Raw genomic sequence first — 56,802 nt, forward strand, 5'->3', positions numbered from 1 at the left:
GCGCGAGCAGCGCAGCGGCAAGCTGCTAGGCTACATCGACCTGAGCGGCCGTTACGTCATCCCGCCGGAATTCGGCTGGGCCGATGACTTCAGCGAAGGCCGCGCCCTGGTGCGCCGTGAAGGCCTGCTGGAATTCATCGACACGCGCGGCACGACCATGATGCTGTTCGGCCTGATCTGCGGCGAAGTCGTCGTGTTCGACGCGCAGGGTCGCCTGACCTGGCCGCGCGAAAAGCTGACCTGCCCCGACGCCGGCGACCTTGAATACGCGCCCGCCCCTGAATCCGCCCAAGCACAATGACCATGAAATCACGCGCGTTTCACGCCACCCGTCTCGCCTGCGCCCTGGCCGCGCTGGGACTCTCGCTGTCGGCCCACGCCCAATACCGCCAGAACGGCATCCCCTGCGTCGACGGCCCCATGGATCTGACCGCGGTCCAGGACACCCGCCACGGCGACGCCGGTCCCGCCGGCTGCATCGGCCCGCTGTCGGACAATCGCGCCGCCGTGCTGCTGCCGTCCTCGCTGGAAGAGATCGACCGCGTCCCCACCGACGCCTCGCTGCGCCGCCACGCCTGGGGCTTTATCGACGCCAACGGCAAACTGGCGGTCGAGCCGCAGTTCGAGCGGGTCGGCGATTTTCACCACGGCCTGGCCGCGGTGCGCTGGAAGGGCAAGTGGGGGTACATCGACGCCAAGGGCAAGATGGCGGTGCCCCCGCGTTACGACAGCGCCTCCGATTTCGTCGAGGGCGGCCTGGCGGTGGTGACGGTGGATGGCCGGTACCAGTTGATCGACCGCGCCGGCAAGGCGGTGGGCGACGCCATCGATGCCAGCGTCGACAGCGTGCGCCTGGGCGAAGGCAAGCCGGCCCGGCTGTCGATCACGTATCGCGAGGAATTCCGTTCAACCAGCGGCGAGCGCCGCTACGCCAAGCCCGGCGTGCAGGTGATTTCCAGCTATGGCGATGGCCTGTTCATCGGCGTCGACAACCATGGCATGCATGGCCTGCTCGACGGCGACTGGAACTGGCGCGTGGCGCCGCAATACAGCGACATCTCGCGGCTGGACCGCAACGCCCTGGCGCTGGGCATCGGCGAAGAGGAAGTGGTGCTGATCGATCCCGCCGGCAAGGTGATCGGCGAAGGCAAGCGCTACGAGCGCATCAAGCGCGTGGGCAAGGCCTTCTGGAGCGCCCAACTGCCGCGCGGCAAGGGCTACGCCCTGCTGGACGCGGCGGGCCAACCGTTGGGCGCGCTCACGGCCGAGGAAGCGCAGTCTTCGGAGATCTACGACAACACCCTGGTCTATGTATCCGGCGATACGCTCAAGGCCTATGTGGCCGGTCGCGCCGAACCGGTGGCGCTGGGCAGCGGCATGCGCCCCGAGCAGAACGAGGAAGGCTACCTGCTGTTCCGCGACCAGGCGGGCCAGGTGGCCGGGCTGCTGACGCCCAAGGGCGCGTGGCTGCACGGCGACAGCGCGCCGCCGTGGCTGGCCGACGTCGGCCGCATGACGCTGCGGCAGGGCAAGCTGTGGCTGTCCGGCCAGGACGGCCAATTGCTCAACGCGCTGGACGCCGACGGCCGCGCGATCCTTCAGCCCGATGCCCTGGCGGCGGCCCAGGGCGCGCAACTGCGCGACCTGCCGCTGAACGTGCCGGGCGGCCCGCTGGGCCTGCTGGGCCAGGGTTACTGCCACTGCAACGACGGCGGCGCCGGCCTGGTGCTGGCGGACGGCAGCGTCGCCACCCACAAGGACTGGACGGAGGTCGTGCCGCTGGATGAGCCGCGTGACGACTACGCCACCGACGAAGAGGCCGAGGCCGCCCCGCTCGGCGCCGATGACCTGCGCTTTGCCGCGCAGACCGAAGCGGGCGTGCAACTGCTCGATGGCCGCGGCAAGCCGATGGATCTGCCGCCGCAGCAGCACATCGGCGCCTTCCACCAGGGTTACGCGCTGATCTACAACAAGGGCCAGACGCGCCTCATCGACCGCGGCGGCAAGGTCCATGCGCTGCCGGATTACTTCGAGGCGCAGGTGGTGGCGCCCGGACTGGTGCGCTACCTGAAGACCGCGGCAGAGGGCGACCCGTGGGGCCTGTACGATTTCATCGCGGGCAAGGAAGTGTCGCCGCCGGCCTTCCAGTACATCGGCGAATTCCAGCACGGCCAGGCCGCCGCCTCGCTGGGCGCCGGCAAGGCCGGCGTGATCGACCAGCAGGGCAAGTGGGTGGTGCCGCCGCGCTATCACGCCGTCAAGCGCGTCAGCGACAAGCTGTGGCTGGTGCAGCAGCCCGGGCCGCAGGAAAACGAATACCGCCGGCCGACCGCGCTGGTCAACCGCGATGGGCGCGTCCTGACCGCCTTCCAGCCGGCGCTGGAGGTGTCGCGCGAGGCCAATGGCACCTACCTGGCCTACAGCGAAAAACAGCGCTGGCTGGTCTCGCCGGACGCTTCCGGCACGCTCGACCTGGAAGACGCCAGCTATACGCAGATGGGCGACTGGCTGGCGATCCGCCGCGCCGACCGGCACGGCTATGTCGACGGCCAGGGCCGCTGGCAGGTCGCGCCCGGTCCGGTGGCGGGCACGCGCTTCCAGGGCACGCCGGCGCGCGCGCTGGTGAGCGGCGACGACGGCGCGCGGCTGATCGACGAACATGGCAAGACCGTCGTCAACCTGCCGGCCGGCCAATGGTACTGGCCGGCGGGATCGGCCTGGCTGATGCGCCATGGCAGCGACGACAACGGCAAGCCGACCACCACCTACGTCGACGCCACGGGCAAGACCCGCCTGACGCTGGCCGGCGACGGCACCGCGTTCTCGGAAGGCCAGGCCGCGCTGGCGCTGCCCAACGGCGGCATGCGCGCGATCAACGACAAGGGAGCCGCCTCCGGGCCGACCTTCGCCCACCTGGGGCCGCGCCGCAACGGCCTGTCGGTCGCGGCCGTGGGCGAGCGCTACGGCTACGCCGATGGCCAGGGCCGGATGGCGATCGCGCCGGTCTACCTGTGGGCTTCGGACTACGCCGGCCAACGCGCCGTGGTGTCGACGCGCGAACAGTCGCTGATCCTGGACGAGCGCGGCGCGATGGTGGCGCGCGTCACGCTGGAATGCGGCATCCGCACGCTCTATGGCGCCTACAACCAGCGCCTGTGGCCGCTGTCCATGCCGCAGCACTGCCGCCGGTAACGCCGCGCGGGTGGCGCGCGATGACCGCGCCCGCCCGCCTTGGCGCGCGCCGCGCGCGGCCTACTGCGTGTCCAGCGCCAGGTAGCGGCGCGTCTGCACGATCTCTTCGCGTTCCTTGAAGCTGGTCAGGCGGTCGGCCAGCGCGCTGCTGTCGCCTGTCTCGCGGATGGCTGCAAGCGTGGCCTGCATGGCGTGGATGGCGGCGCGCTGCAGGTCCGAGGGAATGATCGCCAGGCGATAGCCCATGGCCGCCAGCTCGGGCAGCGGCACCAGTGGCGTCTTGCCGCCATAGAACATGTTGATGAGCTTCAGGCCGGGCAGCCGGTCCGCGATGGCGCGGATCTGCTCCAGCGTTTCCGGCGCTTCCACGAACACCATGTCGGCGCCCGCCTCAACATAGCGCTCGGCGCGCGCGATGGCGGCGTCGAAGCCTTCCACGGCGATGGCGTCGGTGCGCGCAATCACCAGCGTATCGGCATCGGCCAGCGTCTGGCGCGCGATGTGCACCTTGCGGCACATTTCCGCGGCATCCACCAGGCTCTTGTCATCCAGGTGGCCACAGCGTTTGGGAAACGACTGATCCTCGATATGGAAGGCGGCCACGCCGGCGCGCTCCATGACGCGCACGGTGCGTTCGACGTTGGCCGAGCCGCCGAAGCCGGTGTCGGCATCGGCGACCACCGGCAGGCCGCTGGCATCGACGATCTTCTCCACCCGGTCCATGACCTCGGTGAAGCTCAGCAGGCCGATGTCGGGATAGCCGGCCGCGCGCGCGATCGCGCCGCCGCTGGCATAGACCGCGTTGAAGCCGGCGGCCGCCACCAGGCGGGCCGACAGCCCGTCGTAGGCGCCGGGCGCCACCACGATGTCCTGGGCGAGATGCTGGCGCAGCCGGGCGCCGGGAGTCAGGGTCGTAGCCATGAGGCATTCCTTTGAAAAACGAAACGTCGATGCACGCATCATCGTTCCGCCAAACTAGAATGTCCAATATATGGAAAATTTTTAATCAATACTTTTTGAGTACCTGAATGGAACTGCGCCATCTGCGTTATTTCGTCGTCACGGCCGAGGCCCAGCACTTCACCCGCGCGGCCGAGCAACTCGGCATGGCGCAGCCGCCGCTGTCGCAGCAGATCCGGCAACTGGAAGAGGAAGTCGGCACGCCGCTGTTCGACCGGCGCGGCCGCGGCGTCAGCCTGAACGACGCCGGGCGCGCCTTCCTGGGGTGCGCGCAGGACATCCTGCAACGCGCACAAGACGCGGTGCGGACGGCGCAACGGGCGGCGCGCGGCGAGGTCGGCGAGCTGTCGCTGGGCTTCACCGAATCGGCCTCGTTCCATCCGGTCGTGACCGAACTGATCCGGCTGTACCGCCAGCAATACCCCGATGTGGAAATGACGCTGTCGCAGGACGACAGCGAAACACTGGTGGCGCGCCTGCGCGACGGCCTGATCGACGCGGCTTTCGTGCGGCCGCCATTCGCCATGGACGGCGGCCTGCGCTTCACGCAATTGACGGAAGAGCCCCTGGTGGTGGCGCTGCCGCTGGGCCATGCGCTGGCGCGGCGCAAGCGGCTGGCGCCGGCCGACCTGGCGCGGGAACGCTTCATTCAATATTCGCGCAAGTCCGGCTACGGCCTGAGCGCCGACATCATGGCGGCGTGCCGGCAGCACGGGCTGAATCCACTGCCCGGCCAGCGCGCGCCGCAGCTGTCATCGGCGGTGAACCTGGTGGCGGCGGGCATGGGCGTGGCCATCGTGCCCGCGTCGCTGCGGCACCTGCGCCCGGACGGCGTGGTGTATCGCCCCTTCGCGCTGGACTGGCCGCGCGCGGTGCTGGGGCTAGCGGTGCGCGAGGACGCGCCCGGCGGGCGCGTGGCCAATCTGCTGGCGCTGGCGCAAGGATAGGCGCGCCAATGGCCGGGCCACGGCCGTCGCCTGCGGGAATCGCGCCCGAGTCGTCGGCGGCGGGCGCCCGGCCTCAGTCTTCGTGCGACTCGTGCACCGCGATGGCGCCGCGCTTCCAGTAGCTGGCGGCGCGGATGCGGCTCTTGTCGACGCCATGCTGCGCCACCATGATCTCGCGCACCGCCTTGGCCACGGCCGACTCGGCCGCGATCCAGCTGTAGCCTTCGCCCGGCGGCAGCGCCAGCTCGCGCGCGGCTTCCAGCAACAAGGTGCTGTAGCCGGCCGCGGTGCCGTTGCGATGCAGCCAGCGCACCGAGGCCTGGGCCCGGGTAGCCAGCGCGATCTCGTTGGCGGCGCCCGGCACTTCGATCAGCACCAGCGCCTGCGCCGTGGCGGGCAATTCCTCCAGGCGGCGGGAGATGGCCGGCAACGCGGTTTCGTCGCCGATCAGCACGTGCCAGTCGAAGCCCGTGGGCACCACGAACGAACCGCGCGGGCCGCCGATGCCCAGGCGTTGGCCGACCGCGGCCTGCTCGGCCCAGGTGGAGGCGGGGCCATCGCCATGCAGCACGAAGTCGATGTCCAGTTCCTGCCGCGCCGTGTCGAAACGGCGCGGCGTGTAGTCGCGCGCGGCCGGGCGCGGCGCGCCCTCGGGGAACTTGATGCCATCGGGACCGGCTTCGGGCAACACCAGCGGCTGCGACGGATCGGCGGGAAAAAAGAGCTTTACGTGGTCGTCGAAGGACGCGGACACGAAGTCGCGCAGGTCTTCGCCGCGGAAGGTGACGCGGGCCAGCAGGCCCGCGATGCGTTCGACGCGCGCCACGGTCAGCGTGCGCATCTTGAGCGGATGGCGCACGCGTTCGACGGTCAGGTCGGTCTGGGTCATGGGATCTCCAATGAGGGAAACGGGATCAGGCACAGTCCTTACCCGTGATTTCCTCGGTGGCGCGGCGCAGGATGGCGGCGATGCGGCGCTGCTCGGCCGGCGACGCGTCGGTGCGTTGCAGCAACGCATGGCGGATCGCCTGGCGCGCGTGCACGAATTCGTCGATCCAGCCGGCGGCGTCCTCGTCGTTGCCGGCGGCCGCGCGCGGTTCGCCGCTCCAGGCCTGGCGCATCCAGTCCATCTTGCGGGCAACATGCTTGAGCTTGTTGAACATCACCGACAGCCGCTCGCGGTTGGCGTCCAGGTGCGCGCGGCCGGGGTCTGCCAGGTGGTAGCGCTTCTTGCTGCCTTCCTGCTCGACGGTGGCGTAGCCCAGTTCCTCCAGGTAGGTCAGCGCGGGATAGACCATGCCGGGGCTGGGCGTGTAGAAGCCGTTGGACAGGGCGCCCAGCGCCTTGATGAGTTCGTAGCCGTGGCTGGGGTTCTGCTCCAGCAGACCGAGCAGCATCAGTTGCAGGTCGTCGGCGGTGACCTTGCGGCCGCGCGCGAAGTGGCGGCCGTCGCCGCCGAAGCTGTCGTCGGCATCGCCGCCGCGGCCGCCCCACGGGCCGCCAAACCAGCCGCCGCCCCCGCCGCCGCCGGCGTGGCGTCCGTGACGGCCGCGGCCGCCCTCGCGCCAACCGCCGGACGCGAAGTCCGCGCCGTGGCCACGCGGGCCCCGATGACCGTCGACGGCCTGGTGGTCGTGAAGGCCTTGATGGCCGTGATAGTCGCCACGTGAGTGATGATCGTGGCGGTCGTGATGATGGCCGTGGCGATCATGATGATCGTGGCGGTCCGGGTGCTCGTGGAATGCGTGTTGGCCACGATGCCCGGGGTGGCCATGGCGGCCCGGGTAGGCATCGCGCGATTCGTGGCGGGCGCCACGGGCAAAGGCGGTCAGGAAATGGAAGTGGCGCATGAATGGCCTCGCTGGGTATCTGACGTACTACTTAAGATATATCTTAAGATATAGATCGTACGATACACAGACCCGATTGCGGCCGTCAAGCGCCTTTTTCCTCCGCCTTTTTCCTCCGCCTTTTTCCTCCGCCTTTTTCCTCCGCCTTTTTCCTCCGCCTTTTTCCTCCGCTTTTTTTGCCCCGCTTTTTTTGCCCCGCCTAGCCGCGCCCCTTGTCCAGCACCCCGGCGGCAATGCCGCCCACAATGAACGCCATCCCCAGCGACAGCGGCAGGGTCAACGGCTCATGCAGCATTGCCGCCGAGCACAGCAGGCCCACCACGGGCACGCCCAGCAGGCCGATCGCGGTGACGCCCGCGGGCAGGGACCGGTTCACGTTCACCGCCGCCCAATAGGCCACGGCGATGCCAAACACCCCGCCGTAGCCCAACAGCCAGGCCAGGTCCGCATGCCACACCACCCGCGGCGCGCCTTCCGCCGCCCAGGCCACCGCGGCCAGCACGCCGGAGGCCAGCAGCGCCTGCCAGAACGCCAACTCGAACGGCGGCGTGACCCAGCGGTGGGCGCGCACGTAGACGATATTGGCGGCCCAGCACAGCGCCGCGAGCAGCACCAGGCCGTTGCCGAACACCGCCTCGCGATTGCCCCAGTCGAACGCCAACGGATTGAAGATGACGGCCAGGCCCAACAGGCCCAGCGCCAGCCCCAGTTGCCGGCCGCGTCCGATCGGCTCGCCCAGGAACAAGCGGGCGGCGGGAATGACCCACAGCGGCGTGGTGTAGGCCAGCACCACCGAGCGGCCGGCCGGCACGTATTGCAGCCCGAGGCTGACGAGCGCGGCGAACGCGCCCATGTGCAGCAGGCCCACGCTCAGGATCACCGGAATGTCGGCCCTGACCGGCCACGCCACGCGCCGCAGCGCCACGCCCAGCACCAGCAACGCGGCGGCGCCGACGACGCTGCGCGCGGCCACCGCCCAGATCGGGGTCATGTATTGCAGCAGCAGCTTGCTGACGATCCAGGTGAAGCCCCAGGCCAGCACCACCACGATGAGCAGCGACAAGGCCTGGCGGCGAGGCAGGATTTCAGTGGACATGGCGTGGGCGGAAGTAGCGGATCGCCCCGACTATAGAATCGCGTCGCGCCCCCGCCGTAGAACCACGCGGCGCCTAATCTCTGGAGCCACGCACGGCCGTGCGCGGCTTGCGCGCCAGCCAGCGCGAGAAGGCCATGGCCTGCGGCTCGTCGGGCGCGGGGGCGTACACCACCAGGCGCAGGTGGCGGCTTTCATCGACCGACAGGGTGGCGTGCTCGAACGCCACCTCGCCCAGCGTCGGCAGGCGCAGGCTGCGCACCCCCATGCAGGCGCCGTGCACGTCGTGCTCGCGCCACCAGGCCTTGAACTCGGGCGCGACGCGCTCCAGTTCGTCGACCAGTTCGGTGATGTCCGGCGCGCCCGAGGCCGAGGCAAAATCGCGCCGGAAGGTGGACAGCATGGCCGGCGCCTGCGCCGGCCAATCGACGAACAGCTCGCGCATGGCCGGGTCCACGAACAGCATCCACAGCAGGTTGCGCCGCCCCGTTGGCTGCGCGCCGAAACCGAACACGCGTTCGGCGGCGGCGTTCCACACCACCACGTCCCAGCGCAGGTTGAGGATGTAGGCGGGACGCGCGGGCAGGTCGTCCATCAGGCGCCGCACCTGCGGCGGCACGGTGCACCAGGTGCGCCCCGGCTCGGCCGGCGGACGCTGGTGCGCCAGCAGGTACAGGTGGCGCCGTTCCGCCGCGTCCAGCCGCAACACGCGCGCCAGGTTTTCCAGGAAGGTGGCCGACACGCTGATGTTGCGGCCCTGCTCGAACCAGGTGTACCAGGCCAGGCCGACGCCGGCCAGCGCCGCCACTTCCTCGCGCCGCAGGCCAGGGGTGCGCCGGCGGCCGCCGGCGGGCAGGCCCAGCGCGGCCGGACTCAGGCGCTCGCGGCGCAGCCGCAGGAATTCGGCGAGGTCGGCGCGGGTACGGTCCAGCCGCTGCGCGCCCGTGTCGAGCGCGCCGGTGCGCGGCGCCGGCGCGGCGTCATGCGAAGGGGAACGGGGCATAGGCTATTGCCTTCAGTAATAGCATAAACAGCTAAATTGTATAAGTCTGGAACAGCTCACAGAATAGCGCCGATCCCCACTCCCGCGGCCTAGTCCATGCCCTGCGCCACCCTGCCCTCGCCCTGCCCCGACACCTCCGCCCACCCCGCCACGCCGGGCCCGCTCGGCCTGGCCGTGCTGCTGTCCGGCGGCTTCATCACGATCTTCGACCTGTTCGTGGTCAACGTCGCCATCCCCAGCATGCAGCACACGCTGTCGGCCAGCTTCGCACAGATCAATTTCATCATCGTCGCCTACGAGCTGGCCTATGGCGTGCTGCTGATCGCCGGCAGCCGGCTCGGCGACCGCCATGGCCGCCGGCGCCTGTTCATGCTGGGCATGGCCGGCTTCGCGCTGGCCTCGGCGCTGTGCGGGCTGGCGCCCGATGCCAACACGCTGATCGGCGCGCGCGTGCTGCAGGGCGTGGCGGCGGCCATGCTGTTCCCGCAGGTCTACGCGCTGATCCGCGTCAGCTACGACGGCCACGCGCGGCGGCGCGCCTTCGGCCTGCTCGGCATGACGCTGGGGCTGGCGGCCATCGCCGGCCAGGTGCTGGGCGGCTGGATCGTGCATGCCGACCTGTTCGGCCTGGCGTGGCGCACGATTTTCCTGGTGAACGTGCCGCTTGGCGTGCTGGCCTGGCGGCTGGCGCGCCACATCCCCGAATCGCGCGACGCCGCCGGCGCGCCGATGGACTGGGGCGGCTCGGCGCTGGTCGGCGCGGGACTGGGCCTGTTGCTGCTGGCGCTGGTCGAAGGCCCGGCGCGCCATTGGCCCGCGTGGACGCTGGCCTGCGGCGCGGCGGCGGTCGCGTTGCTGGCGCTGTTCGTGTGGACGCAGCGCCGCGCCGGCGCAGCCGGGCGCGTGCCGCTGGTCGATATGGCGCTGCTGGCGCAACCGCGATTCGCGGCAGGCTGCCTGCTGGTGACGCTGGTGTTCTCCACCGCCAGCGCGATGTTCCTGTGCTACGCCCTGCTGTTGCAGACCGGACTGGGCGTGGACGCGCTGACGGCGGGCGCGGTGTTCGCGCCCGCGAGCGTCGGCTTCGTGGCGGGCTCGATGGCCGCGCCGCGACTCGTGGCGCGCTTCGGCACGCGCGCCATCATGGTGGCCGCGATGCTGTACGGCGGCGCCACGGCCGCGTTGATGTGGCAGGTGGACGCGGCCGGCGCCATGCTCGCGCCCTGGTCGCTGATGCCGGCGCTGATCTGGCTGGGCGCCGCGCAGGGCGCGGTCAATACACCGCTGGTCAACCTCGCGCTGGGGTTGGTGCAGGACCATCACGCGGGCATGGCCGCCGGCGTGGTCTCGACGCTGCAACAGGTCGGCGCGGCGCTGGGCGTGTCCGCCGCCGGCATGCTGTTCAGCGGCGCGCTGGACGCGCACGCCGACGCGGCGCTCGGCGATCGCTATGCACGCGCGTTCGCCAGCGCCATGCAGTTCAACGTGGCGGCGATCGCCGCGTCGGTATTGCTGCTGTGGTGGCTGGGTCGGCGGCGCTGACCTAGCCCGCCGACAATTCGCGCGCGCGTTGCTCGGCCTTGAGCGCCGCCTCGGTAATGGCGGGCGCCACGCCCGCCTCGCGCAGATGCGCCAGCGCAGCGTAGGTGGTGCCGCCCTTGGAGGTCACGCGTTCCTGCAGTTCGACCAGGGGCGCTTCGTCGCGCGCGGCCAGCTCGGCCGCGCCGCGAAACGCCGCCACCGACAGGCGGCGCGCATCGACCGCGCCAAAGCCCAGCGCCAGCGCCGCCTTTTCCAGCGCCGCCATGAAATGGAACACATAGCCCGGACCGCTGCCGGTCACGGCGGTGACCGCGTCGATCAGGGTTTCGCGATCGACCCAGATGCGCTCGCCCACGGCGGCGAACAACGCGTCCACCTGCTCGCGCTGCGCCGCGCCGCAAGCCTGGCTGGCGTACAGGCCCGTCATGCCCAGCCCGACCTTGGCCGGCGTGTTGGGCATGGCGCGCACGATACGGGCATGGCCGTCCAACCATTGCGACAACGCCGTGAGATTGACCCCCGCCGCGATGCTGACCACCGTCGTCTGCGCGCGTAGATGCGCCTGGACTTGCCCGCACGCCTCGCGCAACACCTGCGGCTTGGTCGCCAGCACGCACAGCGCCGCGTCGGCGATCTCGGCGCCAACGCTCTCGCGGCACGTCACGCCGCGCGCGAGCAGGCCGGCGCGGGTGGGCTCGAAGGGTTCGATCACCAGGAAATCCGCCAGCTGGCGGCCCTGCCCGAGCAATCCCTCGATGATGGCGCTGGCCATGTTGCCGCCGCCGATGAAGACGATTTTTTCTTGCATGATCCTGATTCCTTTCCTCAATCGAAAATTGGCCGGCGCCTGCGCACCGCCGTGGCATCCAGCGCGCCAATGCGAGTGCGCCCGAGCAGCCGCAATGTGTTTTCCAGCTCGGCGCGCAGGATTGCCAGCACCTCGCCCGCGCCGCCCGGCCCCCGACCCGCCAGTCCATACAGCGGCGCGCGGCCCAGCAGCACCGCGCGCGCGCCCAGCGCCGCCGCCTTGGCGATATCGCTGCCGCGCCGCACCCCGCCATCCACCAGCACGTCGAGCGACTGCCCCAGTTCGGCCGCGACCTCCGGCAGGACTTCGAGCGGGCAGGGAGCGCACTCCAGCTGCCTGCCGCCGTGGTTGGACAGCACGATGCCGTCCACGCCGCGCGCCTTGGCCCGGCGCGCATCGGCCAGCGTCTGGATGCCCTTGATGACGATGCGGCCGCGCCACCGGCGGCGCAGCCAGTCGATGTCGTCCCAGGTCAAGGCCAGGTCCATCTGGCGGCTCAGGGCGGACGCCTGTTCCGTGATGTTCTCCCGCGCGTTGGAACTGACGGCCAGGTTCTTCAGTTGCGGCCCGCCGCCGCGCAGCATGCGCCAGCACCAGCCCGGATGCGCCGCCAGGTCCAGCAGCAAGCGGCCGGAAGGACGCAGCGGCAGTTGGAAGCCGTTGCGCTTGTCATGGTCGCGATTGCCATGCACCGGCACGTCGACCGTCAGGAACAGCGCCGTGTAGCCGCTGCTCCAGGCCCGGTCCATCAGGTGTTCGGCGATGCGGCGGTCGCGCTGCACGTACAACTGCAACCACAGCTCGCCCGCGCCCGCCGCGCGCACTTCCTCCAGCAGCGAGGTCGATGCGGTGGACAGCACGAACGGCAGCCCCGCTCGATGCGCGGCGCGCGCCAGGTGCACGTCCGCGTCGGGCCAGAACAGCCCGTTCAGGCCCGTCGGCCCGACGATCGCGGGCATGGCCGCGGCCGCGCCCAGGACGGTGGTTTGCAGCTGGCAGTCGGTGACGTCCGCCAGCACCTCGGGCACGAATTCCAGCGCGCCGAAGGCGGCCACGTTGCGCCGCAACGAGGCGCCGTCCTCGGCGCCCCCGTCCAGATAATCGAAGGCCAGCCGAGGCAGTCGCTTGCGCGCCTGCGCCCGGTAATCCATCACGCTGGGCAGCATCTCTCTTCCTTGTTGGCGGGAATCCGATTAAATTACATATCGAACGTATCGATTGTATTTCGATTGTTTTTTTAGACGATTGCCAGGATGTTCCGCCCTAGGACATACCCTCAATTCAATCGTTATACGATTACTTAAATCGAAAAGCGATTTAAGTAATCGTATGCTGTGTCTCAACGTGATCGGCTTTTCTACCCCCGATCTCCATGGGACGACAGACATGACCACAGGCACCTCCCTGCTCGATGCGCTCATCCAGGCCTTGGGCGACAGCGCGATCCTGCGCACCGACACCGACATGGCCGGCTACACCGAAGACTGGCGCGGCCGCTACAAGGGCGCGGCGCTCTGCGTGGCCCTGCCGAATTCCACGCAGCAGGTCGCCGACATCGTGCGCCTGTGCAACGCCCACGCCACCCCCGTGCTGCCGCAAGGCGGCAACACCAGCCTGTGCGGCGGCGCGGTGCCGGACGAAGCGGGCCCGCCCCCCGTCATCGTCAATCTCTCCCGTCTGCGCCAGATCCGCCGCGTGGACCCGGCCAACAACTCGATGGAAGTCGAAGCCGGCTGCGTGCTGGCCGCCGTGCAGCAGGCCGCCGCGGAACAAGGCCGCCTGTATCCCATCAGCCTGGGCGCGGAAGGTTCATGCCAGATCGGCGGCACCATCGCCACCAACGCCGGCGGCACCGGCGTGCTGCGCTACGGCAATACGCGCGACAACATCCTGGGCCTGGAGGTCGTGCTGCCCGACGGCTCCATCTGGAACGGCCTGACCGCCCTGCGCAAGAACAATACGGGTTTCGACTTGAAGCACCTGTTCATCGGCGCCGAAGGCACCCTGGGCATCGTGACCGCGGCCGTGCTGAAGCTGCACCCGCTGCCCACCCGCCACGCCATCGCCTGGCTGGCGCCCACCGATCCCCAGGCCGCGCTCGATATCCTGGGCCTGTTCCAACAGCAGTGCGGCTCGCGCCTGTCCGCCTTCGAGATGATCGACAGCAACCAGCTGGACATCGTCATGACGCACGTGCCCGGGCGCAAGAATCCGCTCAGCGGCGCGCATCCGTGGCATGTGCTGGTGGAGCTGTCGGACACCGGCGGCGGGACGGAACTGCAGGACGTGCTGCAGCAGATCCTGGAGCAGGCGTCCGAACAGGGCCTGCTGCACGATGCCGTGGTGGCCAGCAACGACAGCCAGCGCGCCGCGCTCTGGGAAGTCCGCCACAGCGTCTCGGAAGGCAACAAGAAAGCGGGCGTGGGCCTGACCACCGACAGCGCGGTGCCCGTCTCGAGCGTGCCGCGGTTCATCGCCGCCGCCACCGACGCCGTGCGCCGCCTGGTGCCCGACCTGCCCATCCTGATCGTCGCCCACCTGGGCGACGGCAACGTCCACTTCATTCCGTTTTTCACGTTCGACGCCTGGAACGCGCTGCCCCAGCGCGACGCCATGGCGGCCGCCATCCGCCGCGCCGTCAACGACGTGGCCGATGCGCTGGGCGGCACCTTCAGCGCCGAGCATGGCGTGGGCCGCACGTCGCTGGCCGAAATGGCGCACTACAAGTCCCCGGTCGAACTGGCCATGATGCGCACGCTGAAAGCCAGCTTCGACCCCGCCGCCCTCTTCAATCCCGGTCGCTTGCTGCCCTGAAGCCGCCCTTCCCGTCCGCCGTCCCGCTGGAGCCCTTCCATGAAATCCCCCTCCTACAACGCCTCGCGCCGCCGCGCGCTCAAGACCGCCGCCGCCGGCGTCGCCACCCTGGCCATGCCCATGATCTGGACGCCGTCGCGCGCGGCCTCCAAGCGCATCGTCGTGCGCGATGACGGCGGCATCTACAGCAAGGCCTATGGCGCGGTGTTCTACAAGCCGTTCACGGACGCCACCGGCATCCAGGTGGTGGGCGTGCAGGCCAACGCCGAGCCCACCGCGCAGATCCGCAGCATGGTGGACACCGGCAACTACACCTGGGACATGGCCAAGATCAGCCAGCCCGCCATCCTGATGCTCACCGAAGGCGGCAAGGTCTATCTGGAAAAACATGGCCTGGAATCGGACCCGGTCGTGGCCACCATCCCCAAGCAATACATGTCGCCCTATGGCGTGGGCAACAACGTCTACACCACGGTGCTGGCCTATCGCACCGACGCCTTCAAGGGCCGCCGCGCCCCGGCGTCGTGGGCGGACTTCTGGGACGTCAAGAACATCCCCGGCCGGCGCGGCCTGCGCAAGCATCCGTTCGACACCATCGAGGAAGCGCTGATGGCCGACGGCGTGCCGACCGACAAGGTCTACCCCTGCGACATCGACCGCGCGCTGGCCAGCCTGGACAAGATCAAGCCGTCGGTCGATGTGTGGTGGAACACCGGCGCGCAGGTCGAGCAGATGCTGGGCTCCGGCGAAGTCGACATGATCGCCACCTGGGTTTCCCGCGCGCAATCGGCCATCGCCAACGGCGCGCCCGTGCAGATCGTGTGGGACCAGAACATCTGGGGTTGCGACAACTGGTCGATCCTGAAAGGCACGCCCAACGCCGACGCCTGCCGCGAATTCATCAAGTTCGCCTCGGACCCCAAGCGCCAGGCCGCGCTGGTCGAGTTCTTCGCCGCCGGCGTGACCCAACCCGCCGCGTTCGATCACATCAAACCCGACGTGGCGCGCAATTGCCCGACCCACCCCGACAACATCAAGACCGGCCTGCACATCAACGCCGCCTACTGGCTGGACAAGCAGCGCGACGTGCTCGAGCGCTTCAACGGTTGGGTCTTGAAGTAACACCTTGCATACGCCGAACACCATGTCTTCTTCCAATCTGCAGATCTCGGGCCTGGGCAAGCGCTACGGCGATTTCGTCGCCCTGGCGCCCACGCACCTGGATGTCGCCCGCGGCGAATTCCTGACCCTGCTGGGCCCGTCCGGGTCCGGCAAGACCACGCTGCTGAGCCTGATCGCGGGCCTGGCCAGGCCCGACGAAGGCCGCGTGCTGATCGACGGCAACGACGTCACCCACGGCGCGCCGTACGAGCGGGACATCGGCATGGTGTTCCAGAACTATGCGCTGTTCCCGCACATGACCATCCTGGAGAACATCGCCTTTCCGCTGAAGATGCGCAAGGTGCCGGCGGCCGAGGCGAAGCGGCGCGCGCAGGAAGCGCTGGACATGGTGCGGCTGCCGCAGGTCGGCGCGCGCCTGCCGCGCGAACTGTCGGGCGGCCAGCAGCAGCGCATCGCGCTGGCGCGCTGCATGGTCTACCGCCCCGCGATCATCCTGATGGACGAACCGCTGGGCGCGCTGGACAAGAAGCTGCGCGACCAGATGCAACTGGAGATCAAGCGCATCCACCGCGAACTGGGCACCACCATCGTCTACGTGACGCATGACCAGGAAGAGGCCATGACCATGTCCGATCGCATCTGCCTGATGAATGGCGGCGCGATCGAGCAACTGGGCACGCCAGCCGACCTGTACTTCCGTCCACGCACCCTGTTCGTGGCGGACTTCCTGGGCGAATCCAACCTGCTGCGGGGCGAGGTCACGGCCATCGACGGCCCCACCTTGACGGTCAGGTTGACGCAGCAGGGCGTCACCGGGCAGGCCCTGTCCAACGGCGCCGCGATCAAGGTCGGCCAGAAGGTCACGCTGATGGTGCGGCCGCAGAACCTGCAGGCCGGCCCCGCCCGGGAGCACGGCCAGGCCCTGACCGGCAGGCTGCTCGACGTGATGGTGACCGGCAGCCTGACCAAGCTCTATCTCGATTCGGGCGCGCCCGACAGCGCCCCGCTCGTGGTCGCCTACCCCACGCGCCGCCAGGCCGAGCAGTACGCCATCGGCCAGCCGCTGTCGGTGACCTGGCTGGCCGCCGACGCGGTCGCCATCGCGGAGTGACCGCATGAGCCCCCTCGCCCCTCCCCGCAAGCGCATGAGCCAGGGCCGCCGCCATTTCCTCATGGCCGCGCCGCTGGCGATCCTGTTGCTGGTGCTGCTGATCTATCCGGTCGGCCAGTTGCTGCTGCTGAGCTTCTACGGCGACCAGGGCTTCTCGCTGGCGCAATACCACCGGCTGTTCGAGTCGTCGGTGTATGTCAACGTGCTGCTCATCACGCTGAAGATATCGCTTTGGACGACCTTCTTTGCCGTGGTGGCCGGCTACCCGGTCGCCTACCTGATCTCCAGCCTGTCGGCCCGGCGCAAGACGTCGCTGCTGTTCTGGGTGTTGCTGTCGTTCTGGACCAGCTTCCTGGTGCGCACCTTCGCGTGGGTCGTGCTGCTGGGCCGCAACGGCGTGGTCAACCAGATGCTGCAGGCGCTGGGCATCCTGGATGCGCCGGCCAACCTGCTCTACAACTTCGGCAGCGTGCTGGTCGGCATGGTGCATGCGCTGATGCCGCTGGCGGTGCTGACGATGCTGTCGGTCATGGAGAACATCGACCGCAACCTGCCGCGCGCCGCGTCCACCCTGGGCGCGCGCCCCGGCACCGCGTTCTGGAAGATCTACTTCCCGCTGTCCATGCCCGGCGTGGCCGCCGCGGCCATCATGGTGTTCGTCACCGCCATCGGCTTTTTCATCACCCCGGCGCTGCTGGGCGGCCGCAAGGAGACGATGATCACCCAGATCATCATCGACCAGGTGCAGCAGACCATGAACTGGGAATTCGCCGGCGCGGTGTCGGTGCTGCTGCTGGTGGTGGTGCTGGCCGTGTTCGCGCTGTACGACCGGATACTCGGCCTGTCGACCATGACCGGCGCCGGCGCCTCGCGCCCCCGCGCCTCGGCCAAGCCCGGCCTGGCGCGCCGCGCGGGCGAGGTCCTGCTGGACCTGCTGGCCGCGCTGTCCGACCGCCTGTTCTCGCTGCTGCCCACGCGCCTGCGCCGTTCGGTGTCAGGCACCGGCCAATCGCGCACCCTGTGGTGGATCGTGCTGGCGGTGCTGGCCTTCCTGTCCGCGCCCGCCTTCCTGATGATCCCGCTGTCGTTCGATTCCGGTTCCGGCCTGACCTGGCCGCCCAAGGGCTTTTCGCTGCAATGGTACGAGCAGATGTTCACGTCGCCGGTGTGGATGCAGGCCATCACGCGCTCGCTGGTCGTGGGCGTGGGCACCGGCCTGCTGGCCATGCTGATCGGCACGCCGGCCGCCTTCCTGCTGGTGCGCGCCGACATGCGCGGCAAATCCGCCATGCTGGCCTTCGTGCTGTCGCCCATCGTGGTGCCGCGCATGATCATCGCGGTGGGCATGTTCTATTTCTTCGCCCGCGTCGGCCTGGTCGGTTCGACCGTTGGCCTGATCCTGGCGCACACGGTGGTGGCGGTGCCGTACGTGGTGATCACCATGATGGCGGTGCTGCGCAACTACGACACGCGCCTGGACCTGGCGGCGCAGAGCCTGGGCGCGGGCCCCTGGGCGACCTTGCGCTTCGTGACCTTCCCGATCCTCGGCGCGGGGCTGATGTCATCGTTCCTGTTCGCTTTCGCGACTTCGTTCGACGAGCTGACGATCGCGCTGTTCGCCTCGGGCGGCCTGAACGCCACCCTGCCCAAGCAGTTCTGGGATGAGGTGACGCTGCAGATCTCCCCGGTGATCGCCGCCGTGTCCACCTGCCTGTTTATCTTCATCGCCGCGCTGATCTGGCTCGCCGACCGGCTGCGCCGCCGCAGCCTGGCGGGCTGAGACGCGGCGCCGTTTCCCTTCCATCAGGATTTTTCCATGTTGAATGCAAGCCACCTGCGCGGCGTGTTTCCCGCGATTCCCACCCCGGTCAACGCCGACGACACCATCAACGCCCCGGCGGCCCAGGCGCTGATCGCCTACCTGCTCAAGCAGGGCATCGACGGCATCGTGCCGCTGGGCGGCACGGGTGAATACGGTGCTTTGGCGCGGGCCGAACGCATCCGCATGTGCCAGTTGACGGTGAATGCCGTGGCCAAGCGCGTGCCGGTGATCCCCGGCGTGCTGGACCCGGGCTTTCACGACGCCCTGCAGGCCGGCCGCGAATTCGCCGACGCGGGCGCCGACGCGCTGATGGTGCTGACGCCCTACTACACGACCCCCACCCAGGCCGGCATCCGCGACTATTTCCTGCGCTACGCCGACGCATCGCCGCTGCCGGTGATGATCTACGAGATCCCGTATCGCACGCGCATCGCGATCGCGCCGGAAGTGCTGCACGAACTGTCGCGCCACCCGAACATCATCGGCATGAAGGCCTGCAACACGGACATGTACCACTTCCTGCGCACGGTGGCCGGCGTGGACGAATCGTTCGCCGTGTTCAGCGGCGAGGACACGCTGCTGCCGGTTCACCTGGCCGCCGGCGCCCAAGGCGGCATCGTGGTGACGGCGAGCCTGCTGCCCAAGGCCTGGCGCAAGGTCTATGACCTGGCCGCCGCGGGCCGCACGCGAGACGCCATGCTGCTGCACCGCCGCCTGATCCCGCTGATGAACCTGGCGTTCGCCGAGACCAATCCCGGACCGATGAAGTCCGTGATGGACCTGATCGGCGTCGATGCGCCGGAAGTCCTGGATCCCCTGGTGCAGCCCGGGGCCGACCTGCAGGCGTCCTTGCGGGCGGTGGTCAAGCCGTTGCTGGCGGAGTTCGAAGGCGTTTGAGACAGGCGCTTCGGGAAGGACTGGGCGCGATCGATCGATGGCGCCCGGCCCTTACCTCGAATACGCCGAGAACTTGGACTTGGAGATGGACGTGGCCGCCACCTGCACGTGCTGCGCCAACTCCGCCTCGACCCTGGCAACGGTCCATCGCGTCGTCGGCACGGAGATGTTGATCGCCGCCACCGCCAATCCGCGATGATCGATCACCGGCGCCGCCACCGAAATATCTCCCAGCACCGTTTCGTTCACGATGATCGCGTAGCCCTTCTCGGCCACGCGCTGCGCGCGCTCGAGCAGCTTGTCGGGATTGACTTCCGTGTAGGGCGTGATCGGCTCCAGGCGGGTCCGCGCCAGGATTTCGCGGCGCTGCTCATCCGACAGGCGTGACAGGATCGCCGTGCCCGACGCGGTGAAAAAGGCCGGCAGGCGGCTGCCCACGGCGATGTCCACGTTGACCAGGTGATGGCCGGGAAAGCGGGCCACGAACACGATCTCGTGCCCGTCCAGTTCTTGCAGGTTGGTGGTTTCGCCCAGGGTGCGGCTGATGTCCAGCAGATAGGGCGACGCCTTGTCGATCAACTCATTGGCGCGCACGTAGTTGTACGAGAACTGCAGCACCTTCGGCGTCAGTCCGTAATTGCGCGTGTCCGGAATGCGGCGCAGATAGCCCAGCATTTCCAGCGTGTAGACCAGGCGTTGCGTCGCGCTGCGGTCCAGGCCCGACGCGCGCGCGATGTCGGCCAGCGTCATGTGGCGCTTGGGGCCGTCGAAAGCATGCAACACCTGGAAGGCTTTTTCGGTCGAGCCTACAAACAGCGAAGACCGGGTCTCGGTCGCCGCCTGCGTCTTGTCCGTATCGTCGGGCTTGCTTTTGGGCACGGGAAACAGCCTATTGAGGAAGGAACGTGCGCGCAGGTTGGAAGGCGCGGTTGCCAGCTTGCCGGCGGCAATCACGCGTATCGCACACCATTTAATTGTAATTCAATTATTAATAGCAAATTCCAATTATCAAATGCGGCAGGCGCCCGTTGGATATCCGCTCGCGTGGCAACCCTGCGGCCCCCGTCCGTCGACAGCGCCGCCAGCCCGCGGCGCCTCCCCCGATCCAAGCGCCGGCAGGCCCGCCGTCAATCCGCCGCGGCCAACGGCACGCCCGGCTGGCTGGCCGATCGCGTGCCTGGCAACGGATGGCAAGACTGGGGATGATACGTGTGCACCAGCGACAGCTTGACGCGATCGCTGCGGTTGCCCTGCGCCGCATGCAACGTGCGGCAATGGAAGAACACCAGGTCGCCAGCGCGCAGCTCGGGGCAGACGGCGCGCGCGATCCACTCGGCGTTTTCGGGCGCGTCGTCGCGGAAGAATTTCTGTTCGTCGAACTGCGCGGGCAGGAACGCGGCCGCGTGCGACCCGGGGATGAACGACAGGCCGCCGTTGTCCCAGGTTTCGTCGCCCAGCGCCAGCCAACAGGACACCAGATCGGTGTCGGAGAACGACCAGTAGCGGATGTCCTGGTGCCAGCCGGTCAGGCTGCCATAGGCCGGATGCTTGGTCATCACGCAGTTGTGGTGCACGGTGGACAGCACCGGCGTCTCGCCGAAATAACGGGCCAGCGATTGCCCGATGCGCGCATGGGTGGCCCATTGCGCGAACAACGGATCGCGCCCGTAGGCGCTGAGCAGGCGCCGCACGGTCAGGCCGCCTTCGGCGTTGCGCGACTCGGGCGCGCCGGGATAGCGCAGGTCCGCCTCGTACTCGATGGGCGCGATGTGCTCGCGCAAATGCCGCTCGGCCAGCGCGCGCAGCGCCGCCACCTCGGCCGGGTCGGCGAACTGGCGCGCGACCACGAAACCCTGCTCGCGCAGGACCGCTAACTCATCTTCTTGCAACGACGCGGACATGATGAACCTGCCAACCCCTCTGACCCCGCGGCGTAAGCTGCAAAGCGTCTGCGCACAGGGCAGGCGCGTGCCGGACGAGGCGCCGGCGAGCGCGGGGAGAGCTAGATTACACCCAAATGCGCGGGCGGCCGGTTGTTCTCAGCCGCCCGGACGCCAGGCGCCAGGCCGCGCGGCGGCGCTAGCCCCCGGCCGGCGTGTTGTCGGTTGACGCGCTGGCCCGGAGCCGGGCGGTATCGCGTTCGACTTCCTCGTGGTGCACCCATTCGCGCCACACGGCCACCAGCAGCGCCATCAGCACCGGGCCCACGAACAGCCCGACGATGCCCATGGTCTTGACGCCGCCCACCAGGCCGAAGAAGGTCGGCAGGAATGGCAGCTTGACCGGGCCGCCCACCAGGCGCGGCCGCAGCGTCTTGTCGACGATGAACAGTTCGACGCTGCCCCACACCATCAGCGCGATGCCCGCCACCATGTGGCCGGAACCGACCAGATACAGCGACACCAGCGTGAACGACAGCGGCGCGCCGCCGGGGATCAGGGCCATGAAGCCGGTGACCACGCCCAGCAGCACCGGCGACGGCACGCCCGCGACCCAGTAGGCGATGCCCAGCACCACGCCCTCTCCCAATGCGATCAGGCCCATGCCGGTGACGGTGGAGTTGATGGTGGCCGGCACCACGCGCGAGAAACGCTGCCAGCGCGCCGGCAGGATGCGTTCGCCCAGCACGTCCAGTTGCGCCACCATGCGCACGCCGTCCTTGTAGACGAAGAACAGCGTGATCAGCATGAACAGCACGGTCAGCAGCAGCTGGAACACGTTGCCGGTGGCGGCCAGCACCATGCGGTAGATGTTGCCCAGGTGTTCGCCGCTGACGGCCTCGACCAGCGCGCCCAGCGCATGCGGCTGGCCGATGTAGGCCTGCCAGTATTCGGAAAGCCGGTCACCGACCACCGGCATCGAGGTGATCCAGTTGGGAACGTCGACCCCATGCCGGTTGGCGGCGATGGCCCAGGCGAAGAAGGTGCTGGCTTCCTTGATGGCATACGACAGCGCCAGCGACATCGGCACGATCAGCACCACGACCACCACCAGCAGCGCCAGCGACGCGGCCAGCGCGGTGCGGCCGCCGCAGCGTTCGACCAGCCGCTGGTACAGCGGCCAGCTGGCCAGGCCGATGATCAGCGCGGCCAGCGCGGGCACCAGGAAGCCGCTGAGGAAATACACCCCCGCCAACAGGACGAGCAGTAAAAGCCAACGGGCGATCAGGTAAGCGGGGAGGACGGGCTGCATGGAGCGGATCGACAGTGAATGCGTTGAGGCTTTGACTGTCGGACTATACAGACGTTTCGCAAAATACGAGGGACGCAAGGCCTGTATTTACTACGGGGTTTCCCCTGGTTTTCCGGGATTTTGCCGGCGAATTACCGGCGAATTGCCCGCGTGGCGGACCCACGGGGCCCGCCACCTTGGCCACGGCGATTCGCCTAGAGGGCGTACTCGGCGGCCTCTTCGCGCGCGGTGCGGCGACGCGGCAGCGGATCGTTGGCGGCGGCCACGCCCGCCACGGCCATCTGCTTGGCCTGGCTGATCTGGCGCTGCTGGAACACGCCGCAGCTGGCGGCGGCCGGATCGGTCTCGTCGCGGCCGCTGAGCAGCGGGCAGCTGGCGAACAGTTCGGCCGCCCAGTCGGCGAACGCGCGCACTTTGGGCGACAGCTGGCGGCTTTGCGGATACAGCACCGAGATCGCGGTGGCGCTGGGCTTCCATTGCGGCAGCACCTCGATCAGCTCGCCCGATTGCAGGTACGGCAGCGCCATGTAGCGCGGCGTCTGGATCAGGCCGAAGCCCTTCAGGCCGCAGTCCAGGTAGGCGCCGGCTTCGTTCACCGCCACGGTGCCGCGCATGTCCACTTCCTGGTGCTTGCCGTCGATCTTGAAGTCCCAGGCGCAGTTGCGGCCGGTGCGGCTGGAGAAATAATGCACCGCGTGGTGATTGCGCAGTTCCTCGATGGTCTGCGGCATGCCGTGGCGCGCGACGTAGGTCGGCGAGGCGCAGGTCACGGTCTGCAGGGTGCCGATGCGGCGCGCCACCAGGCTGGAATCTTCCAGGTCGCCGGCGCGGATGACGCAGTCGACGGCCTCCTGCACCATGTCCACCGGCCGGTCGCCCAGGCCGAGCACCAGCTCGACGTCGGGGTACTTGTCGTGGAAATCACACAATGAGGGGATCAGGATCAGCCGGCCGATACAGGTCGGCACGTCGATGCGCAGCCGGCCCTTCAGGCGCAGCGCCGCTTCCTGGAAGCAGGCCTCGGTTTCCTCGACATCGGCCAGGATGCGCACGCAGTGCTGGTAGTAGCCCGCGCCGTCGGGCGTCAGGCCGATGCGGCGGGTGGTGCGGTTGAGCAAGCGCACGCCCAGCAGGCGTTCGAGATTCTGGATGATGGTGGTGACGGTGGTGCGCGGAAGCGAGAGGCTGTCGGCCGCCCGGGTGAAGCTATTGGCGTCCACGACGCGCACAAACACCTGCATAGCCTGAAAACGGTCCATGGCGACGGTGTCCTATAAGGGCAATTTGGTCGGGGTGTACGGAGCATAACCCGAATTCGGCCAGGATTAGACAAATCCACCGAACAGTGTTGCCGAGATAGCAGTGTTTATCCGCGCCGGCAAAACACTCAGAATGCAAACCATCTTGAAGTGCCCTTGCCGCCCGGCGCCATCCCCAGGGCCTGTCAATCCTCAGATTCCGATCCCGGTAGAACCCGTCCCCGAATAGACGGATTTCACCAGGGAAACGTAACCGCGTTGCATGTTGCACCGCAATATGACATCGGTGTTTCAGGACTGACAGACCCGCCGCGATGCCCGCCCCCGCCGCCCCCCGCCCCCTCGCGGTTCCGGCAAGCGCGCTTCACCCCGACATCACCCACAAGGAACATCATGGTTTCGCGTAATCGTATTGCTATGCTCGTCGTTTTCGCGGCCGTCATCGCGGCCGGCGGTGGCTACGCCCTGTTTCGCGCCCCCGCCGGCGCCAATGCGGCCCAGGCCCAGGGCGCGCCCGCCGCGCCCCCTGTCGAAGTGGCGGAAGTGGTCAACAAGACCATCGTCGACTGGCAGCGCTATTCCGGCCGCCTGGAAGCCATCGACCGCGTGGACATCCGCCCGCTGGTCTCCGGCACCCTGACCGCCGTGCACTTCCAGGACGGCAGCATCGTCAAGAAGGGCGACGTGCTGTTCACCATCGACCCGCGTCCCTATGCGGCCGAAGTGGACCGTGCCGCCGCCGCCCTGACCGCCGCCAAGGCCCGCGCCTCGTACACGGCCACCGAACTGGCGCGCGGCCAGCGCCTCTTGGCCGACAACGCCATCGCCCGCCGCGACTTCGAGGAAAAGCAGAACGCGGCGCGTGAAGCCGCGGCCAACCTGCAGGGCGCGCAGGCCGCGCTGGACTACGCCAAGCTCAACCTGGGCTACACCCGCATCGAGGCGCCGGTCGCCGGCCGCGTATCGCGCGCGGAAGTCACGGTCGGCAACGTGGTCGCCGCCGGCGCCACCTCGGTGCCGCTGACCACGCTGGTGTCGGTCTCGAAGATGTACGCCTCGTTCGACGTCGACGAGCAGACCTTCCTGAAGTACGTGAACCCGGCCCGCAACGGCAAGGCCGGCTCGGTGCCGGTCGAGCTGGGCCTGGCCAACGAGGATGGCTATTCGCGCACCGGCTTCGTGCAATCGGTGGACAACCGCCTGGACGCCACGTCCGGCACCATCCGCGTGCGCGCCGAGTTCGACAACGCCGACGGCACCCTGCTGCCCGGGCTGTACGCCCGCATCCGCCTGGGCGGCAGCGAGCCGCGCAGCGCCGTGCTGATCGACGAGAGGGCCATCGGCACCGACCAGGACAAGCGCTACGTGCTGGTGCTGGACGACAAGAATCACGCCAACTACCGCCAGGTCAAGCTGGGCGCCCACCAGGAAGGCCTGCGGGTCGTGGACTCCGGCCTGGCCCCTGGCGAACGCATCGTGGTCAATGGCTTGCAGCGCGTGCGCCCCGGCGACGCCGTGAGCCCGACCGTGGTGCCGATGGTCGCGGCGCAACGCAACCCGGTCAAGACCGCGGCCGCCAACTAAGCCGCCGGTGAACCGCAAAGCAGAACGAGAACGTTCATGAATATCTCGAAATTCTTCATCGACCGGCCGATCTTCGCCGGGGTGTTGTCCGTGCTGGTGCTGCTGGGCGGCCTGCTGGCCATGTTCCAGCTGCCGATCTCGGAATACCCGGAAGTGGTGCCGCCCTCGGTGGTGGTGCGCGCGCAGTACCCGGGCGCCAACCCCAAGGTCATCGCCGAAACCGTCGCCTCGCCGCTGGAGGAATCCATCAACGGCGTGGAAAACATGCTGTACATGCAGTCGCAGGCCAACAGCGACGGCAACCTGACGCTGACGGTCAACTTCAAGCTGGGCGTGGACCCGGACAAGGCGCAGCAGCTGGTGCAGAACCGCGTGTCGCAGGCGCTGCCGCGCCTGCCGCCGGACGTGCAGCGGCTGGGCGTCACGACCACCAAGAGCTCGCCCACCCTGACGCTGGTGGTGCACCTGATCTCGCCCAACGACCGCTACGACATCACCTACCTGCGCAACTACGCGATCCTGAACATCAAGGACCGCCTGGCGCGCATTACCGGCGTGGGTGAAGTGACGGTGTGGGGCGCGGGCAACTACTCGATGCGCGTGTGGCTCGACCCGCAGAAGGTCGCGCAGCGCGGCATGACCGCCGCCGAAGTGGTCGCGGCCATCCGCGAGCAGAACGTGCAGGTCGCCGCGGGCGTGATCGGCGCGTCCCCGACCCTGGGCGACGTGCCGCTGCAGCTGAACGTGAATGCGCGCGGCCGCCTGCAGACCGAAGAGGAATTCCGCGACATCATCCTCAAGACCTCGCCCGACGGCGCCGTGACGCACCTGTCGGACGTGGCCCGCGTGGAACTGGATGCCCAGGAATACGGCTTGCGTTCGCTGCTGGACAACAAGCAGGCGGTGGGCATGGGCATCATGCAATCGCCGGGCGCCAACGCGCTGGACGTGTCGTCGCAGGTGCGCGCCGCCATGGCCGAGCTGGCCCAGGACTTCCCCCCGGGCGTGGAATACCGCATCGAATACGACCCGACCCAGTTCGTGCGCTCCAGTATCGAGGCCGTGGTGCACACGCTGCTGGAAGCCATCGCGCTGGTGGTGCTGGTGGTGATCCTGTTCCTGCAGACCTGGCGCGCGTCCATCATCCCGCTGCTGGCGGTGCCGGTGTCCATCGTGGGTACGTTCGGCCTGCTGCTGATGTTCGGCTATTCCATCAACGCCCTGTCGTTGTTCGGGATGGTGCTGGCCATCGGGATCGTGGTCGACGACGCGATCGTGGTGGTGGAAAACGTCGAGCGCAACATCGCCGCGGGCCTGAGTCCGCGCGACGCGACCTATCGCGCCATGCGCGAGGTGAGCGGCCCCATCATCGCCATCGCGCTGACGCTGTGCGCGGTGTTCGTGCCGCTGGCGTTCATGACGGGCCTGACCGGCCAGTTCTACAAGCAGTTCGCCATGACCATCGCCATCTCGACGGTGATCTCGGCCTTCAACTCGCTGACGCTGTCGCCGGCCCTGTCGGCCCTGCTGCTCAAGAGCCACCACGACAAGCCGGACTGGCTGACGCGGGGCATGAACCGCGTGTTCGGCCGCTTCTTCAACTGGTTCAACAACATGTTCGGCCGCGCTTCGGAAAGCTACGGCGTGGGCGTGTCCGGCGTGATCCGCCGCAAGGCCGGCGCCATGGGCGTCTATGCGGTGCTGGTGGCCGCCACCATCGGCGTGTCGTACCTGGTGCCGGGCGGCTTCGTGCCGGCGCAGGACAAGCAGTACCTGATCGGCTTCACCCAGCTGCCCAACGGCGCCTCGCTGGACCGCACGGACGCCGTGATCCGCCGCATGAGCGACATCGCCCTGAAGGAACCCGGCGTGCAGAGCGCCATCGCCTTCCCGGGCCTGTCCATCAACGGCTTCACCAACAGTTCCAGCGCCGGCATCGTGTTCGTGATGCTCAAACCCTTCGACGAGCGCAAGGGCGCCGCGCTGTCGGGCAATGCCATCGCGGCTTCGCTCAACCAGAAGTTCGCGGCCATCCAGGACTCGTTCATCGCCGTGTTCCCGCCCCCGCCCGTGATGGGCCTGGGCACACTGGGCGGCTTCAAGTTCCAGATCGAGGACCGCGGCGCCGCCGGCTACGCCGAACTGGACAAGGCCAAGTCCGCGTTCCTGGCCAAGGCGCGCCAGGCGCCCGAGCTCGGCCCCGCGTTCTCCAGCTACGAGATCAACGTGCCGCAGCTGGACGTGGACCTGGACCGTGTCAAGGCAAAGCAGCTGGGCGTGCCGGTGACGGAAGTCTTCGACACCATGCAGATCTACCTGGGTTCGATGTACGTCAACGACTTCAACCGGTTCGGCCGCGTGTTCCAGGTGCGGGCGCAGGCGGACGCGCAATACCGCGCGCATGCCGATGACATCCTGCAGCTCAAGACCCGCAATGCCGCCGGCGACATGGTGCCGTTGTCGTCGCTGGTGACCGTCAAGCAGACCTTCGGCCCCGAAATGGTGGTGCGCTACAACGGCTACACCGCCGCCGACATCAACGGCGGACCGGCGCCGGGCTATTCGTCCAACCAGGCGCAGGCCGCGGCCGAGCGCGTGGCCGCCGAAACCCTGCCGCGCGGCATGAAGCTGGAATGGACCGACCTGACCTACCAGCAGATCCTGGCAGGCAACGCCGGCCTGTGGGTGTTCCCGATCAGCGTGCTGCTGGTGTTCCTGGTGCTGGCCGCGCTGTACGAGAGCCTGACCCTGCCGCTGGCCGTGATCCTGATCGTGCCGATGAGCATCCTGGCGGCGCTGACCGGCGTCTACCTGACCGGCAACGACAACAACATCTTCACCCAGATCGGCTTGATGGTGCTGGTGGGGCTGTCGGCAAAGAACGCGATCCTGATCGTGGAATTCGCCCGCGAACTGGAGATGAACGGCCGCTCGCCGCTGGAAGCCGCGATCGAGGCCAGCCGCCTGCGCCTGCGTCCGATCCTGATGACGTCGATCGCCTTCATCATGGGTGTGGTGCCGCTGGTGCTGTCGTCCGGCGCCGGTTCGGAAATGCGCCACGCCATGGGGGTCGCGGTGTTCTTCGGCATGCTCGGCGTGACGCTGTTCGGCCTGTTCCTGACGCCGGTGTTCTACGTGCTGCTGCGTTCGATGGGCGGCAAGAAATTGCACTCGGCCGCGCCGCACGAAGCGCCTGTGTGCGTGCCGCACATCGACCCGCACGCGCCGCCCGCGCCGCAGCACAACGCCTGATCCGGCCCGCAAAAATAGCCAGCGCGTCCCGTCCCGAACGGCGGGGCGCGCGCCCAAGAGAATCGTCATGAAGACCAAAAGACTGATCCGCGGTTCCGCCCTGCTTGCCGTCCTGCTCGTGCTGGCCGGCTGCGCGGTGGGTCCGACCTACGAACGGCCGACGGCCGCCACGCCGGCGGCCTACAAGGAAGCCGCCCTGCCTGCCTCGGAAGCGGGCACCTGGAAGACCGCCCAGCCCTCGGAAGAGCAGTTGCGCGGCGAATGGTGGAAGGTGTTCGGCGACGAAGGCCTGAACCAGTTGCAGGAAGAGGCCCTGAAGGCCAACCAGAACCTGCAGGCCGCCGCCGCCCGCCTGACGCAGGCCCGCGCGCTGCAACGCGAGGCCCGCGCCGGCTTCTTCCCCAGCCTGGACGCGGGCTTCGGCCCGAACCGCCAGCGCCCCTCGGCGGTGTCGCAAGGCCTGCCTGACGGCACGCCGACGCGGCCGGTGACCACCTGGCGCGCGCAAGGCACGGTGTCGTACGAGGCCGACCTGTTTGGCCGCGTCGCCTCCACCGCCGACGCCGCCACCGCCGATGCGCAGCAGAGCGAGGCGCTGTACCGCTCGGTGCTGCTGGCGCTGCAGGCCGATGTCGCCACCACCTATTTCCTGGTGCGCGAGCAGGATGCCGAAGCCGCGCTGTACCGCCAGACGGTGCAACTGCGCACCGAGACGCTGCAACTGATCCAGCGCCGCTATGACGCGGGCGACATCAGCGAGCTGGACCTGGCGCGCGCCAAGGCCGAGCTGGCCTCGGCGCAATCGGAAGCGCTGGGCATCGACCGCCGCCGCGCCGCCGGTGAACACGCGCTGGCCGTGCTGCTGGGCCGCGCGCCGTCGGAATTCGCGATGCCGCCCAAGCCGATCGAGAAGGTGGCGCTGTCGATCCCGGCCGGCCTGCCGTCGACACTGCTGGAACGCCGCCCCGACATCGCCGCGGCCGAGCGCGCCATGGCTGCCGCCAACGCCCGCGTGGGCGCGGCCAAGTCGGCGTTCTTCCCGCGCCTGGACATCACGGGCGCGTTTGGCTACGAGTCGTCGGAACTGGGCAACCTGTTCCAATGGTCGAGCCGCACGTTCCTGCTGGGCCCGCTGGTCGGCGCCGCGCTGTCGATGCCGATCTTCGACGGCGGCCGCCGCCAGGCCGGCCTGGACCGCGCCCGCGCGGTCTATGAGGAAGACGTGGCGGTGTATCGCCAGACAGTCCTGAACGCCTTCCGCGAAGTCGAGGACAACCTGTCCAACCTACGCATCCTGGCCGACCAGACCCGCGCGCAGGACGCGGCGGTGGAAGCCTCGGCCCGCGCCGCCAAGCTCTCGCACACGCAATACCGCGAAGGCTCGATCAGCTATCTCGACGTGATCGAAGCGGATCGCAGTGTGCTGCTGCAGCAGCGGGTGGCGGTGCAGTTGAGCGGCGAGCAGGCGCGGTCGGCGGTGGATCTGATCCGGGCGATCGGGGGCGGGTGGGGCAATCCGGTGCCTGGCGCCGAGAACGTCGCGGCGAATCCTTAACGCCCGGACGGCAAGGAAAAGGGGTGGTCATCCACCCCTTTTCGTCCCTTCCGACCGCTATCCTATGACCTGGTTCTTTGCGCCAGCGAGGCTCGCGGTGAACAGGCTCAATACTCGATCACCACGATTGGACGATCAATGTAGTCTCCCACCGGCACATCGGCCTGCCCCGGGTTGACCCGACCTTCGATCGTGACCTCTTGCGTCACCCCCAGGCCCGTGCCGCCAAGCGGCGTGTTTGCCGGGATCGCGGTGTTTGTCCCCGGCAGGTAGAGCTGGTACGCGATGTAGTTGTTACCAGCGCCTTTCATCCTGCGCATGCCGCCCGCCGCGTTTTCGCCCTCGCCGAAGTACATTTTGAACGGCACCAGCAGGGTGCAATAGAGATTCAGCCTGGCGGTGGCCGGCTTGAACAGGGACACCAGCGGCTGCGAGCCGAAGTCCAGCACAGCGGCTGAACCGTTGAACAGGCAGGATTTGCGCACATCCACCGTGACGTTGACGGTCGTGACAGCCGTGCCGCTATGCCAAGACCAGGGGGCACAAAGGCCCAGCGCGCCCAGGGAACAGTAGCCCCATTCCCAAGTTAGGGTAATGGTATCGCTGTAGTAGGTCGCCGTTGGAACGGATCCCGCCTGTGTCTCCAGGAACAACTGCACGCTGCCACCCACCGAGCCGCCGGCTCCCAGGAAACTCAGGCCACCCTGCGGCAGATCGACCTGTTGGCCGAAAGGCAGATTAATGGTTCCCTTGGCATCGCTGTACAGCTTGTAGGGAAGTCGGGCAATGCCGAACAGTGCGGTCATTGCTCCGTTGTTGGCGCTTCGCGCGGTCACCTTCAACTGGGAATTGGTGCCCAGATTGATGAGCGAGAAAAAGTTGCAGGTGAACTTGGAATCGAACTGCCGCGAATTCTGGCTGTTGTAGAGCTGCCAGGAATAGAACGAACCAAAGTTGATGGGCGGCGCGGTGCCTCCCTGGCAGTTGTTGTCGGCGGCAAGGGCCGTCGCGGGCAGCCCGGCAAACAAGGCCAGCAGGAGGGTTAGCGACCGAAGCGTATTGAGCATGAGAAGGCCGTTCATAGGCAGGTAAGCGGACCGAGCCGGAAGATGCCGGCCTGTGCCGGCACCGGTCCAAGCGTGATGCGGCAGGCCGGCTCGCCATTGGCGGGAATGACACTAATCAGGCTGTTGGCGGGCAAGGTTTCCAGATAGACCTCGCCCTCCCGGCCGACCCAGGCGACGTCCCTGCCATCCGCCTGCACCTGGCTGCCAGGGACGATCGGCCGGCCACTGGCGTCCAGGGCCGAAAAGACCGCGGAGCGCTGCTTTTCCACCGGGAATCGCAATAACAGCCCGCTGCGATCACGGATGGCCGCCTCGGTCTTGGCAACGGGAACCTTGACGTCGGCGGGCAGATTCACCGGGTCGATCTCGAAGTGGGCCGGATACCAGGACGAGACGGAAGGAATCAGCAAGTGCCCGCTGCTGTCGGTGTCGCCGACATACTGGTTCTCGAAGCTCACCGGGACGCCGGCATAACCGTCCGTCGAAATCAGTGCGAAGGCGTCCGTCACTGGCCGTGAAAAATATACGGCGCCGTCCATGGCGATGACAGAACCGCCAAGCTGCGCCCATTGCGACAGATCGCCGCTTGCGCCATACACCCCGCTGCGCAGGTCGAAACGCTGGGTACGCCAATTGATCTCGGCCTGCCGGTACACGCTGGCGCCCGGGTTGTGGCTGGCGCCCAGGCTCCAGCCCACGCCGCCGGCCAGGGGGGCGGCCCGCATGTAGCTGGCCTGCTCAGAACGCCGTCCGTCACGGTCGCGGCTCACGCTCGCGCTGGCGGAAGATCCATCCCCCAGCGAGATCGACAGCGACAACTGGGCGTTGTAGCCACCCGTGCCGATCTCGCGGTTGGCGCTGGTGTAGAGGCTGACGCCCTGTCCCAACGCGATCCCATAGGAAAGGTTGAGCAGGCGCGTGCGTTGGCCCGGCCCGTAGTCCACGTCGAACCATCCCATCCCCAGCGACCCATAGCGCCCCATCGACAGGCTGGCGGTGGCCTGGTCTTCCTGCCGCGCCAGGCGGCCGGCGCTGCGGTAACGGCCCAGATTGGCGAAACCGTCGTCACGATGCGTGCGACGCACGCCGACACTGAAGCGCTGGTTGGCATAGGAGTAGCCTAGCGACCACTGCCCGCCATTGACGGCCTGGGCGTTGTAGCCGGACGGATTGGCGGCGGCATGGGCGGGCTGCCCAATCAACGCGGTATACGGCGAGCGCACACGCCAGGCGTAGGCATCCGACTGCCCCACCTTACCGGCCGCGGCGTGACTGGCGGCAACGGTCGCGCTGAACACGCCGTACACCCCCAGCTGGACATTCGAGCCAACCCCGGCGGCGGCGAATCCGGCGGCGCCCTGCGCCCATCCCGTCGCGGTCCAATCGGACGTCACGCCGTGACGAAAAACGCCGCTGGCCGCGAGATCGCCGTAGTCGAAAGATGACAGACCATACCGCCTGCGCAACAGGCCGGCCGAGAGACTGTAGTCGGACAGGCCGGGCTGCAGCAGATCATTGGACACATAGAACGACACCTCCTGGCTCACCTCGCGGCCCAGGGCATCGCGCGTCACCACGGTTGCCGTGCCGGCGCCGTTGATATACGGCATGCTTTGCAGGGTGAAGGGGCCGGGGCCGACCTCACGTGATCCCATCCGGTAGTTGTTGATGAACAGGTCCACCGCCGTCGGCACCGCCGCCTGTCCGGCGAACTGCGGGATTGGAAAGGTCACCAGGTCGGGGCGCGTGGCAAAATTTCTTCCGACCTGGAACCCCGCCATGCGCACCGCACTGGAATCGGCCAGTGTATCGGTGATGAGGTCACCCGCGACATACTTGCGCATGGTGGCGGCGTCGTTATAGCGCCATTGGGTGTCGTAGCGCATGAAGCCGGGACCGCCGCCAAAGTCCTGCCCGCGCAGCGTCCGGCGCCAGGCGCCGGTCGAGGACAGCGTGCCGTAGGCGCTGAAAAGACGCGGTTCGTTCCATACCGATAGCGAGGAACCGCGCGGCCCATTATTCAGGTAGGCGTCGTAATTCATCAGCAAGCCTGTCGAGCTGGCGGCCTGCGTGCTGGAAGGCTCCCGCTGTGCCATGTCCACGACCTGGCGGGGCAGCCACTCCGGTGGCACGCTGATCATCAGCCGCTGCGTGGCATTGTCCAACGCCACCCGCACCCCGGGTATCAGGTCGACGGCAACCAGTTCGTGGGCCGGCGCTTCGACCTTCACGCCCGCCTCCTTCAGAATGGCCGCGGGCAGGTAGTAATGCCCCAGCCGATAGTCCACTTTACGCGCCTGGCCAGCGGACTTGCCGTTGACCACGATATCGAGATACAGGATGCCGTCCGGCATGGAGAACGACGCTTCGGCCGCCTGGGCGTGGACTTTGCCGGCGCATGCGACCAACACCAGGGCAATGACGTTCGGACACAGCCGGGCGGCGCCGCACCGCGCCAGGGAATGAAGGAAGCCAGACACGTCAGCATCACCGGATCGAGATTGCCCGCGGTTCCCTATCGGCATTGACAATGGCCTTCAATGTGCCGCCCGCCTGGACCGAAGCGGGCACCTCGAAGCGCATTTCAGCGCCAGGCAGTACGTAGCCGAGCAGGCCCGGCACGCTCCACACCTCTCGCCCACCAACGACAAAGCTGACATGCGACAGGCGCGCATGCACCGGACCGCTGTTGCGCAGGATCAGCCAGCGTTGGCCCTGCCCGGCCTGCACGGCGTAAGTGAGCACCGGCTGGGCGGCGGCCTTGGCGTCCGGATGCTTGCGCACATCCTCGCGCGTCCAGGCGCCCTTGCCGCTGACGAAGAGTGGGACGGAATAGCGCATCTGGAATGCCAGCCCCGCCACCTGCCCGGCAGGCGCGGCGGCCGGCTCCGGACCGCTCTGGCCGGGAATCTCGTCGATCAGGATGCGGTATGCCTCCTGCTTGCCCGCCTGGACTGGCACGGTGCGTATCAGGCGCAGCAACTGGCGCTGCCCGGGTTGGATCTCGGCCGCGGGCGGACTGACCACGATGTTCTCCTGCGGCGCCAACTCGTCCGCCCCATTGGCCTGGGTCCAGCGTAGCGCGCGGATCTGGATGCGGGAGGCGGACTTGCCGTTGTTCTCCAGCCAGATCGCCGTCCCCGCATCGTCGTGCTCGATCACGGGGTCGATGGGCCAGACAAGGATGGAGGCGGCCGCGAAGGCCGTGCACGATAGGCACAGAGCGGCTAGCGCGCCGGCAAGGCGAACAGGGAGTTTCATGGAAATGGCCATCAGTAGTAGACAGTGACGATCAAGTCGTCGGTGTAGACGCCGGGTTCGGGTGCCGTCTGGGTGCTCAGCAGCTTGGCGTAGATGGGCAGCACGACCGGCCCGCCGGTCGCAGTGAATTGCGCACCCTCGCTGCTTTGGCCCCAACGCTGGCTGTAGGCGCTGTCGCGATACAGCTCGTACCTCAGGACCTTGCCGCTGGCGGCGTGCTTGACCTGCCGACCGGCATACCACCAAAGCGCGCCGGCATTGCCGCCATCGTTGATGTCGACGCGGAACGTCGTGCCCGGCGTGCACGTCATGACGACGCTTCCGGCGCCAACGCTGGAGCGGGTCTTCACCTCCTTGTCCAGCCGATACACGACACCGAAATCGATCGTGCCGAGCGACAGCAGTGGCGCCTGGGGAGTGCCGAACCAACAACCCGGTGTGATCGCCGCCCGCACCGTCATCACCTGAGAAACGGTCTCGGCCCGCGCGCTCCCCAGCAATAGGATTCCGGCCAGGAGCGTCGCGCGCGCGCGCGGCCCATGCAATCGCGCGGTCACCATTGAATGGTTACCTTGACGGTATCGCGATACAGCCCACCAGCCGGCGTCGCCTGCGGATTGATCGCCGCGTAGACGGGAATCGTTTCTTCCGCACCCGTGCCCAGGCGCGTCACCGGAGCACTCGCGGTCAAGGGCTGGCTCAGGGAAGCATCGCCAAAGAGCGCGTATGGCACGAAGGCTCCCCCCGGCCCCTTCAACCGACGTTGTGTACCCGTATCGTTTTCGCCCGCGCCCAATACGACACGATAGGGCACGCCAGTAGCGCATTGCACGCGGATATCCGCGCCCCGCTGCCCGGTCAACCTGTTGGCCAGGCTGGGATGGCTGCCGAAATCCAGTTTGCCGAACGACGCCGTGGCGGTGCCTGTCGACGTGGCGCCCACCGAGCACAAGGTGGCAATGACCACGCGCACGCCGAGGGTGGCACTGCCAGACTGCGAAAATGTCTGGGCATGCGCGCCATCGGCCAGGGCAAGGCAGCAGAGCGAGAAAAGAATACGGCGAAGCATGGCGATCACAGGAACCCGCACCCGGTGCCGGTCCTGTCCTAATAAGGCGTTACCAACTGACGGTCAGCATGACGATGTCCGTGTACTTTCCGGAGGCGGGGGTCTTCGCCATGGTCGGAATGCGGCCGTACACCACCATGTCTTCCGCCGTGCCGCTGCCAGTGCCGGTATAGGGATTCTTGCTGTCCCACAACGACTGGCGCGCGGCGTCCTTGTACAGGTTGTACGGTACGAAGTCGTCCTTGCCGCCCCCCACGAGCGCCAGGCGCCGCGCGCCCTGGCCAGAGGAGTTGCGGCCGTCATCCAGCGAGACGCGGTAGGACACGTCCTTGGTGCAGTTCAACTGGATAATGGCGCCCGCCGTGCCCTTGGCCTGCGCATCGATCGAGTTGTTCGTCAGCGACGACACCTCGCCAAAGCTCAGCGTGCCGAAGGCATTGGCTCCGTTTACCGAACCATTTACCACTTCGCAGCCCTTGCCGATGGTCAGCTCGACGGCCAACTGGCCGCGCACCTCGCCCGCGGAATAGGTAGGAGCAGCAGCGGGTGGGTCGGCCGCGAACGACGCCGCGGAGAAGGTGCAACCACACAGCATGGCGGCGTTCAGGAGGGTGTTCTTCATAAAAATGCTCTGATCGGAAGAAAGGCGAGGAGGAACTCGCGGCAACATCGCCGCATTACGGTGGGTATTACAGCAATTCGTAAGGTCTATCGAAATCAGACGATTCCGAATAACCTCCCCGCACCCGATCACCTGTCAAAGCAACAAGCCCACGGTTCAGTAGTGTCTTACCCGGCCGCGCAGGATCGGGCACAATTCCGCCATGTCGACCCTCCGTCTCTTCTATGCCCTCTGGCCCGAGCCTGACCTGGCTGACACGCTATCCACCTGGGCCGCCCAGGCCCAGCCGCACAGCCTTGGCCGCGCCATGCGCACGGAAACCCTGCACATGACGCTGGCCTTCCTGGGTTCCGTGGAAAAGGAGATCGCCGACGAACTCATCGACGCCACCCCCTACCATCGCCTGCAGCCCGGCACCGTCACCCTGGACCGTTACGGCGTATTCGCCCGCCCCCGCATTCTCTGGGCCGGCCCCGAGCAGACTCCGGATTCGCTGCAGGCCAGCCACGACGGCCTGTGGCTCTGGCTGTCGGCGTTCGGCTTCGCCCCGCCGACGCAGCCGTTCCGCCCCCACGTCACGCTGCTGCGCAACATCGAGCGCAACGACCCGCCGGCCGACGCCCCGCCGCCCGTGACCTGGCGCTATGACCGCATGGTGCTGGTGGCGTCCGAGTCCACCGAGGGGGGCAGCCGCTACCGCGTCGTCGCCCGGTCGAAACCGCAGCCGGACTGAGGCCGCGGCCCGGCGCTCTGGCACAATCGAGCGCGTCGCAACGACTTAGGATCTCCATGATCATCCTGCTCGACCAAGACGGCGTGCTGGCCGACTTCGAACATGCCTTCATCGACGCCTGGCGCGCGCGCCACCCCGGCATCGCGCCGGTGGCGTTCGAGGACCGCAAGTCCTTCTACATCCGCGAGGACTATGCGCCCGAACTGCGCGGCATGGCCGAGGCCATCTACACCGCGCCCGGCTTCATCCGCAACCTGCCCCCGGTGCCGGGGGCGCTGGAAGCCGTGCAGGAGCTGCTGGCGCTGGGCATGGACGTGCGCATCTGCACCTCGCCGCTGTCGCAGTTCGAGAACTGCGTCGCCGAGAAATACCTGTGGGTCGAGAAACACCTGGGACGGGAGGCCACCAGCCGACTGATCCTGACCAAGGACAAGACCCTGGTGCACGGCAATCTGCTGATCGACGACAAGCCGTTGATCCAGGGCGCCGTCAAGCCGCGCTGGAAGCACATCCTGTTCGACGCGCCCTACAACCGCCAGGTCACCGACCGTCCGCGCATCACCTGGAGCAACTGGCGCAACGTGCTGGCGGGCGAGCTGTATACGGCCGACGAATGACGGCCGGATGACATCCTGACGGCGGGGTGGCCGGCCCTGTTCAGCGGCCGGGGTTGGGACTATCCTGTGGTGCTGTATCCCCACCTCTGGAGGAGCCTGCACCATGAATCTGCACCGACTGCTCAAGCAGCGAGAAGCCGACCACAAGCCCTTGCGCGTAGCGCTGCTGGGCGCCGGAAAGTTCGGCGCGATGTTCATGAGCCAGGCCCCCCGCACGCCCGGCATGCGGCTGGTGGCGGTGGCCGACCTGACGCCCGACCGCGCCCGGGCCGCGCTTACCCGGGTCGGCTGGCCCGCCGCCGCGCTCAACGCCTCCAGCATCGGCGACGCGCTCAAGCATGGCAAGGTCTATTTCACCGATGATCCCCACGCGGTCATCGCCAGTCCGGACGTCGACATCGTCATCGACGCCACCGGCCAGGCGGCCGCCGGCATCGGCCACGTGCTGGCCTGCTGCGAGCACGGCAAGCACATCATCATGGTCAACGTCGAGGCCGACGCGCTGGCGGGCCCCTTGCTGGCGCGACGCGCGCGCGAAGCCGGCATCGTCTATTCGCTGGCCTACGGCGACCAGCCGGCGCTGATCTGCGAGATGGTGGACTGGGCGCGCGCGGCGGGCTTCGAGGTGATGGCGGCCGGCAAGGGCACCAAGTACCTGCCCGAGTTCCACACTTCCACGCCCGACACCGTCTGGCCGTACTACGGCTTCACCGCCGAGATGGTGGCGGCCGGCGACTTCAACGCGCAGATGTTCAACAGCTTCCTGGACGGCACCAAGAGCGCCATCGAGATGGCCGCGGTGTCCAACGCCACCGGCCTGCTGCCCTCGCCGTCCGGCCTGCATTTCCCGCCCTGCGGCGTGGACGACCTGGCCCGCGTGCTGCGGCCGCGCGAGGACGGCGGCATCCTGCACCACCGCGGCCAGGTGGAAGTGATTTCCTCGCTCGAACGCGACGGCCGGCCCGTGTTCCGCGACCTGCGCTGGGGCGTGTACGTGACGCTGGCGGCCGACAGCGACTACGTGCGGCGCTGCTTCAAGGAATATGGCCTGGTCACCGATCCCAGCGGCAATTACACCGCCATGTACAAACCGTATCACCTGATCGGCCTGGAACTGGGCATCAGCGTGGCCAGCGTCGGCCTGCGGCGCGAGCCCACGGGGGCGCCGGCCGGCTGGCATGGCGACGTGGTGGCCACGGCCAAGCGCGACCTGCAGGCAGGACAACTGCTGGACGGCGAAGGCGGCTACACCGTGTATGGCCGGTTGATGCCGGCGCGCGACTCGGTCGACGAAGGCTACCTGCCGTTGGGCCTGTCGCACCAGGTCAAGCTCAAGCACGCGGTGCGGCAGTCGCAGGCGATCCGCTGGAGCGACGTGGAATACGACGATCGTTCGGCCGCGGTGCAGTTCCGTCGCGAGATGGAACAGACCTTCGCCTGAACGCGGCGGACGCCAGCGGCGTGGCCGGGGCGCCGAGGCGCCCGATGGCCGCGTCAGACCGGCGGCGAACGTTCCGCCTGGAACAACCGCAGGCGGTCGGCGGCGTTGCGCAGGTGCTGCTCGGCGGCCTTGCCGGCGGCATCGGGATCCCCGCCCTCGATGGCGGCGAAGATCGCCTGGTGCTCGCTCTGCACGGCCGCCATGCGCTCGGCATACATGCGCGCCGTGTTGTTGCGCGCGCTGCGGATGACGCGCCGCACATTCGCTTCCAGGTAGTCGTTCAGGGCCACCAGGTGCGGGTTGTGCGTGGCCTGCACGATGGCCTGGTGGAACTGGTAGTCCTCTTCGTCGCCCAGCTTGTCGTTGATGAGCGCGTACTCCATGCCCACCAGCGCCTGGCGCATCTTCTTCAGGTCGGGTTCGGTGCGGCGCTGCGCCGCGTAGCGCGCGGCGGTGACTTCGATCGACAGCATCAGCTCCAGGATGTGTTCCAGGTCCTGGTTGTCGCCCGGCGTGGGCGCGGCGATGCGGAAGGCGTTGCGCTGGAAGTTCGGATCGACGAACACGCCGCTGCCTTGCTGCGAGGTGATCAGGCCCTCGGATTTCAGGCGCGCCAGCGCCTCGCGCACCACGGCGCGGCTGACCGAGTAGATCTCGGTCAATTGCTTTTCGGTGGGCAGGCGGTCGCCGGGCGCCAGGGTGCCCTGGCGGATCTGCTCGGCCAGCGCGTCGGCCACGCCCGCCGAAAGCGAATGCCTGGGCGCGGCGCGCTGCGGGTCGGAGTCCTGTGCTTGAGTGGGCTGCATGGGGAATCGTTAAAACGTGAAGGCGGCTCGCGGCGGGGATGCCCCTGGGACGCGCCGGCCCGTGGTTATAGGAATTCTCGACGTTTCACTGCGGCGGCGCCCTTGAAAATTATAGGATTTTGCCGGAATCAAGGGCGCGGCCGTTTCAGACTTTACGCGATATAGATGCCGCCGTTCACCTGCATCACCTCGCCCGTCACGAAACCGGCCAGCGGCGAGCACAGGAAGGCGATCGCGCCGGCGATTTCCTCGGCCGTGCCGAAGCGCCGCAACGGCGTGCTCTCCAGCAGCTGCGCGCCCTTCTGGCCGATCAGGTCGTGCGTCATGGAGGTGGCGATGATGCCAGGCGCCACCGCGTTCACCCGGATCTGCGGCGCCAGCTCCAGCGCCAGGCTGCGGGTGAAGCTCTGCACCGCGCCCTTGGAGGCCGAATAGGCCGCGTGCGCGTAGCTGCCGCGCTGCGCCGCCAGCGAAGTCAGCAGCACGATCGAGCCGTTCTGGCGCAGGTGGCGTTGTGCGGCGCGGCACACATAGAAGGTGCCGTCCAGGTTGACGCCCATGAGCTTCTTCCAGGCCTCGTCGCTGGTGTCCTTGACCAGTTGCTCGGGGTAGATGCCGGCGCAATGCACCAGGTGATCGATGCCGCCGAAATGCTGCGCGGCGCGTTCCAGCACCCGGTCGCAATCGTGCGAGGCGGCCACGTCCAGCGCATGCACGAACACCCGCTGGCCGCTGGCGTCCAGCTCGGCGGCCACCTCGTCCAGGCGCGCCTTGTCGATGTCGGTGAGCACCAGCCGGGCGCCATGGGCGGCCATCAGCCGCGCGGTCGCCAGACCGATGCCATTGCCCGCGCCGGTGATGGCCACTACCTGTCCTTCGAACGAAATCATGCTGTCTCCAAAGCGCTTTTTCGGGGGCACGCGCCCGCTCCCGGGGCGCCGCCAACGGTTCGATTGAACCGCCAAATGCATCGCTTGACACGGGAAAAACGCTTGCCCTATGATTTATCGGACAACTTAATAAAGTTGCCTGACAACTTGTGTTGAAAGCGTAAAGCAACTGGCGATTTCAAGCAAGGGCGTCAAGAAAACACGGCCAACGGCCGCATGACAGGCAGGGGACAACCAGGTGGAAATCACCGGCAGCACAACCGTATTCGCGATCGCGGCCGACCCGATCGCGCACGTCAAGACGCCCCAGCGGCTCAACGCCCTGCTGCGCGAGCGCGGCATCGACGCCGTCATGGTGCCGTTCCACGTGGCCACCGCCGGCCTGCCCGGCCTGTTCGCGGGCCTGCGCGGCCTGGCCAACCTGGGCGGACTGGTGGTCACCGTGCCTCATAAGGAAAGCGCCGCCGCGCTGTGCGACGCCCTCACGCCTGCCGCCGAACTGATCGGCGCCGTCAACGCCGTGCGGCTGCGCGACGGCTGCCTGACCGGCGGCAACTTCGACGGCCTGGGCTTCGTCGCCGGCCTGCGCGGCCAGGGCCATGAACCCGCCGGCCGCCATGTCTACCTGGCGGGCCTGGGCGGCGCCGGCAAAGCCATCGCCTGCGCCATCGCCGAGGCCGGCCCGGCCAGCCTGCGCCTGTACAACCGTTCGCCCGGCAAGGCCGAGGCGTTTGCCGAGCGCCTGGCGCGCCACTATCCCGGCCTGGCCATCAGTGTGGCCGGCCCGCGTCCCGAGCCCTGTGACATCGCCATCAACGCGACCACCCTGGGCCTGGACGACAACGATCCCCTGCCCTTCCCGCTGGATGCCCTGACGCCCGGCGCCGTGGTGGCCGACGCCGTGATGAGCCGCGTCGACACGCCGCTGCTGCGCGCCGCGGCCGCGCGCGGCTGCCGCACCCATCCCGGCCTCTACATGCTGGAAGGACAACTCACCGAAATTGCCCGCTTCCTGGGCATAGAAGAGCCGCATTCCTGAGCGCGCTTGCTTGATTCACGGACCTACCACTCCCGTTCCACGGAGGAGACACGCATGAAATTGGCTTTCACCACCGGCCTGTTGTGCCTGGCCGGCATTGCCGCATCGGCCCAGGCCGCGCCCGTCAAGATCGGCCTGATCGAGACGCTGTCCGGCCCACAGGCCTCGACCGGCCTGATGTTCCGCGCCGCGGTCAAGTACCAGTTGGACCGCATCAACGCCGCCGGCGGCTGGAACGGCCAGCCGCTCGAACTGGTCGAGTTCGACAACCAGGGCGGCCCGGTGGGCGCCTCCGACCGTTTCCGCGCCGCGGCCGCCGAAGGCGTGCAGATCCTGGTGCAGGGCTCGTCCTCGGCCATCTCCGGCCAGCTGACCGAGGACGTGCGCAAGCACAACCTGCGCAATCCCGGCAAGGAAGTGGTGTTCCTGAACGTGGGCGGCGAGGCCCTGGAACTGACCGGCCAGAAGTGCCACTTCTACCACTTCCGCTTCACCACCAACGCCGACCTGCGCGTCAAGGCGCTGGCGTCGGTCATGTCGGCCGACGGCACGCTGGGCAAGCGCGTCTACGCCATCAACCAGAACTACTCCTGGGGCCAGGACATGGAAGGCGCCACCGAGCGCTTCGCCAAGCAGTACGGCTATGAAGTGGTCGGCAAGACGCTGCACGAAGTCAACAAGATCCAGGACTTCGCGCCCTACGTGGCCCGCATCCGCTCGGCCAATCCCGACACCGTCATCACCGGCAACTGGTCCAACGACCTGCTGTTGCTGATGAAGGCCACGCAATCGGCCGGCCTGAAGGTGCGTTTCGCCACCGTGTTCCTGGACCAGGTCGGCAACCTCGCCAACGCCGGCGAGGTCGCGCTGGGCCACTACATCGCCCACCCCTACAACATCGAGGCCGCGGGCGAGGAAGGCGCCAAGTTCGCCGAGGACTACAAGGCCAAGACCGGCCACTACCCCAGCTACACCGAGCCGCAGACCGTGATCGGCATCACCTTCCTGGGCGAAGCGCTCAAGCAGGTCAAGCCCAAGGACGGCAAGCTGTCGGTGCCGGACCTGGCGCGCGCGCTGGAGAAGGTCACCTACACCTCGCCGCTGGGCACCTACACCATGCGCGCCGAAGACCACCAGGTGCAACTGCCGATGGTGGTGTCCAAGGTCGGCAAGAACGCCAAGTACAAGGCCGACGGCACCGACATGGGCTTCGAGCCGGTCAAGGTGCTGTCCGCCGCGGACGTGTCCGCGCCGGTGCAGGCCACCTGCAAGATGGTTCGCCCGGACTGATGATGACGCGACGGCCGCGGACGGCATGCCGTCCGCGGCCACTCGCCAATAAAACGCTCACCGGCGCGGGGCCGGAAAAAACAGGGCGTGATCGATCGCCAGGCGCCCGGCGCCTGCGCGCAAGGATTTTGGAGCGGACATGGAATACTTTACCGTCTCGCTGTTGAACGGCGTGATTTACGGCCTGCTGCTATTCATGGTGTCGGCGGGCCTGACACTGATCTTCGGAATGATGGGCGTGCTCAACTTCGCGCACGCCTCGTTCTACATGATAGGCGCGTACGCCGCCTATACCCTGACGCCCGTCACCGGGTTCTGGACCGCGCTGGTGCTGGCCACCGTCATCGCCGGCGTGCTCGGCATGGGCGTGGAGCGCTTCTTCCTGCGCCGCGTGCACAAGTTCGGCCACGCGCAGGAACTGCTGGTGACCTTCGGCCTGGCGTTCATCGTCGCCGAGCTCATCAAGCTGTTCTACGGGGATTTCCCGGTCGACTACCGCGTGCCGCAGTTCCTGAACTTCGCGGCCTTCCGCGTGTTCGACGCCGACTACCCGTTCTACCGCCTGCTGATGGGCGGCGTGTCGCTGGCGATGTTCGCGGTGATCTACCTGCTGCTGTCGCGCACCCGCGTCGGCATCGTGGTGCGCTCGGCCATCTACCGGCCGCGCATGGCCGAGGCGCTGGGCCACAACGTGCCGCTGGTGTTCATGAGCGTGTTCGGCGTGGGCGCGGCGATGGCCGGCCTGGCGGGCGCGGTCGCGGGCGCGTTCTACACCACCAATCCGAACATGGCGCTGGAACTGGGCGTGCTGGTGTTCGTGGTGGTGGTCGTGGGCGGCCTGGGCTCGCTTGAAGGCGCCATGATCGCCTCGCTGCTGATCGGCCTGATCAGCTCGTTCTCGGTCGGCATCGACGCCAGCCTGGCGACCCTGTTCGGCCTGTTCGGCGCCGGCGAGTGGGCCGAGAGCGTGGGCGGCCTGATGACGGTGAAGATCTCCAGCCTGGCGGCGACGCTGCCGTTCCTGCTGATGCTGGTGGTGCTGCTGGTCAAGCCCTCGGGCCTGAAGGGAGAACAGGCATGAGCCAGACTTCCTCGCGCCGCGCCACCGCCGGCCTGCTGTTGCTCGCCTGCGTGGCCGCGTTGTGCGCGCTGCCGTGGCTGCTGCCCGCCGGCCAACTGGTCGCGGCGGTGCAGATGCTGATCGCGGCGCTGTTCGCCTGCGCCTTCAACCTGCTGGCCGGCCAGGGCGGCATGCTGTCCTTCGGCCACGCGGCCTACTTCGGCGTCGGCACCTTCGCCACCATCCACGCCATGAATGCGCTGGGCGGCGCGGGCCTGTTGCCGACACCGCTGATGCCGCTGGCCGGCGGCGTGGCCGGCCTGCTGTTCGGCCTGGTCGCGGGCTGGTTCGCCACCATGCGCGCCGGCGTGTACTTCTCGATGATCACGCTGGCGCTGGCCGAGCTGCTGCACGCGCTGGCGCCGCACCTGAAAGGCGTGTTCGGCGGCGAGGCCGGCCTGTCGGCCATGCGCATGCCGGCCTGGGGCTTCACCTTCGGCTCGGACGTCGAGGTGTACTTCCTGGTGCTGGTCTGGGTGCTGGTGTCGCTGGCCGCGCTGTATGGCCTGACCCGCACGCCGCTGGGCCGGCTGACGCTGGGCCTGCGCGAAAACGCCAACCGCCTGCGCTACCTGGGCTACCGGCCGCACACGCTCAAGACCATGGTGTTCGCGCTGTCGGCCATGTTCGCCGGCATCGCAGGCGGCCTGCAGGCATTGAACATCGAGGCCGGCAACTACGTGCTGTTCGAGGTCAAGCTGTCGACCGACGCGGTGCTGTTCGCCTACATCGGCGGCGTCAACGCCTTCCTGGGACCGGTGCTGGGCGCCTCGATCCTGACCTTCCTGTCGCAGACGCTGGCCGACATCACCCGTTCCTGGCTGCTGTACCAGGGCATCCTGTTCGTGCTGGTGATGCTGTTCGTGCCGGACGGCCTGGTCGGGCTGGTGCAGCGCGCCGCCAAGTCGCTGCGCCAGCGCGGGCTGGCCGACTGGCTGCCGCGCGCCGCGGTGTCCGTCGCCGGCGGCCTGCTGCTGACCGGCGCCACGGTGTTCTCGGTGGAACTGCTGCAACGCATGTTCGCGCGCGACTACCGCTCGCTGCTGGCGATGAACCCCGATGCCGGCTGGCCCGCCATTTCCCTGTTCGGCCACGACTGGGCGCCGCTGGCGCTGTCGACCTGGCTGCTGCCGCTGGCGCTGTTCGCAGGCGGCCTGCTGGCCTGCCGCTGGGCGCTGGCCCTGTGGCGCGGCGAGGCCGAGGCCGCGCCCGTGCTGGAGACCGCAAAATGAGCCACGAGATCCTGACCCTGACCGACGTGCGCAAGTCCTTCGGCGACGCGCGGATCATCCGCGGCGTCAACCTGAAGGTCGAGGCCGGCGAACGCCACGCCGTCATCGGCCCCAACGGCGCCGGCAAGTCCACGCTGTTCCACCTGATGTCGGGCTCGTTCGCGCCGACCTCGGGCGACATCAGCCTGCGCGCGCGCCCGATCGGCGGCCTGCCGCCCGAACGCATCAACCGTCTCGGCCTGGCGCGTTCGTTCCAGATCACCAACGTGTTCCCGCGCCTGTCGGTGCGCGAGAACCTGCGGCTGGCGGTGCTGCGCATGCACGGCCTGGTCTACAACTTCTGGCGCCCCATCGCGCGCCACCGCGCCGTCAACGAGAACGTCGACCAGCTGTTGGAAAAAGTGCGTCTGGCGCCCAAGCAGCACACCGCCGCGGGCGACCTGAACTACTCCGAGCAGCGCTCGCTGGAAATCGGCATGACGCTGGCCTCGCGGCCCAAGGTGATCCTGCTGGACGAGCCGATGGCCGGCATGTCGCAGCACGAGGTCGACTACACCGTCGAACTCATCAAGGACGTGACGCGCGACTGCACCCTGCTGATCGTCGAACACGACATGCAGGTGGTGTTCTCGCTGGCCGACCGCATCAGCGTGCTGGTGTACGGCGAGATCCTGGCCACCGGCACGCCCGCCGAGATCCGCGGCGACGCCCGCGTGCGCGAAGCCTACCTGGGAGAGGAAACGGTATGAGCATGCAATCCCCCCTGCTGGCCCTGCAAGGCGTGCACGCGCACTACGGCAAGAGCCACATCCTGCACGGCATCGACCTGACGGTGGGCCGCGGCGAAGTGGTCAGCCTGCTGGGCCGCAACGGCGCCGGCCGCTCCACCACCATGAAAAGCATCATGGGGCTGGTGGACGTGACGGGCGGCCGCATCGCCATCGAAGGCCGCGACATCACCAACAAGCGGCCTTTCGAGATCGCCCGCGCCGGACTGGGTTTCGTGCCGGAGGAGCGCGAGGTGTTCGCCAACCTGACGGTGGACGAGAACCTGCGCATGGGCGAACAGCCCGTCCGGCCCGACGCGCCGGCCTGGACCATCGAGCAGATGTTCGGCTATTTCCCGCGCCTGAAGGAACGCCGCAATACCCGCGCCGGCAACCTGTCCGGCGGCGAACAGCAGATGCTGACCATGTGCCGCTCGCTCCTGGGCAACCCCAAGGTCATGCTGATCGACGAACCCACCGAGGGCCTGGCGCCCAAGATCGTGGAAGTGATCGCCGACGTGATCCGCGACATCCACCAGCGCGGCGTGTCGGTGGTGCTGGTCGAGCAGAAGCTGACCATCGCGCTGAAGGTCTCCACGCGGGTGAGCGTGATGGGCCATGGCCGCATCGTTTTCGAAGGACCGCCCGCGCAGCTGCATGAGCGCCAGGACGTGGTCCAGGAATGGCTGGCGGTCTGACCGCCTAACGCATCTGTAGAGGCAAGCACTTGGACAATACCCCTGAAGTACGCCACGCCGATCTGCGCGGCAAGAACGTGGTGATCACCGGCGGCGCCAAAGGCATCGGCTACGCCACGGCCGAGGCGTTCGTGCGCCAGGGCGCGCGGGTGGCGCTGCTGGACATGGACCCGGTAGCGCTGGACGCGGCCGTGGCCGGGCTGCGCGCGGCCGGCGGCGAAGCGCTGGCCGCGCAGGCCTCGGTCACCGATGCCGACGCCGTGGAACGCGCCTTCACCCAGGTCGAGCAGGCCTGGGGCGGCATCGACGTGCTGGTCAACAACGCCGGCATCTCGGCCAACAAGCCGTCGCTGGAAGTCACCCCCGAGGAATGGCGCCGCGCCGTCGACATCAACCTGACCGGCGTGTTCCTGTGCGCCCAGGCCGCCGGCCGCCGCATGGTGCCCAAGGGCGAGGGCTGCATCATCAACCTGGCCTCGATGTACGGCGTGGTGGCCGCGCCCGACCGCGCCGCCTATTGCGCAACCAAGGGCGCGGTGGTGCTGCTGACCGAGACCCTGGCGGTGGAATGGGGTCCGGCGGGCGTGCGCGTGAACGCGCTGGCGCCCGGCTACGTCGAGACCGACCTGGTGCGCGACCTGGCCGCGCGCGGCCGCCTCGACCCCGAACGCCTCAAGCAGCGCACGCCGCTGCGGCGCCTGGCGCAGCCGGCCGAAATGGCCGACCTGGCGGTGTTCCTGGCGTCCAGCCAGGCCGCCTACATCACCGGACACACCCTGGTGGCCGATGGCGGCTGGAGCCGCTACAGCTACCTCTGACCGCTTACCTACATTCTGGAGATTCACTCATGGCCACCTACCAACCGCTTGGTTCCCAGGCGCCCTGGCGGCAACTGACGGTCGAGGCCTCGGACTGGCAACAGGCCGACCCGGCGCTGCTGGCCACCATGCTGACGCAGCTGCACTGGATCCGCGCCTTCGAGGAAGCGGTGCTGGACCTGGCCGCCGAAGGTCTGGTGCACGGCCCCGCCCACTCGTCGGTGGGCCAGGAAGGCGGCGCCGTCGGCTCGGTGCTGGCGCTGGGCGCCGGCGACCAGATCAACGGCTCGCACCGCGGCCACCACCAGTTCCTGGCCAAGGCCCTGCAACACGTCGCGCCGCTGGGCCTGGATCCGCGCAACCCGCTCACGCCCGCCATCGACGAAGTGCTGCACAAGACGCTGGCCGAGATCATGGGCCTGGCGCAGGGCTACTGCCGCGGTCGCGGCGGCAGCATGCACCTGCGCTGGCTGGAAGCCGGCGCGCTCGGCACCAACGCCATCGTCGGCGGCGGCGTGCCGCTGGCGGCCGGCGCGGCCTGGGCCCACCGGCACGCCGGCACTGACCGCGTGGCCGTGACGTACTTCGGCGACGGCGCCGTCAACATCGGCTCGGTGCTCGAGACGATGAACCTGACCGCCGCGTGGAAGACGCCGCTGTGCTTCTTCATCGAGAACAACCGCTACGCCGTGTCCACCACGGTCGAGGAATCGACCGCCGAGCCGCGCCTGTCGGCCCGTGGCCAGGCCTTCAACATCCCGGCCTGGCAGGTCGATGGCATGGACCCGCTGGCCGTGCACCTGGCCATGTCGGAAGCCGTGGCGCACATGCGCGCCGGCAACGGCCCCACCATCATCGAGGTGGACGTCTACCGCTTCTTCCACCAGAACGGCCCCTTCCCCGGCAGCGCCTTCGGCTACCGCAGCAAGGAAGAAGAGGCGCAATGGCGCCGCCGCGATCCGCTCGACAAGATCGCCGCCGAGATGATCGGCCGCCAGCTGATCACCCAGGCCGAGGTCGACGCCCTGCGCCAGCGCTGCAAGGACGTGATGAAGGACGTGTCGGGCCGGCTGACCGAGGCCGCCGACGGCGGCAAGCGCCGCGTGCGCGCCGATCTGTGGCCGCGCCCCGACTTCCGCGACGTGGGCCTGCGCAGCGACGGCTCGGAACTGGCCGGCCTGCGCTACCAGGACGCCGCCGACTACGCCGGCGCCCGCGCCGAGCGCAAGTTCGTGGACGCGGTGGCCGACGTGCTCGACCGCCGCATGGAAACCGACCCCGGCGTGGTGGTGCTGGGCGAGGACGTGCACCGCCTGAAGGGCGGCACCAACGGCGCCACGCGCGGCCTGAAGGACAAGTACCCCGATCGCGTGCTGGGCACGCCGATCTCCGAGAACGCCTTTGCCGGCCTGGGCGGCGGCCTGGCCATGGACGGCCGCTACAAGCCGGTGGTGGAATTCATGTATCCCGACTTCATGTGGGTCGCGGCCGACCAGATCTTCAACCAGATCGGCAAGGCCCGCCACATGTTCGGCGGCGACATCGACGTGCCGTTCGTGCTGCGCACCAAGGTCGCGATGGGCACGGGCTACGGCTCGCAGCACTCGATGGACCCGGCCGGCGTCTTCGCCACGGCCCCGGGCTGGCGCATCGTCGCGCCGTCCACGGCGTATGAGTACATCGGCCTGATGAACACCGCGCTGGCCTCCAAGGACCCGGTGCTGGTGATCGAGCACGTCGACCTGTATGCCTCGTCGGGCGAGGTTCCCGACGGCGACCTGGACTACGCCATTCCATTCGGCAAGGCGCGCGTGCGCCGCGCAGGTTCCAAGGTCACGGTGCTGACCTACCTGTCGATGGTCAGCCGCGCGCTCAAGGCCGCCGAAGAGACCGGCGTCGACGCGGAAGTCATCGACCTGCGCACGCTGGACCGCGCCAACCTCGACTGGGACACCATCGGCGCCAGCATCCAGAAGACCAACAACGTGCTGATCGTCGAACAGGGCGCGCGCGGCACCTCGTACGGCGCCATGCTGGCCGACGAGATCCAGCGCCGCTACTTCGACTGGCTCGACCAGCCGGTCAAGCGCGTCACCGGCGGCGAGGCCTCGCCCAGCATCTCCAAGGTGCTGGAACGCGCGGCCTTCGCCGACACCGAGGAAGTCATCGCCGGCCTGAACGACGTGCTGGCCGACCTGGGAGAACGCGCATGAGCGCCGCCCTGCGCATGAGCGTGCCGATGGAAGTCGGCATCTGCTGCGCCGACCTGGACGCGCTGCTGGCGTTCTACACCGAGGTGGTCGGCCTGACGCTGGTGAACCGCGTCAGCGTGCCGGCCGACAAGGCCCGCGCCACCGGCCTGACACCGCATGGCTACGACGTGGCGCGCCTGCAGACCTCGTATGGCGAGCGCATCAAGCTGCTGCAGCCGACCAGGGCGCCGGAGCCGGCGGTGCGCGGCGCCGCCATCCTGGACCGCCAGGGCAGCGCCTACCTCACCTTCATCGTGCATGACCTGGCCGGCACCGTCGAGCGCCTGCGGACGCGCGGCGTGGTCTTCGACAGCGAACCGGCGCCAATGGAAGTACGGCCCGGCACCTGGCTGGCCTTCTTCCGCGACCCCGAAGGCAATGTGCTGGAACTGGTCGAATACGACGACCCGGCGGCCTACCGGCCCGACCTGGCCGTGCGCGCAGAATAGGACGAACTACACGTGGCACACCTTATCAAGCTCCCCTCCGTCGCGGCCGATGCCGACGCCGGCACGCTGCACCAATGGCTCAAGCAGGAAGGCGACACGGTCGCCGTGGGCGAGGCGCTGGCGGAAATCGAAACCGAGAAAGCGATCGTCGAGATCAACGCCGAACAGGCGGGCGTCTTGGGCCGCATCGTGGTGCAGGCCGGCCCGGCGTCGGTGCCGATCAACACCGTGATCGGCGTGCTGCTGGCGCCGGGCGAGGACGCCAGCGCGATCGACAAGGCGCTGGCGGAACACGGCGCGCAAGCAGCGGCCCAGCCGGCCGTGGCACAGCCTGCCGCAGCGCCGGCCGCGGCGACATATGCCGCGGCTACGCCGACGACCGCGACTTCGACGGCCGCGACGTCCGCCGCCGCGCCCGCCGCGCGCGACGCCACTGCCGACGCCCCCGCGCCCGGCACGCGCCGCTTCGCCAGCCCGCTGGCGCGCCGCCTGGCCGCGCAATGGCACGTCAACCTGCTCGACGTGCAAGGCACCGGCCCGCGCGGCCGCATCGTGCGCCGCGACGTCGAGGCCGCGCGCGACCGCGCCCCCGTTGCCGCCGCGCCCCAGTCCAGCCGCGCCGCCGGCCGCCGCGTGCCGCATTCCGGCATGCGCCGCGCCATCGCCCGCCGCCTGACCGAAAGCAAGCAGCAGGTGCCGCACTTCTACCTGACGGTGGACTGCCGCATGGATGCGCTGCTGGCCCTGCGCGCCCAGGCCAACCAGGGCGGCGCGGTCAAGCTGTCGGTCAATGACTTCATCGTGCGCGCCGCCGCACTGGCGCTGCGCGAGGTGCCCGAGGTCAACGCCAGCTGGCACGAGGACGCCATCGAATTCCACGCCGGCGCCGACATCAGCGTGGCCGTGGCCACCGACGGCGGCCTGGTCACGCCCATCGTGCGCGACGCCGACGTCAAGCCGCTATCCGCCATCGCTGCCGAGATCGTCGAGCTGGCCGGCCGCGCCAAGGTCAATCGCCTGAAGCCCGAGGAATTCACCGGCGGCTCGCTGACGGTCAGCAACCTCGGCATGTACGGCATCAAGCAGTTCGCCGCCATCATCAACCCGCCGCAGGCCGCGATCCTGGCGGTGGGTGCGGCCGAGCGCCGCCCGGTGGTGGACGACAACGGCGACCTGAAGGCCGCCACCGTCATGACCGTGACGCTGTCGGCCGACCACCGCGTGGTGGACGGCGCCGTCGGCGCGCGCTGGCTGGCCGCCTTCCGCGCGCTGATCGAAGCCCCCGTGCGCATCCTGCTGTGAGCCCCGCCATGACCAAGACTTCGTTTGACCTGGTGGTGGTGGGCGGCGGCCCCGGCGGCTACGTGGCCGCCATCCGCGCGGCGCAACTGGGCCTGTCGACCGCGCTGGTGGAACGCGCCGAACTCGGCGGCATCTGCCTGAACTGGGGCTGCATCCCGACCAAGGCGCTGCTGCACAGCGCCACCGTGCTGCGCGCCTGCCGCGAGGCCGAGCAGTACGGCGTGACCGGCGCCGGCGCGGCCCAACCCGACCTGGCCGCGATGGTGGCGCGCTCGCGCAAGGTCGCCGGCCGTCTGGGCCAGGGCGTCACGCACCTGATGAAGAAAAACGGCGTGACGGTGTTCGCCGCCAGCGCCCGGCTGGCCGGCGGCGGCCGCGTCGCGCTCGACAACGGCGCCACGCTGTCGGCGCGCCACATCATCCTGGCCACCGGCGCGCGGGCGCGCGAGCTGCCGGCGCTGCCGGTTGGCGAACGCGTCTGGACCTATCGCCAGGCGCTGACGCCGCCGGCGCTGCCCAAGTCGCTGCTGGTGGTGGGCGCGGGCGCGATCGGCGCCGAGTTCGCCAGCTTCTACCGCGCGGTCGGCGCGGAAGTGACGCTGATCGACATGACCGCCGAGATCCTGCCGCAGGAAGACGCCGAGATCTCCGCGCTGGCGCGCAAGGCGTTCGAAAAGCAAGGCATCCGCGTGCTGACGCAGTGCGCGGTCAAGTCGTCCAGCCTGACGGCCACCGGCGTCAAGGCCGTCCTGGAACAACAGGGCAAGCAGATCGAGCTGGAGGTCGAGCGTGTCATCGTCGCGGCCGGCATCGTCGGCAACGTCGAGAACCTGGGCCTGGAGCAGACCCGCGTGAAGGTGGAGAAGACCCACATCGTCACGGATGGCCTGGGCCGCACGGCGGAACCGGGCGTCTACGCCATCGGCGACGTGGCCGGCGCGCCGTGGCTGGCGCACAAGGCCAGCCACGAGGCGGTGCTGTGCGTGGAAGCCATCGCCGGCCTGCCGGCGCACGCGCTCGACCCGCTGCGCATTCCGGCGTGCACCTATTCGCATCCGCAGGTCGCCAGCATCGGCATGACCGAGGCCCGCGCCCGCGAGCACGCCAAGGCCACGGGCGGCGAGATCCGCGTCGGCAGGTTCACCTTCGTCGGCAACGGCAAGGCCATCGCCATGGGCGAGGACCAGGGGCTGGTGAAGACCGTGTTCGACGCCAAGACCGGCGAGCTGCTGGGCGCGCACATCATCCACCCGGAGGCGTCCGAGCTGATCGCCGGCTACGGCGTGGCGGCGGCGCTGGAAGCCACCGAGGAAGACCTGATGCACAGCGTGTTCGCGCATCCGACGCTGTCGGAGACGCTGCACGAATCGGTGCTGGCGGCCTTCGGCCGGGCGCTGCACGGTTAAGGCCCTGGCAACGCGCCAGGCGTCTCGCGTGGACCGTCCTCGGCCGCGCGGGGCGCCCCGCTTCACAAGCGGCTGGCGAAGAAATCCAGGAAGCAGGCGATGCGCCGCGACAGCTGCGTGTTGCGGTAGTACACCGCATGCATCGGCTGCAGGTAGTCGGTGTGCAGGTCTTCCATGATGCGCACCAGCCGCCCTTCGATCAGATCGTCGCGCGACACGAAGTCCGACAGGCAGGCGATGCCCACGCCGCGCAGCGCCAGGTGGCGCTGGGTTTCGCCGCTGGACGTGGCCAGCGTGGGCGTGGCCAGATAGGTCGAGCCGCCCGCGTGGCGCAGCGGCCAGACGTTCAGGCTTTCCGGCTGGGTGAAGCCCAGCAGTTCGTGCCCGGCAAGATCCTCGACGGTGCGCGGCACGCCGCGCCGCGCCAGGTACTCGGGGCTGGCCATCAGCCAGCGCGGACGCGGCCGCATCGGCCGCGCATGCAGCGTGGAATCGTTCAACGGCCCCATGCGCAGGGCCACGTCGGTGCGGTGCTCGATCAGGTCGACGATGCGGTCGTTGCTGGTCAGCTCCAGCGAGATGGCCGGATACTCCCGGCGGAAGTCGGCCACGTGCGGCACCACGCAATGCAGCATCACCGGCACCGAGGCGTCGACGCGCAGGCGACCGGCCGGCTGCTGGTTGACGATGCGCATGCATTCCTCGGCCTCTTCCAGCGACTGTACGATCTGGCGCGCCTTCGGCAGGAAATGCGCGCCCTCGGCGGTCAGTTCCATGCGCCGCGTGGTGCGGTTCAGCAGCGTCACGCCCAGGTCTTCCTCCAGGCGCGACAGGCCTCGACTGACGCCGGAGGCGGTCTGGCCCAGCATCTCGGCGGCGGCGCTCATCGAACCGGCGTCGACCACGCCCAGGAACAACCGCAGGGCTTCGGAATTGAGCGCCATTTTTGACTCCGGATCACAAGTAGCGGAATTTTATAGCGCGCTGCTGACGCAATGTCGCGGCGGCCCGGCCGATGACAGGGTTATCCGCCAAACGCGCGGGCAGCAATTCCGAGCCGGCATGAGGTGGCAAAAAGGACAGCGGCGAGGGTTGCTGCGCGCTGCCGCCGGCGCAGCGCACGCCAAAAAAAGCGGCGCACGCGGCGCCGCTTTTTCACTGCATCGACCGCCGGCCGATCAACGCTTCTGCTTGAGCTGCGACAGATCGCGCACCGCGCCGCGGTCGGCCGAGGTGGCCAGCGCCGCGTAGGCCTGCAGGGCCTGCGACACCACGCGCTCGCGGCCCACCGGCAGCCAGCCGCCATCGGCGCGCGCGTTCATCGCGGCGCGGCGGCGGGCCAGCTCCTCGTCGGACACGGCCAGGTGCATCTTGCGGTTGGGGATGTCGATCTCGATGGTGTCGCCGTCTTCCACCAGGCCGATGGTGCCGCCCTCGGCCGCTTCGGGCGAGGCGTGGCCGATCACCAGGCCCGACGAGCCGCCCGAGAAGCGGCCGTCGGTGAACAGCGCGCAGGTCTTGCCCAGGCCCTTGGACTTCAGGTAGGACGTGGGGTACAGCATTTCCTGCATGCCGGGGCCGCCCTTGGGACCTTCGTAGCGGATCACCACCACGTCGCCCGGCACGACCTTGTCGCCCAGGATGCCTTCGACGGCGTCGTCCTGGCTTTCGAACACGCGCGCGCGGCCGGTGAAGACCCACTGCGATTCATCCACGCCGGCGGTCTTGACGATGCAGCCCTTCTCGGCCAGGTTGCCGTACAGCACGGCCAGGCCGCCGTCCTTGGAGTAGGCATTTTCCTTGCTGCGGATGCAGCCGGTCTTGCGATCGGTGTCCAGCGTCAGGAAGGTCGCGTCCTGGCTGAAGGCCACGGTGGTGGGAATGCCGCCGGGCGCGGCGCGATAGAACTTCTGCGCCGCTTCGCCGGCGCCGCCGGCCACGTCCCATTGCGCGATGGCGTTGCCCAGCGTGCCGCTGTGCACGTTGCCGCAGGACAGGTCGAGCAGGTCGGCGCGCGCCAGTTCGCCCAGGATGCCGAGGATGCCGCCGGCGCGGTGCACGTCTTCGATGTGGTACTTGTCGGTGGCCGGCGCGGCCTTGCACAGGCACGGCACCTTGCGCGAGATGCGGTCGATGTCGGCCATGGTGAAGTCGACGCCGGCTTCCTGCGCGGCGGCCAGCAGGTGCAACACGGTGTTGGTGGAACCGCCCATGGCCACGTCCAGCGCCATGGCGTTCTGGAACGCGCTCTTGGTGGCGATGTTGCGCGGCAGGACCGATTCGTCTTCCTCGACGTAGTAGCGGCGGCACAGGTCCACCACCAGGCGGCCGGCCTGCTCGAACAGGCCCTTGCGCCAGGCGTGCGTGGCGACGATGGTGCCGTTGCCCGGCAGCGCCAGGCCGATGGCCTCGGTCAGGCAGTTCATCGAGTTGGCGGTGAACATGCCGGAACAGGAGCCGCAGGTCGGGCATGCGCTGCGCTCGACTTCGGCGACATCGGCATCCGACACGTTGGGATCGGCGGCCTTGATCATGGCGTCGATCAGGTCGATCTTGGCGATCACCTTGCCGTCGGTCGGCGACTTGACCTTGCCGGCTTCCATCGGACCGCCGGACACGAACACCACCGGAATGTTCAGGCGCATCGCGGCCATCAGCATCCCCGGGGTGATCTTGTCGCAGTTCGAGATGCAGACCATGGCGTCGGCGCAGTGCGCGTTGACCATGTATTCGACCGAGTCGGCGATCAGTTCGCGCGACGGCAGCGAATACAGCATGCCGCCGTGGCCCATGGCGATGCCGTCATCGACCGCGATGGTGTTGAATTCCTTGGCGACGCCGCCGGCGGCCTCGATTTCCTTGGCGACCAGCGCGCCCAGGTCGCGCAGGTGCACGTGGCCCGGCACGAACTGCGTGAACGAGTTGACCACCGCGATGATCGGCTTGCCGAAGTCTCCGTCCTTCATGCCGGTGGCGCGCCACAGGGCGCGGGCGCCGGCCATGTTGCGGCCGTGGGTCGAGGTGCGGGAACGGTAGTGCGGCATGATCTTGTCTCAGGCTATTAGCGTGGGCGGCAAAACGGTAAATAATACGCTGGTTCCGGCCGCCAGCGGCCGCAGGCCGCCCCGAGGCCGCGCCGCGGCCATCAGGCGGACGCCGTGCCGCGCGCGGCGAAGGCGCTGGGCGGCTCGCCCAAGGCCTTGCGGAACATGGCCGCGAACGCGCTGGGACTGTCGTAGCCCAGATCCAGGGCCACATCCAGCACCCGCTCGCCGCGCGCCAGCCGCTCCATCGCCGCCAGCAGCCGCGCCTGCTGGCGCCAGCGGCCGAAGGTCATGCCGGTGTGGCGCAGAAACAGGCGGTGCACCGTCTTGGGATCCACCCCCAATTCCCGCGCCCAGTCGGCCGCGCCCGCCTGGCGCTCGGGGTGGCGCACGATGGCGCGGCAGATGCGCGCCAGGCGCGGCTCGGACGGCTGCGGCAGGTGCAGCGGCAGCACCGGCTCCTGTTTCAGCTCGTCCAGCAGCAGCATCATCAGGCGGCCGTCGCGGGTGCCGGGCTGCCAGTCCAGCGGCACCTCGGCGGCCGCCACCATCAGCTCGCGCAGCAGCGGCGAGATCGACAGCACGCAGCATTCGGTAGGCAGGTGCGCCGCCGCGCCCGGCTCGACGAACACCGTGCGCATGCGCGGTTCGCCGCTCATGCGGATGGCGTGCGAGACCCAGGCCGGCACCCAAACGCCGCGCGTGGGCGGCACCACCCAGATACCGGCGTCGGTATCCACCACCATCACGCCCGAGATCGCGTACACCAGTTGCGAGCGGCGATGGCGGTGGCGACGCACGCGATGTCCGTCCTCGTAGTCCACCGCCAGGGCCGCCACCGGGCGCAGCGAGGACTCGTACGGAAACAGGTCCAGA

Annotated in this window: 48 protein-coding genes (2 of these 48 running past the window's edge); 26 read left to right on the forward strand and 22 right to left on the reverse strand. The window is 68.5% G+C overall.

Translation table 11 applies throughout. The features are described from left to right. Window positions 1-301 carry the end of a WG repeat-containing protein gene (locus tag ABFG95_RS12290; RefSeq protein ID WP_348995968.1) on the forward strand. It extends 2,771 nt beyond the left edge of the window, so only the last 301 of its 3,072 coding nucleotides appear in the window; the start codon falls outside the window, past its left edge; the stop codon is at window positions 299-301. Window positions 302-303: 2 nt separating this feature from the next. After that, complete coding sequence (locus ABFG95_RS12295; RefSeq protein ID WP_348995969.1) at window positions 304-3,192, forward strand: WG repeat-containing protein; 2,889 nt, start codon at window positions 304-306, stop codon at window positions 3,190-3,192. Window positions 3,193-3,252: 60 nt separating this feature from the next. On the opposite strand, the gene ABFG95_RS12300 is transcribed toward ABFG95_RS12295, so the two are convergent. After that, window positions 3,253-4,113 carry an isocitrate lyase/phosphoenolpyruvate mutase family protein gene (locus ABFG95_RS12300; protein ID WP_100504921.1) on the reverse strand — a complete coding sequence of 287 codons (861 nt, stop codon included), beginning with the start codon at window positions 4,111-4,113 and terminating at the stop codon, window positions 3,253-3,255. Window positions 4,114-4,220: 107 nt separating this feature from the next. Here ABFG95_RS12300 and ABFG95_RS12305 point away from each other — a divergent pair, with 107 nt between their 5' ends. Then, window positions 4,221-5,099, forward strand: coding sequence for a LysR family transcriptional regulator (locus tag ABFG95_RS12305; RefSeq protein ID WP_059272699.1), 879 nt, complete (start codon window positions 4,221-4,223; stop codon window positions 5,097-5,099). A 73-nt stretch (window positions 5,100-5,172) separates the two neighbouring features. Here the strand turns inward: ABFG95_RS12305 and ABFG95_RS12310 are convergent, their stop codons facing one another. The 4 genes from ABFG95_RS12310 to ABFG95_RS12325 form a co-directional block, all read right to left on the reverse strand. Next, entirely contained in the window at window positions 5,173-5,988 is an 816-nt protein-coding gene (locus ABFG95_RS12310) for a siderophore-interacting protein (protein WP_049076524.1), read from the reverse strand. A gap of 25 nt (window positions 5,989-6,013) precedes the next feature. Beyond that, complete coding sequence (locus ABFG95_RS12315) at window positions 6,014-6,949, reverse strand: PadR family transcriptional regulator (RefSeq protein ID WP_254601027.1); 936 nt, start codon at window positions 6,947-6,949, stop codon at window positions 6,014-6,016. 199 nt (window positions 6,950-7,148) lie between these two features. Then, window positions 7,149-8,045: a DMT family transporter gene (locus tag ABFG95_RS12320; RefSeq protein ID WP_348995970.1), complete on the reverse strand. Its 897-nt coding sequence runs from the start codon at window positions 8,043-8,045 to the stop codon at window positions 7,149-7,151. Between the two features lie 73 nt (window positions 8,046-8,118). After that, window positions 8,119-9,045: a helix-turn-helix transcriptional regulator gene (locus tag ABFG95_RS12325; protein ID WP_348995971.1), complete on the reverse strand. Its 927-nt coding sequence runs from the start codon at window positions 9,043-9,045 to the stop codon at window positions 8,119-8,121. Window positions 9,046-9,141: 96 nt separating this feature from the next. On the opposite strand from ABFG95_RS12325, the gene ABFG95_RS12330 reads away from it, so the two are divergent. Next, on the forward strand, window positions 9,142-10,587 hold the full coding sequence (locus ABFG95_RS12330; protein WP_348995972.1) for an MFS transporter: 1,446 nt from the start codon (window positions 9,142-9,144) through the stop codon (window positions 10,585-10,587). A gap of 1 nt (window position 10,588) precedes the next feature. Here the strand turns inward: ABFG95_RS12330 and proC are convergent, their stop codons facing one another. Together proC and ABFG95_RS12340 are read right to left on the reverse strand one after the other, a co-directional pair. Continuing rightward, window positions 10,589-11,395: a pyrroline-5-carboxylate reductase gene (proC, locus tag ABFG95_RS12335; protein WP_068949890.1), complete on the reverse strand. Its 807-nt coding sequence runs from the start codon at window positions 11,393-11,395 to the stop codon at window positions 10,589-10,591. A 17-nt stretch (window positions 11,396-11,412) separates the two neighbouring features. Then, window positions 11,413-12,561 (reverse strand): alpha-hydroxy acid oxidase, encoded by a 1,149-nt coding sequence (locus ABFG95_RS12340; protein ID WP_278990976.1) that lies wholly within the window; start codon window positions 12,559-12,561, stop codon window positions 11,413-11,415. A gap of 220 nt (window positions 12,562-12,781) precedes the next feature. On the opposite strand from ABFG95_RS12340, the gene ABFG95_RS12345 reads away from it, so the two are divergent. The 5 genes from ABFG95_RS12345 to dapA are packed head-to-tail and all read left to right on the forward strand — an operon-like array spanning window position 12,782 to window position 19,161. Continuing rightward, the gene (locus tag ABFG95_RS12345; protein WP_238909452.1) at window positions 12,782-14,209 is read left to right on the forward strand and encodes an FAD-binding oxidoreductase; all 1,428 of its coding nucleotides are present in this window, start codon (window positions 12,782-12,784) and stop codon (window positions 14,207-14,209) included. Window positions 14,210-14,248: 39 nt separating this feature from the next. Further along, window positions 14,249-15,331: an ABC transporter substrate-binding protein gene (locus ABFG95_RS12350; protein ID WP_054414558.1), complete on the forward strand. Its 1,083-nt coding sequence runs from the start codon at window positions 14,249-14,251 to the stop codon at window positions 15,329-15,331. 22 nt (window positions 15,332-15,353) lie between these two features. Further along, window positions 15,354-16,442, forward strand: a complete 1,089-nt coding sequence (locus ABFG95_RS12355; RefSeq protein WP_278990979.1) for an ABC transporter ATP-binding protein — start codon at window positions 15,354-15,356, stop codon at window positions 16,440-16,442. 4 nt (window positions 16,443-16,446) lie between these two features. Beyond that, the gene (locus ABFG95_RS12360) at window positions 16,447-18,222 is read left to right on the forward strand and encodes an ABC transporter permease subunit (RefSeq protein ID WP_063568754.1); all 1,776 of its coding nucleotides are present in this window, start codon (window positions 16,447-16,449) and stop codon (window positions 18,220-18,222) included. A 36-nt stretch (window positions 18,223-18,258) separates the two neighbouring features. Beyond that, window positions 18,259-19,161, forward strand: coding sequence for a 4-hydroxy-tetrahydrodipicolinate synthase (dapA, locus tag ABFG95_RS12365; protein ID WP_175144893.1), 903 nt, complete (start codon window positions 18,259-18,261; stop codon window positions 19,159-19,161). A 51-nt stretch (window positions 19,162-19,212) separates the two neighbouring features. On the opposite strand, the gene ABFG95_RS12370 is transcribed toward dapA, so the two are convergent. The 4 genes from ABFG95_RS12370 to ABFG95_RS12385 all read right to left on the reverse strand — a co-directional run bounded on the left by ABFG95_RS12370 (window position 19,213) and on the right by ABFG95_RS12385 (window position 23,612). Beyond that, on the reverse strand, window positions 19,213-20,040 hold the full coding sequence (locus tag ABFG95_RS12370; RefSeq protein WP_063580603.1) for an IclR family transcriptional regulator C-terminal domain-containing protein: 828 nt from the start codon (window positions 20,038-20,040) through the stop codon (window positions 19,213-19,215). Window positions 20,041-20,288: 248 nt separating this feature from the next. Beyond that, on the reverse strand, window positions 20,289-21,062 hold the full coding sequence (locus ABFG95_RS12375) for a phytanoyl-CoA dioxygenase family protein (RefSeq protein ID WP_278990980.1): 774 nt from the start codon (window positions 21,060-21,062) through the stop codon (window positions 20,289-20,291). Window positions 21,063-21,240: 178 nt separating this feature from the next. After that, window positions 21,241-22,353 (reverse strand): AI-2E family transporter, encoded by a 1,113-nt coding sequence (locus tag ABFG95_RS12380; protein WP_049076543.1) that lies wholly within the window; start codon window positions 22,351-22,353, stop codon window positions 21,241-21,243. A 194-nt stretch (window positions 22,354-22,547) separates the two neighbouring features. Continuing rightward, window positions 22,548-23,612, reverse strand: a complete 1,065-nt coding sequence (locus ABFG95_RS12385) for a LysR family transcriptional regulator (protein ID WP_049076545.1) — start codon at window positions 23,610-23,612, stop codon at window positions 22,548-22,550. Window positions 23,613-24,005: 393 nt separating this feature from the next. On the opposite strand from ABFG95_RS12385, the gene ABFG95_RS12390 reads away from it, so the two are divergent. The 3 genes from ABFG95_RS12390 to ABFG95_RS12400 all read left to right on the forward strand — a co-directional run bounded on the left by ABFG95_RS12390 (window position 24,006) and on the right by ABFG95_RS12400 (window position 30,003). After that, a complete protein-coding gene (locus ABFG95_RS12390) occupies window positions 24,006-25,196 on the forward strand; it encodes an efflux RND transporter periplasmic adaptor subunit (protein WP_348995974.1) in 1,191 nt (396 codons plus the stop codon). 36 nt (window positions 25,197-25,232) lie between these two features. Further along, window positions 25,233-28,448, forward strand: coding sequence for a multidrug efflux RND transporter permease subunit (locus ABFG95_RS12395; protein WP_175144895.1), 3,216 nt, complete (start codon window positions 25,233-25,235; stop codon window positions 28,446-28,448). A 67-nt stretch (window positions 28,449-28,515) separates the two neighbouring features. After that, window positions 28,516-30,003: an efflux transporter outer membrane subunit gene (locus tag ABFG95_RS12400; protein WP_278991972.1), complete on the forward strand. Its 1,488-nt coding sequence runs from the start codon at window positions 28,516-28,518 to the stop codon at window positions 30,001-30,003. A 107-nt stretch (window positions 30,004-30,110) separates the two neighbouring features. Here the strand turns inward: ABFG95_RS12400 and ABFG95_RS12405 are convergent, their stop codons facing one another. Genes ABFG95_RS12405 through ABFG95_RS12430 form a run of 6 tightly spaced genes read right to left on the reverse strand, consistent with a single transcriptional unit; the run spans window position 30,111 to window position 36,022 of the window. Beyond that, entirely contained in the window at window positions 30,111-31,070 is a 960-nt protein-coding gene (locus tag ABFG95_RS12405) for a spore coat protein U domain-containing protein (protein ID WP_063568823.1), read from the reverse strand. Between the two features lie 11 nt (window positions 31,071-31,081). Further along, on the reverse strand, window positions 31,082-33,550 hold the full coding sequence (locus tag ABFG95_RS12410) for a fimbria/pilus outer membrane usher protein (protein ID WP_348995975.1): 2,469 nt from the start codon (window positions 33,548-33,550) through the stop codon (window positions 31,082-31,084). Between the two features lie 7 nt (window positions 33,551-33,557). Further along, the gene (locus ABFG95_RS12415) at window positions 33,558-34,331 is read right to left on the reverse strand and encodes a molecular chaperone (RefSeq protein WP_049078173.1); all 774 of its coding nucleotides are present in this window, start codon (window positions 34,329-34,331) and stop codon (window positions 33,558-33,560) included. Between the two features lie 11 nt (window positions 34,332-34,342). Further along, entirely contained in the window at window positions 34,343-34,891 is a 549-nt protein-coding gene (locus ABFG95_RS12420) for a spore coat U domain-containing protein (RefSeq protein WP_100504937.1), read from the reverse strand. Continuing rightward, window positions 34,885-35,400, reverse strand: a complete 516-nt coding sequence (locus tag ABFG95_RS12425; protein ID WP_063568825.1) for a spore coat U domain-containing protein — start codon at window positions 35,398-35,400, stop codon at window positions 34,885-34,887. Before ABFG95_RS12425 ends, ABFG95_RS12420 begins: the two co-directional genes overlap by 7 nt. A gap of 49 nt (window positions 35,401-35,449) precedes the next feature. After that, window positions 35,450-36,022, reverse strand: coding sequence for a spore coat U domain-containing protein (locus tag ABFG95_RS12430; protein WP_348995976.1), 573 nt, complete (start codon window positions 36,020-36,022; stop codon window positions 35,450-35,452). A 202-nt stretch (window positions 36,023-36,224) separates the two neighbouring features. On the opposite strand from ABFG95_RS12430, the gene thpR reads away from it, so the two are divergent. The 3 genes from thpR (at window position 36,225) to ABFG95_RS12445 (ending at window position 38,813) form a co-directional block, all read left to right on the forward strand. Then, window positions 36,225-36,755: an RNA 2',3'-cyclic phosphodiesterase gene (thpR, locus tag ABFG95_RS12435; RefSeq protein WP_348995977.1), complete on the forward strand. Its 531-nt coding sequence runs from the start codon at window positions 36,225-36,227 to the stop codon at window positions 36,753-36,755. A gap of 56 nt (window positions 36,756-36,811) precedes the next feature. Continuing rightward, window positions 36,812-37,372 carry a 5'-3'-deoxyribonucleotidase gene (locus ABFG95_RS12440; RefSeq protein ID WP_054419384.1) on the forward strand — a complete coding sequence of 187 codons (561 nt, stop codon included), beginning with the start codon at window positions 36,812-36,814 and terminating at the stop codon, window positions 37,370-37,372. A gap of 103 nt (window positions 37,373-37,475) precedes the next feature. Next, window positions 37,476-38,813 carry a Gfo/Idh/MocA family oxidoreductase gene (locus ABFG95_RS12445; RefSeq protein ID WP_054419386.1) on the forward strand — a complete coding sequence of 446 codons (1,338 nt, stop codon included), beginning with the start codon at window positions 37,476-37,478 and terminating at the stop codon, window positions 38,811-38,813. 53 nt (window positions 38,814-38,866) lie between these two features. Here ABFG95_RS12445 and ABFG95_RS12450 read toward each other — a convergent pair whose 3' ends face one another. Together ABFG95_RS12450 and ABFG95_RS12455 are read right to left on the reverse strand one after the other, a co-directional pair. Further along, window positions 38,867-39,619: a FadR/GntR family transcriptional regulator gene (locus ABFG95_RS12450; RefSeq protein ID WP_049076565.1), complete on the reverse strand. Its 753-nt coding sequence runs from the start codon at window positions 39,617-39,619 to the stop codon at window positions 38,867-38,869. A gap of 152 nt (window positions 39,620-39,771) precedes the next feature. After that, window positions 39,772-40,509, reverse strand: coding sequence for an SDR family NAD(P)-dependent oxidoreductase (locus ABFG95_RS12455; RefSeq protein ID WP_049076567.1), 738 nt, complete (start codon window positions 40,507-40,509; stop codon window positions 39,772-39,774). A 238-nt stretch (window positions 40,510-40,747) separates the two neighbouring features. Here ABFG95_RS12455 and ABFG95_RS12460 point away from each other — a divergent pair, with 238 nt between their 5' ends. The 11 genes from ABFG95_RS12460 (at window position 40,748) to lpdA (ending at window position 52,882) form a co-directional block, all read left to right on the forward strand. Further along, window positions 40,748-41,548 (forward strand): shikimate dehydrogenase, encoded by an 801-nt coding sequence (locus ABFG95_RS12460; protein ID WP_348995978.1) that lies wholly within the window; start codon window positions 40,748-40,750, stop codon window positions 41,546-41,548. A 54-nt stretch (window positions 41,549-41,602) separates the two neighbouring features. After that, window positions 41,603-42,838 carry a branched-chain amino acid ABC transporter substrate-binding protein gene (locus ABFG95_RS12465; protein ID WP_006386229.1) on the forward strand — a complete coding sequence of 412 codons (1,236 nt, stop codon included), beginning with the start codon at window positions 41,603-41,605 and terminating at the stop codon, window positions 42,836-42,838. A gap of 139 nt (window positions 42,839-42,977) precedes the next feature. Then, the gene (locus ABFG95_RS12470) at window positions 42,978-43,919 is read left to right on the forward strand and encodes a branched-chain amino acid ABC transporter permease (RefSeq protein WP_006386228.1); all 942 of its coding nucleotides are present in this window, start codon (window positions 42,978-42,980) and stop codon (window positions 43,917-43,919) included. Beyond that, complete coding sequence (locus ABFG95_RS12475) at window positions 43,916-45,190, forward strand: branched-chain amino acid ABC transporter permease (RefSeq protein ID WP_348995979.1); 1,275 nt, start codon at window positions 43,916-43,918, stop codon at window positions 45,188-45,190. Before ABFG95_RS12470 ends, ABFG95_RS12475 begins: the two co-directional genes overlap by 4 nt. After that, on the forward strand, window positions 45,187-45,939 hold the full coding sequence (locus tag ABFG95_RS12480) for an ABC transporter ATP-binding protein (RefSeq protein WP_348995980.1): 753 nt from the start codon (window positions 45,187-45,189) through the stop codon (window positions 45,937-45,939). Before ABFG95_RS12475 ends, ABFG95_RS12480 begins: the two co-directional genes overlap by 4 nt. Further along, complete coding sequence (locus ABFG95_RS12485) at window positions 45,936-46,655, forward strand: ABC transporter ATP-binding protein (RefSeq protein WP_006386225.1); 720 nt, start codon at window positions 45,936-45,938, stop codon at window positions 46,653-46,655. The genes ABFG95_RS12480 and ABFG95_RS12485 overlap by 4 nt, the downstream gene beginning before the upstream one ends. A 29-nt stretch (window positions 46,656-46,684) precedes the next feature. Continuing rightward, complete coding sequence (locus ABFG95_RS12490; RefSeq protein WP_059272720.1) at window positions 46,685-47,473, forward strand: 3-oxoacyl-ACP reductase family protein; 789 nt, start codon at window positions 46,685-46,687, stop codon at window positions 47,471-47,473. Window positions 47,474-47,502: 29 nt separating this feature from the next. Next, complete coding sequence (locus ABFG95_RS12495) at window positions 47,503-49,686, forward strand: dehydrogenase E1 component subunit alpha/beta (RefSeq protein WP_348995981.1); 2,184 nt, start codon at window positions 47,503-47,505, stop codon at window positions 49,684-49,686. Continuing rightward, entirely contained in the window at window positions 49,683-50,174 is a 492-nt protein-coding gene (locus ABFG95_RS12500; protein WP_326340136.1) for a VOC family protein, read from the forward strand. The genes ABFG95_RS12495 and ABFG95_RS12500 overlap by 4 nt, the downstream gene beginning before the upstream one ends. Window positions 50,175-50,186: 12 nt before the next feature. Continuing rightward, on the forward strand, window positions 50,187-51,476 hold the full coding sequence (locus ABFG95_RS12505) for a pyruvate dehydrogenase complex dihydrolipoamide acetyltransferase (protein WP_348995982.1): 1,290 nt from the start codon (window positions 50,187-50,189) through the stop codon (window positions 51,474-51,476). A gap of 8 nt (window positions 51,477-51,484) precedes the next feature. After that, entirely contained in the window at window positions 51,485-52,882 is a 1,398-nt protein-coding gene (gene lpdA, locus ABFG95_RS12510; protein ID WP_348995983.1) for a dihydrolipoyl dehydrogenase, read from the forward strand. Window positions 52,883-52,944: 62 nt separating this feature from the next. Here the strand turns inward: lpdA and ABFG95_RS12515 are convergent, their stop codons facing one another. The 3 genes from ABFG95_RS12515 to ABFG95_RS12525 form a co-directional block, all read right to left on the reverse strand. After that, window positions 52,945-53,826, reverse strand: a complete 882-nt coding sequence (locus tag ABFG95_RS12515) for a LysR family transcriptional regulator (protein ID WP_059272725.1) — start codon at window positions 53,824-53,826, stop codon at window positions 52,945-52,947. Between the two features lie 234 nt (window positions 53,827-54,060). Further along, window positions 54,061-55,926, reverse strand: a complete 1,866-nt coding sequence (gene ilvD / locus ABFG95_RS12520; protein ID WP_059272726.1) for a dihydroxy-acid dehydratase — start codon at window positions 55,924-55,926, stop codon at window positions 54,061-54,063. 101 nt (window positions 55,927-56,027) lie between these two features. Next, window positions 56,028-56,802, reverse strand: partial view of a helix-turn-helix transcriptional regulator gene (locus ABFG95_RS12525; RefSeq protein ID WP_054501189.1) — the 3' portion only. Its footprint extends 50 nt past the window's final position; 775 of the gene's 825 nt are visible here — the last part of the coding sequence; its start codon lies beyond the right edge, outside the window — the gene reads right to left on this strand; it ends in the stop codon at window positions 56,028-56,030.

Origin of the sequence: Achromobacter sp. HNDS-1, from assembly GCF_040084795.1 — a bacterium.
Lineage (GTDB): Bacteria > Pseudomonadota > Gammaproteobacteria > Burkholderiales > Burkholderiaceae_B > Achromobacter > Achromobacter ruhlandii.

What these genes read in the sequence shown, in the direction of transcription:
- thpR (WP_348995977.1), top strand. Translation starts at nt 36,225, where the DNA reads ATGTCGACCCTCCGTCTCTTCTATGCCCTCTGGCCCGAGCCTGACCTG.
- ABFG95_RS12300 (WP_100504921.1), bottom strand. Translation starts at nt 4,113, where the DNA reads ATGGCTACGACCCTGACTCCCGGCGCCCGGCTGCGCCAGCATCTCGCC.
- ABFG95_RS12385 (WP_049076545.1), bottom strand. Translation starts at nt 23,612, where the DNA reads ATGGACCGTTTTCAGGCTATGCAGGTGTTTGTGCGCGTCGTGGACGCC.
- ABFG95_RS12415 (WP_049078173.1), bottom strand. Translation starts at nt 34,331, where the DNA reads ATGAAACTCCCTGTTCGCCTTGCCGGCGCGCTAGCCGCTCTGTGCCTA.
- ABFG95_RS12430 (WP_348995976.1), bottom strand. Translation starts at nt 36,022, where the DNA reads ATGAAGAACACCCTCCTGAACGCCGCCATGCTGTGTGGTTGCACCTTC.
- ilvD (WP_059272726.1), bottom strand. Translation starts at nt 55,926, where the DNA reads ATGCCGCACTACCGTTCCCGCACCTCGACCCACGGCCGCAACATGGCC.
- ABFG95_RS12375 (WP_278990980.1), bottom strand. Translation starts at nt 21,062, where the DNA reads ATGTCCGCGTCGTTGCAAGAAGATGAGTTAGCGGTCCTGCGCGAGCAG.
- ABFG95_RS12480 (WP_348995980.1), top strand. Translation starts at nt 45,187, where the DNA reads ATGAGCCACGAGATCCTGACCCTGACCGACGTGCGCAAGTCCTTCGGC.
- ABFG95_RS12450 (WP_049076565.1), bottom strand. Translation starts at nt 39,619, where the DNA reads ATGCAGCCCACTCAAGCACAGGACTCCGACCCGCAGCGCGCCGCGCCC.
- ABFG95_RS12345 (WP_238909452.1), top strand. Translation starts at nt 12,782, where the DNA reads ATGACCACAGGCACCTCCCTGCTCGATGCGCTCATCCAGGCCTTGGGC.
- ABFG95_RS12360 (WP_063568754.1), top strand. Translation starts at nt 16,447, where the DNA reads ATGAGCCCCCTCGCCCCTCCCCGCAAGCGCATGAGCCAGGGCCGCCGC.
- ABFG95_RS12470 (WP_006386228.1), top strand. Translation starts at nt 42,978, where the DNA reads ATGGAATACTTTACCGTCTCGCTGTTGAACGGCGTGATTTACGGCCTG.
- ABFG95_RS12310 (WP_049076524.1), bottom strand. Translation starts at nt 5,988, where the DNA reads ATGACCCAGACCGACCTGACCGTCGAACGCGTGCGCCATCCGCTCAAG.
- ABFG95_RS12400 (WP_278991972.1), top strand. Translation starts at nt 28,516, where the DNA reads ATGAAGACCAAAAGACTGATCCGCGGTTCCGCCCTGCTTGCCGTCCTG.
- ABFG95_RS12395 (WP_175144895.1), top strand. Translation starts at nt 25,233, where the DNA reads ATGAATATCTCGAAATTCTTCATCGACCGGCCGATCTTCGCCGGGGTG.
- ABFG95_RS12315 (WP_254601027.1), bottom strand. Translation starts at nt 6,949, where the DNA reads ATGCGCCACTTCCATTTCCTGACCGCCTTTGCCCGTGGCGCCCGCCAC.
- ABFG95_RS12380 (WP_049076543.1), bottom strand. Translation starts at nt 22,353, where the DNA reads ATGCAGCCCGTCCTCCCCGCTTACCTGATCGCCCGTTGGCTTTTACTG.
- ABFG95_RS12295 (WP_348995969.1), top strand. Translation starts at nt 304, where the DNA reads ATGAAATCACGCGCGTTTCACGCCACCCGTCTCGCCTGCGCCCTGGCC.
- ABFG95_RS12445 (WP_054419386.1), top strand. Translation starts at nt 37,476, where the DNA reads ATGAATCTGCACCGACTGCTCAAGCAGCGAGAAGCCGACCACAAGCCC.
- ABFG95_RS12500 (WP_326340136.1), top strand. Translation starts at nt 49,683, where the DNA reads ATGAGCGCCGCCCTGCGCATGAGCGTGCCGATGGAAGTCGGCATCTGC.
- ABFG95_RS12475 (WP_348995979.1), top strand. Translation starts at nt 43,916, where the DNA reads ATGAGCCAGACTTCCTCGCGCCGCGCCACCGCCGGCCTGCTGTTGCTC.
- proC (WP_068949890.1), bottom strand. Translation starts at nt 11,395, where the DNA reads ATGCAAGAAAAAATCGTCTTCATCGGCGGCGGCAACATGGCCAGCGCC.
- ABFG95_RS12355 (WP_278990979.1), top strand. Translation starts at nt 15,354, where the DNA reads ATGTCTTCTTCCAATCTGCAGATCTCGGGCCTGGGCAAGCGCTACGGC.
- ABFG95_RS12425 (WP_063568825.1), bottom strand. Translation starts at nt 35,400, where the DNA reads ATGCTTCGCCGTATTCTTTTCTCGCTCTGCTGCCTTGCCCTGGCCGAT.
- dapA (WP_175144893.1), top strand. Translation starts at nt 18,259, where the DNA reads ATGTTGAATGCAAGCCACCTGCGCGGCGTGTTTCCCGCGATTCCCACC.
- ABFG95_RS12495 (WP_348995981.1), top strand. Translation starts at nt 47,503, where the DNA reads ATGGCCACCTACCAACCGCTTGGTTCCCAGGCGCCCTGGCGGCAACTG.
- ABFG95_RS12330 (WP_348995972.1), top strand. Translation starts at nt 9,142, where the DNA reads ATGCCCTGCGCCACCCTGCCCTCGCCCTGCCCCGACACCTCCGCCCAC.
- ABFG95_RS12420 (WP_100504937.1), bottom strand. Translation starts at nt 34,891, where the DNA reads ATGGTGACCGCGCGATTGCATGGGCCGCGCGCGCGCGCGACGCTCCTG.
- lpdA (WP_348995983.1), top strand. Translation starts at nt 51,485, where the DNA reads ATGACCAAGACTTCGTTTGACCTGGTGGTGGTGGGCGGCGGCCCCGGC.
- ABFG95_RS12340 (WP_278990976.1), bottom strand. Translation starts at nt 12,561, where the DNA reads ATGCTGCCCAGCGTGATGGATTACCGGGCGCAGGCGCGCAAGCGACTG.
- ABFG95_RS12320 (WP_348995970.1), bottom strand. Translation starts at nt 8,045, where the DNA reads ATGTCCACTGAAATCCTGCCTCGCCGCCAGGCCTTGTCGCTGCTCATC.
- ABFG95_RS12440 (WP_054419384.1), top strand. Translation starts at nt 36,812, where the DNA reads ATGATCATCCTGCTCGACCAAGACGGCGTGCTGGCCGACTTCGAACAT.
- ABFG95_RS12405 (WP_063568823.1), bottom strand. Translation starts at nt 31,070, where the DNA reads ATGCTCAATACGCTTCGGTCGCTAACCCTCCTGCTGGCCTTGTTTGCC.
- ABFG95_RS12350 (WP_054414558.1), top strand. Translation starts at nt 14,249, where the DNA reads ATGAAATCCCCCTCCTACAACGCCTCGCGCCGCCGCGCGCTCAAGACC.
- ABFG95_RS12515 (WP_059272725.1), bottom strand. Translation starts at nt 53,826, where the DNA reads ATGGCGCTCAATTCCGAAGCCCTGCGGTTGTTCCTGGGCGTGGTCGAC.
- ABFG95_RS12455 (WP_049076567.1), bottom strand. Translation starts at nt 40,509, where the DNA reads ATGATTTCGTTCGAAGGACAGGTAGTGGCCATCACCGGCGCGGGCAAT.
- ABFG95_RS12305 (WP_059272699.1), top strand. Translation starts at nt 4,221, where the DNA reads ATGGAACTGCGCCATCTGCGTTATTTCGTCGTCACGGCCGAGGCCCAG.
- ABFG95_RS12465 (WP_006386229.1), top strand. Translation starts at nt 41,603, where the DNA reads ATGAAATTGGCTTTCACCACCGGCCTGTTGTGCCTGGCCGGCATTGCC.
- ABFG95_RS12485 (WP_006386225.1), top strand. Translation starts at nt 45,936, where the DNA reads ATGAGCATGCAATCCCCCCTGCTGGCCCTGCAAGGCGTGCACGCGCAC.
- ABFG95_RS12325 (WP_348995971.1), bottom strand. Translation starts at nt 9,045, where the DNA reads ATGCCCCGTTCCCCTTCGCATGACGCCGCGCCGGCGCCGCGCACCGGC.
- ABFG95_RS12390 (WP_348995974.1), top strand. Translation starts at nt 24,006, where the DNA reads ATGGTTTCGCGTAATCGTATTGCTATGCTCGTCGTTTTCGCGGCCGTC.